Annotated in this window: 43 protein-coding genes and 1 tRNA gene (1 of these 44 running past the window's edge); 16 read left to right on the forward strand and 28 right to left on the reverse strand. The window is 63.0% G+C overall.

All coding sequences use genetic code 11. The features are described from left to right. Together J8I35_RS28930 and J8I35_RS28935 are read left to right on the forward strand one after the other, a co-directional pair. Positions 1-714 (forward strand): DUF4189 domain-containing protein (locus J8I35_RS28930; RefSeq protein ID WP_209928258.1); only part of this gene is annotated, 714 nt, incomplete at its 5' end. A 324-nt stretch (positions 715-1038) separates the two neighbouring features. Next, positions 1039-1341, forward strand: a complete 303-nt coding sequence (locus J8I35_RS28935) for an H-NS histone family protein (protein WP_205783001.1) — start codon at positions 1039-1041, stop codon at positions 1339-1341. Between the two features lie 68 nt (positions 1342-1409). Here J8I35_RS28935 and J8I35_RS28940 read toward each other — a convergent pair whose 3' ends face one another. The 6 genes from J8I35_RS28940 to J8I35_RS28965 all read right to left on the reverse strand — a co-directional run bounded on the left by J8I35_RS28940 (position 1410) and on the right by J8I35_RS28965 (position 10973). Beyond that, complete coding sequence (locus J8I35_RS28940; RefSeq protein ID WP_209928260.1) at positions 1410-2420, reverse strand: PoNe immunity protein domain-containing protein; 1011 nt, start codon at positions 2418-2420, stop codon at positions 1410-1412. Between the two features lie 15 nt (positions 2421-2435). Continuing rightward, the gene (locus J8I35_RS28945; RefSeq protein WP_209928262.1) at positions 2436-4037 is read right to left on the reverse strand and encodes a hypothetical protein; all 1602 of its coding nucleotides are present in this window, start codon (positions 4035-4037) and stop codon (positions 2436-2438) included. After that, complete coding sequence (locus tag J8I35_RS28950; RefSeq protein ID WP_209928264.1) at positions 4034-6856, reverse strand: type VI secretion system tip protein VgrG; 2823 nt, start codon at positions 6854-6856, stop codon at positions 4034-4036. Before J8I35_RS28950 ends, J8I35_RS28945 begins: the two co-directional genes overlap by 4 nt. A gap of 301 nt (positions 6857-7157) precedes the next feature. Then, positions 7158-9158, reverse strand: coding sequence for a DUF3732 domain-containing protein (locus J8I35_RS28955; RefSeq protein ID WP_209928266.1), 2001 nt, complete (start codon positions 9156-9158; stop codon positions 7158-7160). Between the two features lies 1 nt (position 9159). Next, positions 9160-9648: a three component ABC system middle component gene (locus J8I35_RS28960; RefSeq protein ID WP_209928270.1), complete on the reverse strand. Its 489-nt coding sequence runs from the start codon at positions 9646-9648 to the stop codon at positions 9160-9162. Further along, the gene (locus J8I35_RS28965) at positions 9648-10973 is read right to left on the reverse strand and encodes an ABC-three component system protein (RefSeq protein ID WP_209928272.1); all 1326 of its coding nucleotides are present in this window, start codon (positions 10971-10973) and stop codon (positions 9648-9650) included. The genes J8I35_RS28960 and J8I35_RS28965 overlap by 1 nt, the downstream gene beginning before the upstream one ends. Positions 10974-12065: 1092 nt before the next feature. On the opposite strand from J8I35_RS28965, the gene J8I35_RS28970 reads away from it, so the two are divergent. Further along, on the forward strand, positions 12066-12446 hold the full coding sequence (locus J8I35_RS28970; protein ID WP_245170475.1) for a very short patch repair endonuclease: 381 nt from the start codon (positions 12066-12068) through the stop codon (positions 12444-12446). On the opposite strand, the gene J8I35_RS28975 is transcribed toward J8I35_RS28970, so the two are convergent. The 11 genes from J8I35_RS28975 to J8I35_RS29025 all read right to left on the reverse strand — a co-directional run bounded on the left by J8I35_RS28975 (position 12428) and on the right by J8I35_RS29025 (position 33209). Then, entirely contained in the window at positions 12428-13054 is a 627-nt protein-coding gene (locus tag J8I35_RS28975) for an MAE_28990/MAE_18760 family HEPN-like nuclease (RefSeq protein ID WP_186100893.1), read from the reverse strand. The two genes, J8I35_RS28970 and J8I35_RS28975, sit on opposite strands and share 19 nt — an antisense overlap. Positions 13055-13057: 3 nt before the next feature. Beyond that, on the reverse strand, positions 13058-14155 hold the full coding sequence (locus tag J8I35_RS28980; RefSeq protein ID WP_186100894.1) for a DUF262 domain-containing protein: 1098 nt from the start codon (positions 14153-14155) through the stop codon (positions 13058-13060). 53 nt (positions 14156-14208) lie between these two features. Next, complete coding sequence (locus tag J8I35_RS28985) at positions 14209-15384, reverse strand: DNA cytosine methyltransferase (RefSeq protein WP_186100895.1); 1176 nt, start codon at positions 15382-15384, stop codon at positions 14209-14211. Between the two features lie 298 nt (positions 15385-15682). Next, positions 15683-21529: a DEAD/DEAH box helicase gene (locus tag J8I35_RS28990; RefSeq protein ID WP_209928277.1), complete on the reverse strand. Its 5847-nt coding sequence runs from the start codon at positions 21527-21529 to the stop codon at positions 15683-15685. A gap of 25 nt (positions 21530-21554) precedes the next feature. Next, entirely contained in the window at positions 21555-23639 is a 2085-nt protein-coding gene (locus J8I35_RS28995) for a hypothetical protein (RefSeq protein ID WP_209928279.1), read from the reverse strand. A gap of 22 nt (positions 23640-23661) precedes the next feature. Beyond that, positions 23662-26502, reverse strand: a complete 2841-nt coding sequence (locus J8I35_RS29000; RefSeq protein WP_209928281.1) for a hypothetical protein — start codon at positions 26500-26502, stop codon at positions 23662-23664. 406 nt (positions 26503-26908) lie between these two features. Continuing rightward, positions 26909-28618, reverse strand: a complete 1710-nt coding sequence (locus tag J8I35_RS35005; RefSeq protein WP_209928283.1) for a site-specific integrase — start codon at positions 28616-28618, stop codon at positions 26909-26911. A gap of 174 nt (positions 28619-28792) precedes the next feature. Next, a tRNA-Met gene (locus J8I35_RS29010) sits at positions 28793-28869 on the reverse strand. Between the two features lie 154 nt (positions 28870-29023). Continuing rightward, positions 29024-30682 (reverse strand): MFS transporter, encoded by a 1659-nt coding sequence (locus J8I35_RS29015; protein ID WP_050014581.1) that lies wholly within the window; start codon positions 30680-30682, stop codon positions 29024-29026. A gap of 227 nt (positions 30683-30909) precedes the next feature. Then, on the reverse strand, positions 30910-32463 hold the full coding sequence (locus J8I35_RS29020; protein WP_209928285.1) for a sensor histidine kinase: 1554 nt from the start codon (positions 32461-32463) through the stop codon (positions 30910-30912). Positions 32464-32480: 17 nt separating this feature from the next. Then, on the reverse strand, positions 32481-33209 hold the full coding sequence (locus J8I35_RS29025) for a response regulator transcription factor (protein WP_006497347.1): 729 nt from the start codon (positions 33207-33209) through the stop codon (positions 32481-32483). Between the two features lie 188 nt (positions 33210-33397). Here J8I35_RS29025 and recA point away from each other — a divergent pair, with 188 nt between their 5' ends. From recA to J8I35_RS29070, 9 genes are all read left to right on the forward strand, one after another. Continuing rightward, positions 33398-34468 carry a recombinase RecA gene (recA, locus tag J8I35_RS29030; RefSeq protein WP_011546125.1) on the forward strand — a complete coding sequence of 357 codons (1071 nt, stop codon included), beginning with the start codon at positions 33398-33400 and terminating at the stop codon, positions 34466-34468. Then, positions 34468-35376, forward strand: coding sequence for a recombination regulator RecX (recX, locus tag J8I35_RS29035; protein ID WP_124556544.1), 909 nt, complete (start codon positions 34468-34470; stop codon positions 35374-35376). The genes recA and recX overlap by 1 nt, the downstream gene beginning before the upstream one ends. Before the next feature lie 146 nt (positions 35377-35522). Then, the gene (locus J8I35_RS29040) at positions 35523-36131 is read left to right on the forward strand and encodes a DUF2889 domain-containing protein (RefSeq protein WP_050014576.1); all 609 of its coding nucleotides are present in this window, start codon (positions 35523-35525) and stop codon (positions 36129-36131) included. Positions 36132-36199: 68 nt separating this feature from the next. Further along, positions 36200-37366: an ADP-forming succinate--CoA ligase subunit beta gene (sucC, locus tag J8I35_RS29045; protein ID WP_006477915.1), complete on the forward strand. Its 1167-nt coding sequence runs from the start codon at positions 36200-36202 to the stop codon at positions 37364-37366. Between the two features lie 64 nt (positions 37367-37430). Beyond that, on the forward strand, positions 37431-38312 hold the full coding sequence (gene sucD, locus J8I35_RS29050; protein ID WP_006477916.1) for a succinate--CoA ligase subunit alpha: 882 nt from the start codon (positions 37431-37433) through the stop codon (positions 38310-38312). Between the two features lie 157 nt (positions 38313-38469). Next, positions 38470-39171 carry a TerC family protein gene (locus J8I35_RS29055; RefSeq protein WP_050014572.1) on the forward strand — a complete coding sequence of 234 codons (702 nt, stop codon included), beginning with the start codon at positions 38470-38472 and terminating at the stop codon, positions 39169-39171. A 95-nt stretch (positions 39172-39266) separates the two neighbouring features. Next, entirely contained in the window at positions 39267-39863 is a 597-nt protein-coding gene (locus J8I35_RS29060) for a pilin (RefSeq protein WP_050014570.1), read from the forward strand. Positions 39864-40018: 155 nt separating this feature from the next. Beyond that, positions 40019-41797 (forward strand): Wzy polymerase domain-containing protein, encoded by a 1779-nt coding sequence (locus J8I35_RS29065; RefSeq protein ID WP_209928288.1) that lies wholly within the window; start codon positions 40019-40021, stop codon positions 41795-41797. A 456-nt stretch (positions 41798-42253) separates the two neighbouring features. Beyond that, positions 42254-42604 (forward strand): TonB family protein, encoded by a 351-nt coding sequence (locus J8I35_RS29070; protein WP_124556531.1) that lies wholly within the window; start codon positions 42254-42256, stop codon positions 42602-42604. Positions 42605-42752: 148 nt separating this feature from the next. Here J8I35_RS29070 and J8I35_RS29075 read toward each other — a convergent pair whose 3' ends face one another. The 4 genes from J8I35_RS29075 to moaC all read right to left on the reverse strand — a co-directional run bounded on the left by J8I35_RS29075 (position 42753) and on the right by moaC (position 48184). Next, positions 42753-43913 carry a glycosyl hydrolase gene (locus J8I35_RS29075; RefSeq protein ID WP_209928310.1) on the reverse strand — a complete coding sequence of 387 codons (1161 nt, stop codon included), beginning with the start codon at positions 43911-43913 and terminating at the stop codon, positions 42753-42755. A gap of 76 nt (positions 43914-43989) precedes the next feature. Continuing rightward, on the reverse strand, positions 43990-44895 hold the full coding sequence (locus J8I35_RS29080) for a hypothetical protein (RefSeq protein WP_050014566.1): 906 nt from the start codon (positions 44893-44895) through the stop codon (positions 43990-43992). Beyond that, on the reverse strand, positions 44888-47575 hold the full coding sequence (locus J8I35_RS29085) for a type VI secretion system Vgr family protein (protein WP_209928290.1): 2688 nt from the start codon (positions 47573-47575) through the stop codon (positions 44888-44890). Before J8I35_RS29085 ends, J8I35_RS29080 begins: the two co-directional genes overlap by 8 nt. Before the next feature lie 120 nt (positions 47576-47695). Further along, positions 47696-48184: a cyclic pyranopterin monophosphate synthase MoaC gene (gene moaC / locus J8I35_RS29090; protein ID WP_050014564.1), complete on the reverse strand. Its 489-nt coding sequence runs from the start codon at positions 48182-48184 to the stop codon at positions 47696-47698. Positions 48185-48453: 269 nt separating this feature from the next. On the opposite strand from moaC, the gene J8I35_RS29095 reads away from it, so the two are divergent. Further along, positions 48454-50148 carry a M48 family metalloprotease gene (locus tag J8I35_RS29095; protein ID WP_209928291.1) on the forward strand — a complete coding sequence of 565 codons (1695 nt, stop codon included), beginning with the start codon at positions 48454-48456 and terminating at the stop codon, positions 50146-50148. 36 nt (positions 50149-50184) lie between these two features. Here the strand turns inward: J8I35_RS29095 and J8I35_RS29100 are convergent, their stop codons facing one another. The 6 genes from J8I35_RS29100 to J8I35_RS29125 all read right to left on the reverse strand — a co-directional run bounded on the left by J8I35_RS29100 (position 50185) and on the right by J8I35_RS29125 (position 54744). After that, positions 50185-50772 (reverse strand): DUF2946 family protein, encoded by a 588-nt coding sequence (locus J8I35_RS29100; protein ID WP_050014561.1) that lies wholly within the window; start codon positions 50770-50772, stop codon positions 50185-50187. Continuing rightward, complete coding sequence (locus J8I35_RS29105; protein WP_050014560.1) at positions 50765-51802, reverse strand: alpha/beta fold hydrolase; 1038 nt, start codon at positions 51800-51802, stop codon at positions 50765-50767. The genes J8I35_RS29100 and J8I35_RS29105 overlap by 8 nt, the downstream gene beginning before the upstream one ends. A gap of 33 nt (positions 51803-51835) precedes the next feature. Further along, positions 51836-52282: a nuclear transport factor 2 family protein gene (locus J8I35_RS29110; protein ID WP_050014558.1), complete on the reverse strand. Its 447-nt coding sequence runs from the start codon at positions 52280-52282 to the stop codon at positions 51836-51838. Between the two features lie 115 nt (positions 52283-52397). Further along, positions 52398-53435, reverse strand: coding sequence for a lipopolysaccharide heptosyltransferase II (waaF, locus tag J8I35_RS29115; RefSeq protein ID WP_124680020.1), 1038 nt, complete (start codon positions 53433-53435; stop codon positions 52398-52400). A 140-nt stretch (positions 53436-53575) separates the two neighbouring features. Beyond that, positions 53576-53770, reverse strand: a complete 195-nt coding sequence (locus J8I35_RS29120) for a zinc-finger domain-containing protein (protein ID WP_006482499.1) — start codon at positions 53768-53770, stop codon at positions 53576-53578. 50 nt (positions 53771-53820) lie between these two features. Continuing rightward, positions 53821-54744 carry a branched-chain amino acid transaminase gene (locus tag J8I35_RS29125; protein ID WP_006477940.1) on the reverse strand — a complete coding sequence of 308 codons (924 nt, stop codon included), beginning with the start codon at positions 54742-54744 and terminating at the stop codon, positions 53821-53823. Between the two features lie 206 nt (positions 54745-54950). Between J8I35_RS29125 and J8I35_RS29130 the strand changes: the two genes are divergently transcribed. From J8I35_RS29130 to J8I35_RS29140, 3 genes are all read left to right on the forward strand, one after another. Continuing rightward, entirely contained in the window at positions 54951-55706 is a 756-nt protein-coding gene (locus J8I35_RS29130) for an AzlC family ABC transporter permease (protein ID WP_050014553.1), read from the forward strand. After that, positions 55703-56026, forward strand: coding sequence for an AzlD domain-containing protein (locus J8I35_RS29135; protein ID WP_050014552.1), 324 nt, complete (start codon positions 55703-55705; stop codon positions 56024-56026). The genes J8I35_RS29130 and J8I35_RS29135 overlap by 4 nt, the downstream gene beginning before the upstream one ends. A 280-nt stretch (positions 56027-56306) precedes the next feature. Further along, on the forward strand, positions 56307-57503 hold the full coding sequence (locus J8I35_RS29140; RefSeq protein ID WP_209928295.1) for a phosphoglycerate kinase: 1197 nt from the start codon (positions 56307-56309) through the stop codon (positions 57501-57503). Positions 57504-57660: 157 nt separating this feature from the next. Here J8I35_RS29140 and J8I35_RS34885 read toward each other — a convergent pair whose 3' ends face one another. Beyond that, positions 57661-57671, reverse strand: the 3' portion of a protein-coding gene (locus J8I35_RS34885) for a hypothetical protein (RefSeq protein WP_256975618.1). 118 nt of this gene lie beyond the right edge of the window; only the last 11 of its 129 coding nucleotides appear in the window; the start codon falls outside the window, past its right edge; it ends in the stop codon at positions 57661-57663.

A 57671-nucleotide genomic window follows, 5' to 3' on the forward strand; every position in this document is an offset into this window, starting at 1 on the left:
TTGATCTCGTGCTCGCGAATCAGCGCCTCTCAGAGGTCAAGTTCTGATCGTCAAGACGGCCTCAGATTGACGCTTACATTTAAACGGCACTGCCGGTTGGACCTTGCGTCATGGGATAGCGGCGAGCGATGGTACGCCGTGACTATGGGTAAGGGCGGCGCTTATGTGGAGTATGGCAGTGAGTCACCTGAACAAGCTAAAGCAGGTGCGCTTGAAGGCTGCCGGAAACGCACCAGTCAACCAGAGACATGCGAAGTCAAGACATCGAACGACGCGTCAGTCTGGATTGCGGTAGCTGAGAGCAAAACTACTTCATCGTGGGTGATAGACGATACGAAGGACGGCGCCCTGGGGCGAGCACAGAGCGCGTGCGAGCAGTTAAAAAAAGGTGAGAGCTGCGATAAGAAAGCCGCCGTGTTCAATACAGGCCCTGTCGCGGTGCCAGCATCGTTTGAGCAGGTGCAACGACGAATTTCGCAGCAACGAGACACCAGCACGCCGCACGATGCGCCTGCCAATGCCGGTACTGTCACTCGGTACTCAGACTCTTGTCGTAACGCGGATTGTATTCGCCGGTACGAAAATGGCAGGTCGGTGAGATATACGGCCTGCCTGAATCCCGCTACGGCCTTGCCGATGAACGACCCGATGCGTATCGGCGGATGTGGCGGAGCGGATTCCCGCGGCAATTTGTTCGGGACGGGAACCATGTGAGGGACTGAGGCGGCGCCGACCGAAGTGAATTGTCACGCAAACTGCATTTGCAGCGCGCAATACCGCTTACGTCGGCGCTATGCGCTGGTGCCGGCATAGTTGAGAACAAACCTGACGAAGACGGAGTCGACGTGCGATACGAGGAATCGATACGCGACGCGCGCAATGAAGAGCTGATGCAATCGACACGCGTCCATGCCGCGTTTGATGCCATCTACGCCTGCTGGTGTGAGAGAGATTCGAGCCGGCAGTTATACTGCCGGCTAGCGATTACTGCATTGTCCTGATGCATGAATCGCGCTTAAACGACGGGAGAGCTAAAGAATGGCAGAAAACTATAAGGCACTGAAGGCCCAACTCGATGCGCTTCAGGAGCGCACCGAGGCAGCGCGCGTTGCTGAGCTCGAAGCAGTCGTTGCACAGGTTCGCGAGCTTGTCGCTGAATACGGTATCACTGAAGACCAGATTTTTGGTCGCAAGCGCGCCAAGAAGACTACGGGTTCGGCAACGACTTCTGAGCCGAAGTACCAGAATCCGAAGACTGGCGAGACGTGGTCAGGCCGTGGTCGTGCTCCGCTCTGGATTCGCGACGCAAAGAACCGCGACCGTTTCCTCATCGCAAAGTAAGGCATCAAGTTCGGCGAGACCGCGCGCATCGGAATTTGAGCGCGCGGCTTGGCGAACTCATTCGCACGTCATGCTTTGCGTTCAAACTCCCAGAGCGCTGGTTGGGAGCGATATGCACCTGACCTGTCCGGAGCGAACACTTCGGGCATGCGCTCGCCTTGTTGCACCATCACGCCTGGCACGTTGTGTCCCTGCGCTTTCCAGATACCAGTCTCCGGGCATGGCTGGCCTGTGCGCACAGTCGCTGCAGAGCTACCTTGAAACGCCGGCGCGGTTTCCTTTGATGCGTCGAAGCTGCGGGCGAAGTCAGCGAGGTCCTTCGGATACAGCAGATGGTCCCGGAATGCGGAATCATCTACCTTCAACAGGTAGGCCGCAGCGGCAGCCTCTATCGCCCAGTAGCCGACATATGCACCTTTGCCGTTCCTCTGGGCTTCAAGGTGGCCGTCGTGCCACGGCGCGCTCGCCATACCCGGATACCAAGCCTCCAGATATTCGATGATGTCGCTGACACACTCATCTTTCGTCTCGCGATACAGGGAAAAAACGAGCGGACGATAAGGAACGTCGTGGAACCAACTGTCTACGTCGACGCGGCCCGCGAACTCATACGACAAGAGGTCCTCGTACAGCGTGTCTTGTCCGCGATAGGCTGGGTCAAACATCTCCACAATTCGGGGTAGCAGGTCACGTCGATGCATGAGGTAGCAGCAACCAATTAGCTGCATGACATTCTCGTAATCTCCGATGACGCTAAATGCCAACGGGGGTTGCTCTGCGTCCTCCTCATAAAGACGCTTGGCTTTGGTGTATTGCGCAAAGGCATCCACGACTGAGTCGAGTTCGCCACGCAGTAACCCGATATCCACGCCGCCGGTGTACATCAGCAAGAAGCGACGATAGCGGTAAGATGAGAGGTACAGGGCAGTAGTCGCTTTACGCTCACTTTCGGTTTCGCCAGTGGGGGCAGTATTTTCGGACCAGTAGGTAGCGTCGTCACTCAACGACGCCATCAACCACTTGAAGTAGTCTTCGCCCAGAAAACGCTGTCGCCGCTTAGAATCAAAATCGTCGCTCATGTCCACTCTCTCAAGTTACGTCCGCGATTTTAGCCTGCTGGCTTTGAGCTTGACAGCTTCCGCCACTTCCCCTTCTTTGTAATGGTGGGTAAAGGGAAGGTCGTGGTCCGTATGTCCGTGTTCGTCCCCCACAGCCAATGCTTCAACGTGCTGCGCTGCTGAAGGAAGGTAGAACGGAACGTACAGAATGTGTCGGGAATACCCAGACCGCAAGATTGCCGAAACCATTGGTTCGGGTACGGCCTGCGGAAGATTCCGCTGAATCCAGGCGGTGCTCATTTGGACTCTATCGACAGATTTGTCGCCCTTGGCGGTGTCTTTTCCGCCAGCCTCAGTGGTTGCGCCAGAGGTGGTGTCCGGTGATGTAGATGGGGACTTCTGCTGGCCATGTTCCGGACCCTCTCCGGCACCACCTCCAGCAGCTGGTTTGCCCCCACCGGACGGCTTTCCTCCCCCACCTCCGGGCTTACCTCCACCTCCTGGCTTGCCGCCCCCTTTAGAGGGTATCGTTGGACCGGCATCTTCAGGCGGCTCGAGCAAGTCGTTTGCCGGTGGCCGGACGGCTTCCTTCACGGTTCCAAGTTTGCCAGCAATACCATGCTTGGCATTAGGGTCCTTCAGCTTTCGTGTCGTCGTCGATGCCTTGATTTCGACGATAGCGAAGTCCTTCGTCTGATTGCTGAACGGTGCAGCACGCCAAACGCCATCTATACCGTGGCCGCGTGCCTTGAGGTCGAAGAGTTTGTTCAGCTTGCCTTTGTCATTGAGCTTGCCCATGACCCGAAGGCCCGGCTGCTCACTCCATTTGCCACTTAACCCCTTGTCGTGGTCCTTCCAGCCGTTGCCCCACTTGAGCTTCTCGTAGCAGTAGTAGTCGCCGATATGCTCACCCAGAATGCCGGTGATACCCGTTGTGATATCGGTTACCGCGAGCTTGGCATTCACCACGCCTCGCGAGGGTGTCGGGACCGGGCGGTCATGGCCCGCCTTGGCCTCTTCTCCCTTGGCGCCCGGCTTTTCGGTGGTCCGATGCTCTTCGAGGGTGCTGACTGCGGCTGAGTTTGGCTGCTTCTTGCGCCAGTGGAGCAGCTTGCGCTGGACGAACTGCGCGAGCCAGTACGGCAGGTTCGTTTCGACGAAGGTCAGCGCCTGCATAAACGTGACCTGCATTGCGGACGGCATCTCGCGATACAGCCAGGACTTCTGGATGTGTTCGCGCGCCTCGGTCAGATATTTCTTGACCCCGGTGGCATCGAACAGCTTATCAATCAACGCATCCGGGCTGGTTTGAATGTGCGCTTGCTGGAGCACCAAACGCAGAATGTCGAACAACAGCGGGCCGTAGATTTCAGACTTGTGATTGACGAGGCGGAACGTACGCTTCACGCCGGCGCCGACGACAGGGACCCAGCCCACGACGGCGAACACCAAGTCGATGCCGGCCTCGATTTTCGTCATCTCGTCTGCACTTTCGCGTGCGTTCCACACCGTCCAGACGCTTTCCGTAGTGTCGTAAACGTTCTGCGCGACATAGAACAACGGCACGGCGTTGGTTGCCATCGACCAGCCAATCTCTTTGACCGCGTCTTCAATCGCTTGTTGGTCGCTTTCGTTCATTTCACGTCCGGCCGGCCAGAAAATTTGTTGAACAGGCTGTAGAGATTGTCGTTCGTGATGCCCTCGTGCCCAGCTGCATGTAGTTCTTTGAGAACATCAGGTTGCGTGAGGTCCGTAGGAGCGGGAACAGGCTGTGGCGTGAATGGGCGCGCGTCCTCCCCGAAGAAGACTTTTGCAGTTCCGTCTGGCACGTCACGCAGTACCGCGTGACCGTTACCGTCGAGATTGCCGGCCAAGGTCGTTCCGTTCTCGAACACGACTTTGTAGGGAGCTTGAGGCACAGCCTTGAGGTTGTCGTCCGTGAGATTCAGTTCGAGCTTGTTGTGCAGGTCGCCCTTGGGCAGGGCCGGCAAATCGTAGGGTGCGCTCGTGGGGCCAGCGAACGCATGCTGCGCTCCTTTGATGTCTATCTTGCCCGGAGCGTGAATCTCGATATTGCCGCCCTGAATGCGGATATACGCGCCACCTGAGGTCAGCAGGATGCCCTGGCTCGCGGCCACTTCGACCTTCTCGGTCGCCGATAGCACCTTTACCGTTTTTTGCGCGGTCACTTCGATGTTGTCCGACTGCGCCTGGATTTCCACCTTGCCCTTCGCAGCGAAGAGCTTCATCCCGGCGTTCTGGGCGAACAGGCTGATGCGTTCGGCGACACTCGCGAGCAGCGATTTTCCGGCCGCGATGTGGGTGCTCTGGCCGCTGACCACGTTCACGTGTTCGTCTGCACCCAAGTGCACCGACCGCTGCGTCGACAGTGCAATGCCCACCGGGCTTGCAGCCAGAAGAATAGGTTTTTTGAACGCGTTGGCTGCGCCCGTGCCGCCTCCCGCCGTGCGGCCGCCGCTCCCCTGGTCTTGCCCCTGAACGTTGTCGGTCGTGGCGTCCGTGAAAGCCTTGAGCGCGTCTTGGCCCGCTTTCAGGCTTTCGGCCTGGTGCTGGCTGCCGACGTCGGAAAGCGACTCGACCAAGTTGTGAGCGCTGGTGAGTTGCTGCTGGGCTTGTCGGACCTCCAACTGCTGGTGCGCCGCACCCGAACCAGGATGGGTCGTGAGGAAAAGCCCCCGATTGGCGCGAATCGCGCCGTACGCATCGGTGCGAAGGTCGAAGCCGCTGCCGAGATAGCTGCCGCGGACATTGCCGTCCTGGGCAATCAGGTATCCCAGGTGAAGCATGGAACTGCCTTGCGACGAGAACAGTTGCAGCCGGTTCTGCCCGGTTGCATCGTCCATCACGAGATGGTTGTAACCGTTGCCGCCGTATTCCTTCGAGCTGAAGCCTGACAGGATGCCGTTCGAATGCCAGCGCGGCTGCGTTGCGCCGTTGTAGACGCGGCCTGTTGCAATGGGGCGGTCACAATCACCACCAAGCCATTCGATGGTCACCTCTTCGCCAACGCGTGGCACGTGCACGCTGCCGTAGCCGCCGCCAGTATCGGAATAGGAAACGCGCACCCAGCATGTCGCTCCGACGCCCTCACGCCGGTCCCAGTGCATGCGCACCAGGATGCGGTTCAGAGCATCGGTGTAGACCTCTTCGTTGCCAGGGCCGACGACCGTCGCCGTCTGAAGGTGCATGACGGGCTTTCGGTGTTCGAACGGGCTGCGAAACGGCACCTTCTGGCGCTGGGCTTCGACATCAACGAGGAAGAAGCCCTCACTGCCTGAAGCATCTTTAACCGTGAACGCAGGTGCCGACTCCTCGTGAGCATCACGAACCTCGGCAAGACGGGCATCGAGGCTATGCGGATAAGGGCGGGTTTCCCCAATCGGGAGATTGTTGCGGATGTACCAAGTGGCCTCGACGACCGCAAATTTGCGGTCCTCGGCGCCATCTCCGTCGTGCTCGGGATGGTCTAGCAAACTGAACCAGCCACCGACGTCGATACTCGGCACGCTAGCGACACCGTGGAATCGCTTCGCGCGCGACTCCCATTCCTCGAGCTTGAGCTTGGTTAACCGGTCGCCGCGGTCGTCATCGAGGTACGTGTATGGCCCCGTGTACTCGTAGACTTCGGCCTGCTGCGGAAGCTCGCCCTGGTTCGCGACGGTCGGAAACGATTTCTCCTTGCGCGCTTCGGGGTTCTTATAGTCGAACGTACTCGTCGAGTACGACGTGCTCTGTAAGGTCCGCGTGCCTGACCAGTGCACGAACGCGTCGGGCTGGCGCGTGACGCCGGCCCGATAGAACCGGACCTGTTCCGGCGCAAGCGGCTTGAGTGAATACAGGTCGTCTGTGACGACGAGGGTATGAGATTTACCGTCGTCGGCATGCTCGAAGTAATAGAACCAGCCTTCCGACTCCATCAGCCGGTGCACGAAGTTCCAATCATCTTCGTACTGCACGCAGAACGAGCGTGCCGGTGACGGTTTGCCCACCTCGATTCGGTACGCCCCAACTGCCTGGGGATGCCCTTGGAACACTGTCTCGAGAATGGCTTCGACGGTCTGGTCCTGGAATATGCGCGCGTCCTTGCGGAACTTCAGGAAGTGAAGCCACGACGAGAAAATCAGTTGCAGGCTGACCAGCCGCCCGTCGGCACCCAGCCGGCGGGCCGTATGAACATACCCGTGTCGGGGACGATACGTTTTGTCAGACTGCTGAATCCAAAGTGTGACGGGCTGCGCGATGAGGGACTTCAGCTCGATTGAATCCTGCAGCGAAACAACGTCGACGGTAATCTCGAAATTGCCACCCAGGCGAGCAGTGCCCACCACAATATGTGGCAGAAGCACATTCGGTCCGGCGGGGGTATCCAATTTAACAATCCGGTCGGACTGGAGTAACCCCGAATTTGTCAATGCGATAAGGTCCTGCGCTCCCATTTGATTTTCCTTGTGCGGGCCTCTCTCACGGCCGAGCAAAATCATATAGGGAAGACCCTATGCAGGCAATATGACAGACACAATCATGCGTACGGAGAGGTTTGGAGGGGCACTCGTGGCTTCTCACGCATTCTCAACGGAAATGAGAAAACTTGGCCTGAATCTGACCCCAAATGTACTGCACTTTGTGCGCAAAGTGCAGTACTGCCAAGCCCCTGTCGCACGAGGCCTGGCGTGGATTCCATGCTGACGCATACAGCCTGTAGTTCTATACAGCTCTCATCCGTTCCCGCCACCTCAATCAGCGGCCGAACCATTCGCGGGGAATGAGCCCGTCGCCTTCATTTTTCCACGCGGCTACCTCATTCATGTGGTCTGCACTCCCCCAAATGGATTTGTCTGCATGCTCGACGACGATAATCTGATACTTGAACTTCGTACGTACGAGACCACGTGCTAAGGCAAGAAAGATTTTGCGGGTGTCTTCAATGTCGGCGTCCCTGGAACCACTCAAGCTCTTGGCCTGGTCGTCATGCTCATCAAGAAGATTCTCCCCTGAGTGAGCGCTTGGAAAGAACACTTGGCTTGGCTGGTCAATCGTGAGGAAACTGAAAACCGGGCCATTTAAACGTTCTGGCTTAGTGAAGAATTCGTGCAATGCCAGGAATGTCGAAACGTGATATGCCATCCAGTTGGCACCGCTGCCGATTTCCCACAGATAGTCCTTATGGGTTCCGGTGTCTCGCGAAAAAGTCAGAGTCAGTTCCTTTTGGTCCAGTTCGACAGTTGCCTTCGACCGAAGTCCAAACCATTTCGCATAGCCTTTGATGTATTCACCGAGTTCTACAGCGACCGCTCTCTCTCTTGCTTCCCGGTCTGAATTTCGGAAATAGTCATCTAGTTGAGCAAGCTTCTCCTCCGTATCGCGGATGCGGTTTCCTAAGTCATCCTCGCCATCCAGCGTCGCCAGAGCACCGAGAAGAGCCTGTAATTTTCCGAGGAGCACATACACTCGGCCCAAGGATTCCGCTGGCACCGAGGCCTTGGGCTCAAGGCTCAGCCGGTGCATTCGTGCCGCGTGGAGGACGTCTTCCGCTTCGGAGAGATTCTTTTCGAGGGCTGCCAGTTGCCTGTCGACAATCGGTCCCTCAAGAAGCGCTGCCGACAGTCGTGTCACGCTGTCGAGCTTTTCTTCGAGGCCATTTAGCACGTCATGGTTGTGGTTGCTCGCTGAGCCACAGACCACACACGACGCGTCTCGAACCAAGCTGCGCTGCAGCCAACCAAGGTTCACGACGCGAACCTTCTCATCCTCCATTGCGCCGGTCAGCTTCTTCGCTCGGTTTGACAATCTCTGATAGTCGCGCAACTCTTGCACCAAATCATCGACTTTCCTTTGTGCCTTTTCCTCTTGTTCGGTTGCGTCTAGGAATAGTTCGTTTGCCAAGCCGTGATGTGGGGTTCGCAGTCGCTGCGCGAGGTTCCCTGCGACGTACGCGTCGTTCAGCGCCTTTAGAGACGTCACGCACGCTTCAAGCGACATCTCGGCACGCTCGTCTGACAATCCCAGTTGAACTGATTCATTCCAGAGCGCCCTAACATCGGATTGCCACGATGCGAACGCTGTCTCACGAGTCCGTTGCTCTTTATAAAGAGCAACGAGATTTTTCAAACGTCGCGTGCGCTCTCGCGCCTTCTGCAAATACTCCGCATTGACAATGCCCAGCGCGTACGGCAAGACCCGCTTAAACTTGTCCTTGTGTTCGTATGTATCGGTTTTGTAGAACAGAACGTTCGGATTGGCGACGATGTGCTGCGGGAGGAAGTTGAACGCGGCCAAATCTCGATAGGATGGTCGATTCTCCGAATTCTCAGCGTCTTCGTCGTCTACCAATGACATGTTTGTGACGCGCGCTATACGGTTGAATTCATCCTTGTATTGAGGGTGGGTGTGTGTGGCCTCAATACGGGCTGGTATGGGGGCGTCGCAACCATCCAACGTCAAAAAGAAGAATTCCCCGCTCCCAAAGCTACTTAGCGGCGTACGACGGCCAATCAAAATCCATGTATCACGAATCCGTACCTTTAGACCGAACCATTCTGTTTTCTGGCGAATTTCGCCAACTGGTATGGTGCACCGTTTAGCACCGAGGCAGTAGTCAATGATGGCGATGATGGACGACTTCCCGGTGCGACTGCGTCCATGGATGACGTTAACCTTATCTTCCTCAAATTCGAGTGTTCGAATCTTGAGGCGTTGATTTTTCGGCCAAAGAATAAGCTGTGAAATGAAGAATTGCATATCAATATAGACCGAGTGTTACGAAGAGTTCTGCCGTGGTGAAGTCTTTGAACCAGTTCGCAAGGCGCAGGGCGGAACCGGACATTTCCCTATCGATGCTCGTCGGACTACTTCCCTGGGGCCAACGCGGCGGGGCAAAAGCGAATTCCCTCTCCTCAGCATCGAAACGCTCGACTAGAAGCCCCGTCGCACACGCGATATTGAGTCCCTGCGCCGATACCGCCGCGTGGGCGCTGACCCTATCGGACAGTCGCTCGGTAATGCGAGGCTCATCCGCAAGGACTGCATGCATCGGTGTGCCGAAGTTTCGATTACAGATACCTCTTCGGCTTGGGCCATGCCAAATGAGAGGCAGCACGAGCAGCAGCTTTTCGAACGACGGATGGCGCTTGTTACCCGTGCGAGTCTGATATTCCTTGGTGAAACTCGCCAGAAGGAAGCATGCAAGTGCGCTGTTATGGATGAGCGAGCGGTCGGTGTAGCCTGACATCAGGAGCCTCCTTCGTCATCGGCGTCCTTCTGGGAACCGTATTCTGGATGCCAGTAGACGAAAAAACGGCCATCAGGCTCATTCGCCATCTGATGGTAGTGCCCGTGGGTGAAGTACGAGTTACCAGTTTCGTGCCTTCCGAGCGCGGCCTTGAAATTCTCGTCCAGCGTTTTGGTGAGAGTTCGCACACCAACTTCCTCAGGCGTAGCGCCCGCCCGCGTCATCGACTCCATCACTGCGTTGTCGCGACAGTCTTGCCATCGCTGGTGAAGACTATCTTCGCGCGCTTCCCAGTCGACCTGGTTGAATCCCTCTTTCTCAAGCCGTACGCGCTCGACATAAAAAGCCCAGTATTTTTCCAAGTGACGGTCAATGATTCTCGGTGGGATATCGAGGCGAGAGAGTTGCTTCAGGAAAAAGAATTCACGGCCGCCCTTTGCGACGAGATTCTTGAAATCAACGTGCATCATCGGGCGGTCGAGGTACTTATAGAGAAATCTGCGGTCTCGTTCGTTGTGAAGATGGTCCCTAAAAACCTGGGGGGAAAGCCAGACTGTCTCTCCGGTGGTCCATGCCTGACGGCAAGTGTCGACTGCGATGCCGAGTAGGTATTGGTAGACTTCCTCGCCATGCTCCACGAGCGCCGACGGCAACTGGAAAAGCTCAATGGTGGCTTCACGCGGTTGTGCGACTGAGCTGGTGCCCCCGTTGTCCAATAATTCCACCCCACGCACGAGGTAGCTCAAATCGACGTCGTCGTATTTCAGAACTGCTTCCGCCTCTGCCTTCGCCGTAGAACTCTTCTTCGTTGAAGTCTTCGGTTTGGACGCGGGGTTTGCCGTCGCTTTCGGCTTCTCTTTCGCCACCATGACCTGAGCCTGCGCGCGCAGCGCAAATGCAGCAGCCTTTACTTGCTCGTCCGACCTCGCGTCGGAAAGTACGCGAACCAACGCCTTCTCGGGAACTTTGGCGTTTGTGACCAAGCAGAATTGGACGTCCGCATACTTTTCCCGCAATGCTTTGACATGACTCAACCAAACGCGAAGCGTGTGCCACAGCTTATAGCTGCTGTCCTGAAAAGGTTGGCCTGCAGATTGGACCGTGTTTGCATCCTGCTCAAGCCGAGCAGCCACGGAGCCATCGGCATTCCGCGTCAACTCTGCCACATCGTCGAGTGTCTCAATGCCGACTTGGGTCCGCTTCGCATTGCCTGAGAACAATGAGTACAACGCGCGCTCAAACTGGAACGTAAACGCTACGATAGTCGGTGCCGCATTTGTATCGATTGGCTTTTCTACTTCTGGTTTTTGGTCTCGCTTATTCATACGCTATCCCCGATGGGACCCTGTAGTCTCCCTGAAATAAGCGAGTCGCGAAATACTGTACAAATCAACAGTTCATTAGCCTTCCAGTTCAGGCATCCGGAGCCGTTCAAATATTCCTCGGGTCAGCATCGCATCCTGTTCGGCGGATAGAATGAAGTTTTTCTCTTTGAGAACAGGTTTTCAAGTCTGGATTGTGGTGAGTGTCTTGAGCTATGGGGCGAAGCTCCCCCCTAGCCCAGCAGGACGCTGGGCAAGGGGGGAGCTTCGCCCTTGAGCCTGCGCGCTGGACTGCGGAGCCGGTCTCTCGTACGGGGCATCGGGGTCGCGTGCATCGCCCCGACTCGGCTGGACCAACACAAGGTATGCACACCTTGCCGCTCACCCTCCAGCCGCTGCTCCCGGGTTGCGCCCGGAGCTCCCGCTTGGCGCCATTCCGCTGGCCGCGGGGTATCTAGCCCTCTCCTCCAGCCAAGGGTATACGGTGGCGACTTTAAACGCTGCAAGAAATCAAGTTTTGGTTGTTTCGGGCGACGTTGCTTGCGGACCGCCTTCCGGGACTGTTCGGTCGCCGCGGTACCTTGTCACACGTGGGACTGAGATGCGACGAGACCATTACGGACGCGGAGCAGGGCGGTTCAAGTGCATGGTGATTTCGCGCGACGCACGAGATGCCCCATACTGAGCGGGATAAAGAGCTTCTCTATTGTCCATGGGCCGATTGCGCACGGTATAGGGCAGCATGCCGGGGGAGTGTAGCGACCGTTCTAAATCAAGTGCGTCGCTAAAACACCGGCAAGGCGTGTGTGGCTATGGGGTTTAGGTGGTCCTAATGAGCGGCCGCTTCGGTTGCCACTGAAGTCGTCGCAGACTCGGGATACGACGTCTGCGCTGGCACGCGTCGAAAAGACGCGGTGGGATGGCCAAATCGCACGCGGTGCCAGGCGTCGTGTCACATCGCCCGCCCGTGGAGCGCGAGCATGGGAGGCCCTAAAAGTTGCTCACTCGCTGGTAAGCTGTCCAGACCGCGAACTGGAAGGTTGCAAAGGTTTTATCATGGTCGACATCCTCACGCCTGAGCAGCGGAGCGTCCGCATGGGACGAGTGCGGCAGGCTGGAACCGATATCGAGCTGCGATTACGACGTGCACTCTGGGCTACAGGTCTTAGGTATCGCATCAAGGCGGCGAACTCACTGCCTGGTCGGCCAGATGTTGTATTCGTCGCCGCCAGGGTCGCCATTTTCGTAGACGGGTGCTTCTGGCATGGATGCCCACTTCATGGCACGAGACCGGTCTCAAACGCGATATTTTGGGCCGAGAAAATCAGGCGGAACCAGCAGCGAGACCAACAGGTCGATGACAAACTGTCTGCTGCCGGGTGGCGTGTTATACGCGTGTGGGAGCATGAAGTGAAAAAAGACCTAGCGGGGTGCGTGAGCCGGATACGCGTAGCGATTCAAACCGCGGACAGATAGTGACGCTGATTGAGAAATCCTTCGACGTCGTTGAGTACGGAGGCTAGCAAGGTGCTTACGCGTTCATAGTCGCGAATGAGTTCGCCCGCAGTCAGGTCCTTGCCGTAGTCGCCAAAAGATTCCGCGCCGTGCGCGAGCCGGTTTCTGGCCACCATAATGGCGTTAAGACGTTCCTCCTTGTAAGAATTGGTTGTTTTAATCCCGAATTCGGTCAGCTTTTCGCGTATTTTTTTCGAATTCACGTTTCCGTTGAACACCTTGGCCTTGTCGAACGTGCAGCCAATGATGTCGGTGGTGATGGCGACCAGCTTGTCCGTTAGCTTGTCCGCAGCCACGTTTTTGACGTTTGCAAGTACGGCAACCTTGAGGCAGGTACTCAGTGAGTCGAATGCCACTTTTCTCGTCTGCAACTCGTCAAATATGGCCTCTACCGCGTTGGTCATGGTCGACTCAATCAGGTTGTAAAGCAACAGCATCGCGGCGGCCTTCATCGTGGGCGGCAGTCCTTTGGGGATGCCGTGGTCCTTCGATTCGGCGTCTTCAAGCCAGTCGAGATAGTCTTTGATTTCAGCACATCGTTTGTCGAAGTCGGCGCGAACGGAGTGCATTTTTTATACGCGCAGAAGTTGGTCTCGAACAAATTCGATGCGGGCTTTCACCTTGGGCCGCGAATTGCTCGCGTCAGATACTGTATGTTTCGAAAATTCCTCTGACGCCAACCAATCGGCAATATCCTGCTTCGAGGCATTGAGCTCAGGGTTTTTCAGCAGCGCGAGCGTTACGCCGACAGAAATTGCCTCGAAACGGACTCGTGGTACGGACGAGTTTGTAGGAGATTTCCGGAAGCCGAAGGGAAAATTGTCGCGAACGAACTCAAGCATTGTTACAAAGCGGGCGAGCAACTTCTCCTTATCGAACCTGTCCTGGTGTTCCTTCAGGTAGCTGTCAAGGAAGCTTCGCACGCTATGGTTGAATTGTTCGTAGCGGTCGGCATACGCAAAATAACGAAGTACCATTTCTTCCGCTTCTTCCCTCCGCTGCTTCCGATACGAAATCGGACACACTTCGTTAAACAGCGGAAGGGCGGCGCATTCCGCGATGAAGTCGTAGAAAGGCCCTGTAAAGATGCCTTTGCGTTTCTCCATCGCCCGGAGTTCGTCACTGCCTGTATTGATGCGTTCAAATATGTCGCGCCTGACCGATTCCGTGGCTTTCTCGGATAATTCAATCACACGGATAGGGCGCCGCTTGAACTTTCTCTGCCGTGAGAGTTCGATGTCCGAAAAGCTGAATCCGTTCAGTTTGGACAGCTTCTCCAGGCCATCGAGAATCAGCTCGTCGTTTAGGAAGGCCGCGAGCGTGCGAATGCGTTGCGAACCGTCGACGATTTCGACACGACCTTCGTCCGAATCGATGTCTTTCGCGAGGGAAGCCGTGAACACGTAAGGTATCGGGAGCCCCAGCATCACCGACTCGATGAACTTGCTTTGACGGTCGGGGCTCCATACGAAGTCGCGCTGGTAGGCCGGAACGAAGAGTTCGTTGGCGTCCTCGGGCTCTCCTTCGAGATACTTCTGCACGATGAGTTCGACCGTGTATTCCTTGGTTTCGTAGTCGACGTCAGTTTGCAGCTCACGAACCTGTGCTTCAGCTGCTGTTTTGTCTTCTTCGGTGATAAACCGGAGCTGGTTTCGTCCTGTCGTTGCCATGGTAATTTATCTGAAATGTTCCGTATCGCGCACTGCGCCCCTCGACGTCAATGTCAGGCCGACAGCAGTTCCAGCTGTCTTTCAATCCGGGGCGGAATTTCGCCGCCTAGCAGCTCGACATGGCGCTCCACCGCCGCTATGAAGGCATTGTCAAACTTGAGCTTGGCGCGACGGGTTCGGGTCAGGAAGCCGAGTGTTGCCTTGAGCGAAAGCGGGTCACCCTCATCGAGCAAGAAATCCGAAAGGGAAGGTGGCCGGTGGCCTAAGGGGTCGACGCCTATGGATACCTGATATCTGCGCTTGCCGTCAAAGCGCGCGGCCCGCGGAATCCGGCCTGACGCCGGAAACTCGCCGTCCAGCTGCCTGTCATAGGCCCCTGGATTGGCCAGCCGTTGCCCCAGCCATTGGGCAACCGGAACGCTGACGGCACTTCCCACGAGACTCCAGCGAAACGACGGTCGAACGGTCTCCTCGGCGGGTTCAGTCCAGCCCGGTGCAAATCCCTGCAATCTTTCCGCGTCGCGGATACTCGGCTTGACGATTTGTCCATCTGGCAGCAATACCGCCGGTGGCGACGGAATGCCAATCGTCGAGCCATTCTTGAGCGTCGGGACGCTGTCGACCGCCCACCCGAGACCCGTTAGTCCCTCGGTCCAGTAAAAGCCATGCGCAATGCGACCCACGTCGGTCTTCGGACGGGGCAGTACATTCTCGTCGGCGAGAACAACCCCTGCCGGGTCGATTTCGCGCGAAGCCACCATAAAGACCCGTTCCCGCCGCTGCGGCAGGCCGAACGCAAAGGTATCGACGACGCGATATGCCCAGCGATAGCCGCGGCGCTCGAATTCGTCAGCGATAGCCCGCATGGCTGCACCGCCGCTCAGCTGCAGCATGAACGGCACATTTTCGATAACAACGGTAGGGATTCGCCGTCGCGACAAGAGGCGGAATACTTCCGCAATGAGCCCGGACTTCTGGCCGTCAAGCCCTGCACCGCGGCCCGCTTGGCTCAAGTCCTGGCATGGAAAGCCAGCGCAGATTGCGTCAATGTCGGACGGAAGGGACCTCAGCGTCGTTATATCGGCATGGTAAGGCACGTCGGCGAAGCGGCGTTTCAACACTGCTTCGGCTGCGACATTGACATCACAGAGCAGTTCGGTAGTATGTCCGGCCCTCGCCAGGCCAAGCTCGAATCCGCCGATTCCGGCAAAGAGTCCCGCAAATCTCATTTTTTCATCTGTCGCTATTTCTGGTCACGCGAGAAGCCTCACATCAAGACCGAGTCGTACGTTTCTGGCGCTTCCATTCAGGAACCGGGTTACCGGGCGCCACCCGGAAGGATACTCGAGTTTGCCAATGGCCTCGAGGACTTTTGGCAGGTATTGCGGTCTTCGCATGCAGACGGTCGGCACGCCGTGACTCCGGCGCGTCAACGGCGGGGGCAGGCGAAGGGAGGACGCCCTGCACCGGACGCGCTCCCGCTCGGTAGGTCCTAACGCGGGAGCACCTGGGTGCTCGCAGGGTGGTTTACATGAGTCCATGCTTCTGCGCATGCTCCCGTGCAGCGAACAGGACGCGTTGCGGGCGCCTTGCCGCCTGGAACGTGTCAATCAGCAACGTCGTCCCGGAAAAACCGTCTACGCATTTTTCCAGCACGGCCTTTCTCGACCAGAACGGATGAACGACTACGTATCGACGCGGAGTATTGCGCTCCTCTATCGACGGTAGTCGCAGTGGGCCAACGCGTTTCAGGTCGTATAGGTCAGGGCTGAGTCCGGCAATCTCTTCCGCCGAGCGCCAGGCCAAATCCGGCCAGTCGGAGAGTTCGGGGGAGGTGGCCCAGTTGCCGTCCAGACCCGTCATCGACGATGCGTCGAGAAATACCCGGAGCATCGACAGTCCGAGACGCCAATCCAGCAAACCGTGATAGGCTCGGTTGCCATACCGCTGCATACACTCGTAGCACGCCTGCGAACACGTACCGCGATGCATCTCGTGAAAGTACGGTGCAACGAGGCTGTCCGATAGCGGGGCATCGACCATGGACTTCGCGAGCCTGACGACGAGCGGAGGATTCCCTTTGGCCAGGCGGTTTGAAAATCCGGCGCCATTCACGAGGAAGTCTGCAATCTGCAGCAATGGCTTGCCGTTGCGCAAGCGCGGCTCTAGAGCCTCGAACTCGTCGGGTGCGATATCCAGTTCGAGGGATGCCCGCTGCATCAACAGATGAGTCGCGCTAATCAGTGCCGCACGGACCGAGGTGTCTCCGAAGTCACGGCCGACCCGGCCGATATCCAGCCCCTCCGGAACCCGGACCGGAGTGAGATACACGGCGTCCGTCTTCTTGCGGGCCATCAGCCGGACCCCTTCGTCGGTCAAGTCCGTGTTGCGTCGCACAGCGCCACGCAAGTCCAGTTCGGCGAATTTTTCTTCGCTAAGGAGTTGACCGTCCAACGACCATTTCCGATTTCCCGGTGCTGGCACCCGGTGGTCCTTGGTCGGCACCATGGCGAACGGCTGGGCCGCGCCGGAATCATCGAGCTTGCCTTCGTTGAGTCGAAGAACGCGTGCGTCCGCTGTCGTGCCAACCGACATGTTCGAATCGGGCACGCTGTCGAGAGAAACATTGGAGGCCTCAGTTGTCGTTACGCGCCGGAACACGGGCGCCAGTTCTCCTTCTTCGACAGACTTGGGCCGGAAATCAGTGGTGAAAGCAACCGGACTGGTATATCTCGCGAATCTCTCGCTGGGAATATTACTTTCGCAATCCACGCATCGGACCTCTTCCACCGGGAGGTCGGCCAGACTCGACACGGCCCCGCAGGACTCGCAAAACGCGATGTATCGGATTTCTGCTTTCCATGACCCGAATGACGTCGCGCGATTCGGTTGCACGTCCGGTTCGCGCAGTGCTGGCGAGAAGCCAATTGACTCGTGCTTCCTCTTGTCGCGCACGAGCGAACGCCCCGGCGCAAACTCGTAGACCGCGATATCAAGGTCCCGGTCAACAGTTGCAAATTCAGGAGTCTTTTCCTCGTTGTTCTCGATGCCCACGTACAGGTCGCGTACCCTTGTTGGCATGCCGTACATGGGCAGCAAACCCTGCTCAGCAAGAAACTGTGCCAATGGCAATGGACTGCCCGCCCCTTCTCCGGCAAGGGACCAGACTTGGTGCGTCAGGTGTTGTGGTGTCATTGCATCTTTCATGGTCCTGGCTTGGGTCGTGTCCTTGTCGGACAGTGCATCGATGACCCGGTCCCGCGTCGCGAGCGTGGCGGCCAGCGCGCCCTCGAGCCGACTCCGCCAGTTGCCAGTGGCGGCATAGAAGTTGGGCGCGGGCGGAAACTCGCCATGCGTATCCGTCAGGTCATCTCCTGGATAAGCGGGGCCGTCTTCATCCCGCAGGCGTGCAAACGCGGCAGCCAGCCAGGCCTTTCGCACAATCCGTTCGACAATCACGACATGTCCCGTGGTCAGGAACGGCGGAGGCGGCACGTCACCGGTTATTCGCTTGGGATTGCGGAAATAGTGGAGGTCGTGACTTCGGCTCCGGCATAAGGTGACTACCATTGAAAATGCCTGACCACGCCGGCCCGCGCGACCGACGCGCTGTTGATAGTTGAATCGCTGCGGCGGCATGTTTGCCTGATACACGGCCTGCAACGCACCAATATCGATACCAACCTCCATCGTCGTCGTGACCGACAGCAGGTCGATTTCGTTGATGCGCTTGAAGAGCTCAAATTCAGGCGACTGCTTTTCTCCGACGAAAATTCCCTTGAAGGCTCTGAGCCGGGCAGCCGGCGAGCCGGTCTGTCCCGTGAGCTCCTCGCAATGGAGCCGGAACGCTGATTCATTGCCCTGCTCGGAACGCGTGGTGCGCCGTGCCAGGAAGTTCGAATCCCACAGTTGTTCGACATTGCCTTCCCGCTCAGTAGGCAATGGGTCAAGGCAGCGCGTGCATATGCCGGTTCCTCGATGCAGGTGAACACGGCCACAGTTGCTGCAACGATAGTAGGGGTCTCCCCGTTGGCTCAGCCTGACGTAGAGTTTGCTGAGCTCCACGATACCGTGTGCGTGTTCGAGGGCTCTGAATTTCTCCAGCACGTCGTCCAGTTCAACGACGGGCGCCGCGGGTACGCTGGCGCGCGCGAACTTGAAAATCCGGTGCCGTGGGCCAAATTCCTGCGCATGGTCGACATGGGCCGCATCCTCGGACCAACGGTTTCCCGCAACACGATACGCATCTGCGAATACCCGCAGATAGGCATCGAGTCGGTTCGAATCAGTGGTCTGGCTGGCGGTCATCGACGGATAGCCAATACCCGTCTCCTCGAGCGCGAAGTAGGTCTTCGCGAACAGCACTTCGTAGGTCAGCGGACGCTGGTCCTCGCGAATCTCGGCGCGAGCCTCCCCGGCCTCCCCGCTGCCGCTGTGTGCAGGCCATTCTGGCTTCCCGCTTGCTCCAGCAGGGACGACCCAGTGATTCCACGGCTCGTTGCGGATGTAGCCGATACCCGCGGCGTCCGTCGGATGAATGCCAAGCTCGACATGTCGCCGCAGGTAAGAGCGCAGTTCGTTCGAAGTCAGCAGCACCGGCTCTATTACTTCGGCAAGTGCAACTCGTGACGGGTCGGTCGCAAGTTGCAACTTTGCCAGCTCATCGGAGAGCCGCTTCAGTTCGAGGAAGTCGCCCCTCTTGAGTGCCTCGTCAGCTTGTTTCTTCTTCTCCTCGCGCGCTTCGCCATTTGGTCGCTCAGCAACGACCGACTTCAGCGCTTCGATGAGCATCTGCCTGCGGGTATCCTGATGGTGTCGGCGCTCGATGTCCAGAGCAGCACGGGCCGCATCCTGACGGCTGTCGGAAAAGACCACGGACTTGGGAGTTCGACCGCTCACCCTCAAGGCCGAAAACAGCTCGGTCGCGAGCAACTGCGAGGTTTTCGCGAAACCGGTACGAAAACTTCGCAACGGCGACATGGCCCCCATCCCTGGTCTGCGCCTGCTGTAGTCGGTCCCGCAAGCGGGGCAGCAGCGCGGTGAAGCTGACCCGGGCTTCCTGGCCAGGTCGTCCGCTTGATTCATGTGGAAGAGCCGTCCCGCGAGACGCGAGTTGTCGGATGCGGCAACGGGCGTGACCATCGCGTTGCGCGTATCAAGTGACGCATCCGGCCAGTGTTCGTGCGTAGTTTCACCGTCCTTCGGCTCGTCGCGCCGCGGCCAGAAAATGGCGTACTCGTTATAGCTGAGATTTTCGTAGTTGGTAATCGCGGCAGCTTCGGGTAGCTGTTCCAAGTTCGGCGCCGTCGTCAGCAGCTCGGTCGCCCCCAAATTGTCGTCGGCGTTTCGACGTCCACCGACAAACAGTTCGCCGCACGCTTCGCAGTACACGAGCTCAAACAGTCGCCTGGTCGAACCGTCATCGCACAGAGCGTGTGTGTGACCGCGCTCAACCGAGAGCCCGTCGAAGTGCAGTTTTCCGCCGCTATCCCGATAGGGTGCGGCGAACATGCCCTCGATACTCCGGAAGAACGAGTGAAGGCGGACACTCGGCAGTCCGTCCGGAACCGCGATGCCGTAGAGTTCGGGCGTTGATACCGTGTCGGCAAGCCCGCGCAGGATGCACAACCCTCGAACCGCTCTCTCGGCGTCGACGCCATCGCTTCCGAAAAGTCGCTGGGCGATTTCACTGACCGCGGTGGCGCGCAGCACTGCGGACGTTCCATCGTCGGTCGTGCAGGCATGAACTATTGCGGATGACGCGGCGGCAATCACTTTGGGCAGAGCCGCGGCGACATCCGTCGGAGTTGCGTCTATTCCCAACGCCCTCGCGACCCGCGCGAGGGCGACGTCGAGTGCGGAAGTGCGCGCGGTTACTTGTGGAGCAAAATCAGCCCCGTTGACGTCCAGGACAGCGGCGAGCTCCACGAACGGCTCGGTAGCGAGCGGCAGGGTGCCGTTGAACCGCTGTGTGAGTTGCCGTCCACGCACGATTGCATGGCGCCAGTCTGCGGGTGTGTCGAAACCAGCGTCGCCGGGTTCGCGGGCCGAGCCAAAGCTGCCGAAAAAATCAAACAGATACTGGAGACTGACCTCCGAGTCGGGACCCTCATCGGGCAACGAGGCGCTCGACGCCAGAATCCTGACCTTGTGCCGATGCTCCGGTCTGTCGAGACCCAGCTTGGCGAAGAGGCTTCTCAGGAGGCCGACGACCTCCATTCCGGCCGAGCCACGAACCAGGTGGAGTTCGTCCATGACCAGAAAGAAATAGGCATCGTCGTTTTCTTCGAGCCATTTGCGAGTCGATGTGAAGATTGGCTCGTCGACCTCGCGCACGAGCATCGTCGCGAGCATCGATGTATTGGTAATCAGGATATCCGGCGGGGTTGCCTGCATGTCCCAGCGGGTGACCATTTCCGCGCCATCGAGCGAGGGAAACAAGAACCTTGTGGGTTCGGGGGCATCTCGACCATCCGCGTGTGCATCGGCAAGTTCGCGCGCATCATGTTCGCGCGCAAGTGTCTGCGTGGCTGCCAGGTCGCTCATCCGGCTGCGCATCGTCTCTATGCGGCGCGCCCGTTTACGCTTTTCCTGTGCAGTGTTGGCCCGTCGAGGATGATTGAGGTGGCCGGTGACCGGTGCGGCGCCAGTGTATCGGCCAAAGAAAATGCGATTTCCGCTGAATCGTTCATCCATCACGGATGTGGCTTCGTCGGAGTCGAGGGCGCGGCGTAGCCGCGTCATCTGGTCTTCGACTAGCGCGTTCATCGGATAGATGAGCAACGCGCGAACCGCTTTGGGTCGGCCGGGACTTTCCTTGGACCGTTGTGCGACGAATTCCTGTCCGGCTTCCTTGTACCATTCGTTCGAGAGCTTTTCGCCATGTGGCGCAGGCCACCGCACGGCCTCCTGCGCGATGGTCGCGAAGATGGGCAGCATGAACGATTCGGTCTTTCCCGAGCCGGTTCCGGACGTCACGATTCCAGGCATACCGCGACCCACACCGCGTTCGAGCATCTGCCATTGATGCAGGTAGGGGCGCACATTGCTGGTTCGCCGCACGTCGTCCCTGTCGGACGCTTCTCCGGGAAACAGTCCGGACAGTGCCAGTTCCACAAACGCGCGCCGGGCCACACTCGAAAAAGAGCGCAGCGGATTCCCCGAGTCGAGCAGGACGAGGTCCTGGAGGAAATGCGTCACCTGTTCATAGCGTGGCACCGGTTCGAGGAAGGGCTCCGTCGTCAGAGTGCCGTGTCGGGTTAGTAGTTGTCGCCGTGCTGCCGAGACGGACTGGTCGCGAATCCGGAAAGCGGTTTCCAGATACGACAGGAAGAATTCCCGGATTCTATGGGTAGCGCCTATCGGGTCGAGCATGTCGTTTACCGTGATTGTTGCGTCTTCAATTCGTCATCGACGTATAACCGTCTCTCAGTGTCGACGGGAGGCTTGTTGCATCCCTGGAGTCGAGAAACTGTCCCCATTTTTGAACGGCTGTCATCAGGTGCTCGGCGTCGTCGCCGATGAACTGATTTCTGAATCTTGCTAGGCGGGCGAGCACGCCCGGAGGCAAATCAAACGTGACGACCCGTGTCAGCCAGTCGCCAGCGGCGGAACCAGTCGGGACGGTATCCGGGGCAACCGACAGACGGCTAGGCGGCGGGACGGGCGCGACGGCGCTCGCCAGTGCTGCGACGGCACCTGCGTCATGCACGCCGGGAAAAACTGGAACCAGGTATCCGGACGGACTATCGTCAGGAGACCCCATGCCAGCCTGCGTGTCACTTCGGCCCGTGGTCGTCGCGAATACCAAAAGGTTGGTCGGACGGGAGGCGCTCTGGAGGACGGTCTGAAACGACGCGAGCCATAGCCGGTAGGGCGCGGCATCAATGTCGCGCATGCAGAGAATATGAAAGCAATCGGGTGCGCCCAAGGCTGCCTGCCAGGCATGCGCGAACGCGGTCGGTGTTTGCGTCCCGGGGGCCCGCCAGAGGTCGTCAAGACCGATGATGCTGGGGTCCAGAGCCATCGTTCGAGAAACACCGGCGGAGATGCAACGCGCATACGCCCGGAGGGTGAGCTCGGCCTGCGGCCCGCATAGCAGGACCAACTCACCCGCTCGCGCGAAAATGTCCGTCAGTCGTAGCGCGTTTTCATCGATTCCATGGCGCTTCGCTTCCTCGCTGATGACGGCGGTCAAGGAACCATATCCAATTTCGTCGCAGGCGCCACTCGGCATTCCGGTTCCCCAAGGCGGCATGGCCGGTGGAATCAGCGACGGCCCACGGTAATCGTGCTGAGTCAGCATGCCCTCGAGTCGTTCGGCAATGAACGACAGCGCGGGATGGCCTTGAACGGGGCTTTGGGCGAGGCTGGTGCGCAATTCTGAGGCAACCGCCGACAAGCCATCCGACATCGCCTTCTGTTGCTCACGCCTCTCGTTACACAGTCTTTCCAGTTCTGCGAGGTCGCTCGAAGCCCGGGCGCGACGCTGCTCCAGATTCAGGACCTCTGCCGAGAGTTCGTCACGCTGACGTCGTGCTTCGGTAAGTGATGTCTCGGTTTCCTCTCTCACCTGACGCTCAAGGCTGGGCCGTGCCTCTTCGAGAGCATGGCGGGTTGCCAATTCCGTCGCGGCCGCCACTTTGTCCTTGGTACTCTTGAGGTCGAGTATCAACGACGCGAGTTCTTCGGACGCCTCCAATCGTGCTTCGAGTATCGGCCAGTCTGTCTGGAGCCGTTCCATGTCAAGCACGATGCCGTTGTCCTCTCCCGGCATGAGGTCCGCCTGCCGGAGCGCGCGAGAAATGTACTTGACGGCATCCCGTGACGGTCGCGCGTAAGGGGTATCTCCAACACCCTGCATGAACTTGCGGAAGCGGTCGATAACGCGCTCGATAAAGTCCTGGTCACTACACCAGTTGACCGTCCTGATGACGGCAGCATGCGGTATGGTTTGAGCTGGAATGACCCGCAATCCGTTGAAGTCCAGTGACGATTTCCAGCCGTTGGGCATTTCCTTCAGTTGCACGGGCCGCGAGAGGCTGCTGCTGCGCCAGAAACCATCGGCCGAGCGCGTGAGCGTGACATCACAGAAGAGGTCATCGGACAGCAGGGCGACCGCAGTCACCGAGCTGAATTCAAGCGGGAGGTGGACGCCCTCATTAAAGAGCCTTCGTCGTGCCATCTCCAGTGAAATCGACGACAGGTCGACAATTGGCGTCGCCCGCACGATGTTCTCGGCCAGCAGGAGGTCAGGACCATGTAGGTCACGTAACTCGTTCGGACGCCGCGTGAATGTCCACAGGCTGTCAGTCGGGGCGTTAAGCAAGCCGCGCCTCGAGAATATTTTGCCTTCCTTGGGAAAGCTCTCCACAGCGTTTTCGATTCTTGTCCATTCCCCTGCGACTCGCACTGCGAGGGGCTCCATCCGTGCCCAGTTCGCTTCGTTTCTGAAGACCTTTCCCAAAAACAGCTCGTCGTCCATCACAACCCCATAATCCTCATTTCTACCGTCGCCCGATAGGGGGCGGCGTCAATTCCTGAATCCGAAACACGTTCCTGTTTCGGGACCATCCGACTGCTTCCGCCGACGGGCTACTCAACTTTGTGTCAAGCGCCGACCTGTCGTCGACAAAGGCCTGGCCGAACACTGAGCGTATCCAGCCAACGCAGTCTGCAGTCATGTCGTAGACATACGTCCAGCGCCCGTCCACCAATGCCGGACCGGGGCTTCGACAGGACGAAAGCATGGCGAGATTCGCAAGTGGCTCGACGAGGTGACCGTCCTCGCTGTTGCGTACAAGGCGCGCACCGTCCCATCTGAACATCGCGATTCGCGCGCGTCGGTACGCCTCGACGATTGCTGACGTCCGGCAAGTGCTCACGTACCGGGCTGAACCGGGGCCCGTGACAACGAAGATGTCATCTCGGTCGCCCCGTTCTCGCCGGAAACGTTCAAGGCTCACCGGCCCGGGATTCGTAGCATCCCGGCTTCGAAAACCGCCGCTGTCCCAGTTCCATCTCCCCACGCGGCGATGGCGGGACTCGTCGACGTTCTCGGGTGGCCAGCAGTCCGGCGCAGCCATGGGTGTGCATATCGGTCGTTCGGTCACGACCCATCCGAGTTCTTCCACGACTTCGCCCAGGGCGGGTCCCCGCGCGAGCTGCATACATGCCGTGTACTCACTTGCTCCGGGGCGCTCCATCACCGTACAGCCTGCGGCCTGAGCGGTTTGCTGGAAGCGGCGCCGGATGTTCGCGGGTGCACTTCCAACGAGCAGCAACCCTTCTATACCTTCTGTATTCCTAATCTTGATAAGAGAAGGCGGTGTCAGCCACCATCGGCGTGCCCGCCATCTCAGGTTGGAGGTTGGCCTCAACCAGCCGCACTCCATCAATCCGCGCAGTATGTCCCAGATGGGGAGAGCGTTGTCTCCGAGGACGGCGCGCATGGTCGTCACAAGTTCCTGTTCCGACCAGCCGGCGCGGCCACCGGCGTACAGCGCCTCCAGACAGTCCTGGAACCGTGCTGAGCGCTCACTGTCGACTGGCGGGCAGTCATCGGTGAGGTCTGTAACGACAATAGGCCCGGGTGTCGAACGAACACGCGCTTCCTCGCGCCGCCGCCACGTCGACTCGTCAATATCCCCGAGTTTGGCGTGTTCAAGGGCGTCGCGGAAAAAGACAACCGAGGTTTCGATGGCGAGAGGTTCGGCCGACGGAATCACGTCCTCGTCCAGACGAAGCTTGTATGCGCCCTCGAGAGGGGTGTCCGTGACGATTGAATAGAGGTCTTCGGAATCAGGACGGAGCTGACACTTCACACCGTTTTCTTGCACTGGACGCAGCGTCACGGCGCCAGGACCTGCAATCCTGATTTGCGGAAGAAGTGATTCCCGGCCGAGAAGTCCTGAGCCGGTCCTGTGTTCGCCGACAAGCATCATGGCTTGGGATGGCGAACCGGCTGGTTCGATGCTCCGTCCCAAGTATTGATACACGGAGCGGCAGTCGCGGGCCGGGATGGGACCCGCCAGTCTCCACTCGTCTCCAATCGGCTCCGTACTGACGCCCCATTTAAGGGCAACGTCCCGGTTTTGCTTTGACAGGAGGAGAAGGCAACGGGTGGGTACGGATGGCTGGAGCAGACTCGAATGCCATACGCCGAAGCGGGACTCGACGAACGGGACGCCGCCGCGGCTGATGGCCGAAACAAGCGCTTCACTTGCGTTTTTCCCGACTCGCTGGCTGGTCCAAGATGCCGTTTGCGCCAAGACAAGGTCCGGGAAATCCTCTAGGACTTGGAGCGGGTCGACGTTCCCTTTCATGTCAGCCAAGACGACCCGCAGTTCCACGTCGTCGAGCGTTGCGCCGAATCTGAGCTCGAGGCGCGGTACAAAGAATCGCTCGGCTGTCGGTGAATGCCGTTCCCTCAGGAGACCGGCCAAGGCTACCCAGAAGCGATGCAGGCCAAGCAACGAGGCTTTGCTCAGATACAGCTGCCGGTATTCCGTGCTCGCCTGGCGCATTGCCGACGAAAAGCTGGCATCGTTTTCGACCAGGGGGGCCAGCTGAATTGCAGCCCCTACCGGGTCGACGATTGAGCGGTATTCCGACCTACGGTCTAGAAGTTGACGCAGTCGCTTGACGTCACGCCAACTCGGGAACGTTATCGCGTTGGTGAGGCCCAGGTGCTTGCCCGTGCCCGGTGGCGGAAGCATGACCTGTCGGATGGCCTCGCCGGCGGCATGCGCCTCGTCGCACCAGTCTTGCAACCGGAGCCACAGGTCGGGCAGCGACGAACGGTTGTTGAATGGATTCTGGGTTCCGAAGGCTCGGGCGAGGTTTTCGCCGAACTCCTGCGTGGAGTCGTTGTTGTCGGCCGTCGCAACAATCGCACATGTCATCACGAGGAACCGGAAGAAGCCCGGCAGTCCCGGCCTGGGTTTGAATGGCACGACACCGTTGGCCAGCGCGTCAATCATCGCGGCCGGACCACCGCAGGCTGCGGCAAGCAATCGTACCGGGTCTGCGTCCTGCGCGATGTTCAAAGCCATGCGCAGTTGCGATTCGGACGCGTCGATATAGCGCAGCGGGCCGGCACCAAACGCCCCGTCGGAATGCAGATAGTAAGCCGTGAGCGCGGCTTCGACGCGCAGCTGGTCCGCTGCCGAACACCGGTCTGCCACTGGAGCTAACACCGAATGGCCCTCTTTCCAGGAATTTCTTTGCTCTCGTTTGCAGTGCTGCTTTCCGCTTGTCGGAGCCGAAAGCGCCTTCTTCTGACTGTATAAATGTAACAGGATGTTACCCCAAACGCGCATCCAAAAATCACGAGTCACTTGATTCACCCGCGCATGTCATCGACTCGTGTCGTTGGGAAACGGAATGGTTGGGGCAGCCAGCGGAGTTGCTGCTGGCATTCCAAGAGGAGCGGTCTTGAACGGGGCGGCTCTGTAACCGGTGTTGCGCTCGTGGGCTTGGCGGGCGGGGGGCGCTGCTTCGGCTAACACGAGGAAACCGCGATAAGCAAACCGCTGCGCTCCGGTCCGAAGTTTGGGGTCCGCAATGGAGGGGCCGGCCAGCGCTCGGTCACGCATCGGCTCCACGCGCGAACTCTGCGAAGGCGTACCAATGGGACGCCAGATTGGGGAGCGTGGCCTGTGCCTGCTCAACCTTGTATAAAAGGAAGCCGGCCGAGTGAGCGGCCGGCCAGCTCCACCGGGCTCGGAGTGGTATCCCGGAGCCTGGGCGGGATTATGTCCGACCCGCGTAGGGCAGGTGGCCCAGTTCGAGTCCAGGAAAATCCAGTTTCTCCATTGCCTGGACGAGCAGTTCAAACGGCAGCCGTTTGAACCGACCTTCCTTCCTGCCATAACGGCTGTCAGCCGCGTGCCCAATCAGTTCGTCGATGACCTGCTCGCTGATGCCTGCCAGCTCGCCAAACGTCTGGAACGTGTGGCGAAAACTGTGATAAACGAGCGCGGGGTCCGTGAGGCCGATGGGCGAGCGCAGGTATTCGTTAAACCAGTTGCTGAAGACCGCGCCGCGCTTCCCGTACTGGTTGGTCGAGAGGTCAGGGAAGAGCCATGCCGAGCCGCCGGCTGGCCTACGGGATTCGATGAAGTCGAGCCAGCCGAGGCGCAGCAAGTTACGGTGGACCGGGACGTGGCGCATGACGGCGTGGTTCCCCGTGCGGGCCTCGCGTTTGGAGTCGTGCAGGTGCAGGCACCATACGCCATCGCGTTGGACCACATCGGCGACCGTCAGCCGGCACAGGTCTTCGACGCGGGCACCGGTATGCGGCCCGAGCAGCGGTAGCCAGTAGGCCGCGTCGCCTCCGCCCTTTCCCGGACGGTGTCCGCATGTGTAGACGGGCGAGGCAAACACCGCGTTCAGCTGGTCCGTCGTGAAGGCCGTGCGTACGGTTTTTCGGCTGAGCTCGACGACCTTGGCGGGATACTTCATGCCGCTGAACGGGTTGCTGGCCAGCTTCGTCAATTTTTTGCGCATGGCGAGCGTGACGAGCGGTGACAGCAACGACAGAATGGTGTTTACGCGGCCGTGCTCGAGCTCGTCCTTTTCCAGACAGAGCGTCTTGAATCGTTCAACGTGGTCGGGCGTCAGGACCGTCAGCGGCAGGTCGCCCACATGCGACTTGAATCGCTGTACCTGCCTCGCCGAATCGTTTACGGTTTTCGGCGAGGGCATCCGTTCTGCCTTCCAGCATTTCAGGGCGGCTTCCCACGTATCGTCTTCGTCGACCAGGGGAATCAGCTCAGGCGTCTCGCTCACTTTGCCGTCGAGGCGCCGCAGCTCTTCTTCGACGACAGCCAGTTGCGCATCGGTAATTGCCTTCAACAGTGTGACAAACTCCGTCGACGCAGCGGGCAGCCAGGCGCGCTCCCACATCAGATGCTCCTCGACGGACTCGCGGACGTCCGAAAAGTCGTCCGACGCCCGGGCCCGGCGCAACTGCTTGCGAGCCTCGAGCAACAAGGTTCGGTGTGCGTCGTCGTCGTAGTCGTCTTTGTCGGCTTCGGCTTCGGCTTCGTCGCTCTCTTTCTCGAAGTAAGTCGGACGTACTTCGTCATCGTTCGCCAGCGCGTTGACGGTGTAGCGCTCGACCAGTCGGGGAATGTGCAGTGCGTGAAGTCGGGTCGTGCCCGGCGGCTGCACGGTCGGGTGATATGGGTGAGGCTCGTCGTCGACGGCGCGCATTCCATGCGGCAACCAGGCGTCTGCGGCCATAGCGGCCGAGGCGGCCGCCGCCCGCGCCGGAGCGACGAGGCGCTCATACTCGAGGGCGGCCATCGGCAGGCGGCTGATGGCCTCGGTCCGGCACGGCGTTTCCAGGCTCACCCAGATTTCAGTTTTCTGGAGCTGGGCGCGCAGCTCGAGCGGCACCTTGCGGCGGAAGTAGTAATGGGTCGACTCGGCGCGGGTGGTCAGGTAGGGGTGTTTCACGGTGTGCTCTCCACATTGAGGTAACAGTGGCGTGTAGCACCCGCGCCCGGAAAATTGCCGCACCTAAAACGTTCGCGCGCTTTAGATACGTAATGCGCCTGTTCGGGCGCATTCCCGGCGTTCCAGAACAAAAAAGCCGCTGCTTCGTGAGAAGCAGCGGCTTTTTCTTACAACTGGTGGCGAATCAGGGATTCGAACCCCGGACCTGCGGATTATGATTCCGTCGCTCTAACCGACTGAGCTAATTCGCCGAAGACCCAAATTATGTCGATCGACCGGCCGGGTGTCAATACCTTTTTCCATCTTCCCCGAAAAAAGTTGCCGGCGGCCCGTGCCGGCCTCCATCGCGGGCGGGAGCCGGCCAGCGGAAGCAGTGCCTCCGCCGGCCTTTCCCCGCAGCCAACATCAATCCTGCGCGTAGATGTCCGAGTCCTTCGTCTCCTTGACGAACAGCAGGCCGATCACGAACGTGGCCAGCGCGATCACGATCGGATACCAGAGCCCCGAGTAGATGTTGCCCTTCGCCGCGACGATCGCGAACGCGGTCGCCGGCAGGAAGCCGCCGAACCAGCCGTTGCCGATGTGATAGGGCAGCGACATCGACGTGTAGCGGATCCGCGTCGGGAACATCTCGACCAGCATCGCCGCGATCGGGCCGTAGACCATCGTCACGAAGATCACGAGGATCGTCAGGATCACGATCGTCATCGGCCAGTTGAGTTGCGCCGGGTCCGCCTTGGCCGGGTAGCCGGCCCCCTTCAGCGTCGACGCGAGCGTCTTGTCGAATGCCGCGCCCTGCACCTTCGCGTCGGCCGCCTTGCCGTCGTAGGTCTGGATCACCGTGTCGCCGACCTTGATCTGGGCCGGGGTACCGGCCGGCGCCGCGACGTTCTCGTAGTTCAGGCCGGCCTTCGCGAGCGCGCTCTTCGCGATGTCGCACGAACTCGTGAACTTCGACGTGCCGACCGGGTTGAACTGGAACGAGCAGGCGGCCGGATCGGCGATGACCGTGATCGGCGCCTTCTGCGTCGCGAGTTCGAGCTGCGGGTTCGCGTAGTGCGTGAGCGCCTTGAACAGCGGGAAGTACGTCAGCGCCGCGATCAGGCAGCCCGCGAGGATGATCGGCTTGCGGCCGATCTTGTCCGACAGCGAACCGAAGAACAGGAAAAACGGCGTGCCGATCAGGAGCGCGATCGCGATCAGGATGTTCGCGCTCGCGCCGTCGACCTTCAGCGTCTGCGTGAGGAAGAACAGCGCGTAGAACTGACCCGTGTACCACACCACGGCCTGGCCGGCCGTCAGGCCGATCAGCGCGAGGATCACGATCTTCAGGTTCTTCCACTGGCCGAACGCTTCGGTCAGCGGCGCCTTCGACGTCTTGCCTTCCGCCTTGATGCGCAGGAACACCGGCGATTCGTTCAGTTGCAGCCGGATCCACACCGACACCGCGAGCAGCAGGATCGACGCGACGAACGGCACGCGCCAGCCCCAGCTGCCGAACGCTTCCTCGCCGATGAACGTGCGTACGCCGAGGATCACGAGCAACGACAGGAACAGGCCGAGCGTGGCCGTCGTCTGGATCCACGCGGTGTAGAAGCCGCGCCGGTTGGCCGGTGCATGCTCGGCGACGTAGGTCGCCGCGCCGCCGTACTCGCCGCCGAGCGCGAGGCCCTGCAACAGCCGCATCGCGATGAAGATCACGGGGGCGGCGATGCCGATCGACGCGTAGCCGGGCAGGAAGCCGACCACGAACGTCGAGACGCCCATGATCACGATCGTCACGAGGAACGTGTGCTTGCGGCCGACGAGGTCGCCGAGCCGGCCGAACACGATCGCGCCGAACGGCCGCACCGCGAAGCCGGCCGCGAAGCCGAGCAGCGTGAAGATGAACGCGGCGGTCGGATTGACGCCGGAGAAGAAGCTCTTGCTGATGTAGGCCGCGAGCGAGCCGGCCAGGTAAAAGTCGTACCACTCGAACACGGTGCCGAGCGACGACGCGAAGATCACCTTCTTCTCTTCGCCCGTCATCGGCGAGTGCGAAATTTGCCCGCCTAACGTTGCCATGAATCGTCTCCAAGTCCCTTGATATAGATATGCGGCCGCCGTGGGAGGGGCGGGCCTGTCGACGATTATTGGCACGGAAACTTACGGCCCACTGACTCGCGCGTACAAAACCACTGCGCGTTAACCCGCGTCGAATCGGCCGCTTCGCGCGCCGATCGTGGCGCGAACGGCCGGTAAATCGCCGGTTTCGACGGGGTTGCGCCGATCCGCGGCGGCGCGCGTCAGGGTTAATCCGGGGCGGGGGCGGTCAGCGGCAGGCTGATGCGCACGAGCGTGCCGGCGAGGCGCGGGGCGTGCTGATAGACGTGATCGTCGAGCGTCAGCGTGCCGCCGTGCTGCGTGGCGATTTCGCGCACGATCGCGAGCCCGAGGCCGCTGCCGTCGCCTTCGCGGCCGAGGATCCGGTAGAAGCGCTCGACGACGCGATCGCGCTCGCCGGCCGGGATGCCGGGGCCCGTATCCTCGACTTCGAGATGCACCCGCCGCGCCGCGGGCTCGGCGCGCACGCGCACCGTGATGCGGCCGCCTTCGGGCGTATAGCGGATCGCGTTGTCGACCAGGTTGCCGAGCATCTCGCGCAGCATCACCGGATTGCCGTCGACGTCGAGCGGCGCGTCGTCGTCCGGGCCTTCATACCCGAGGTCCATCCGTTTCGCGAGCGCGGCCTGCACCCAGTCGCGCACCGTGCGTCGTGCGAGCGCGCCGATCTCGACCGGCTCGAAGGTCAGCCCGCTCGCGCGGTTTTCGGCACGCGCGAGCGCCAGCAGTTGCGTGACGAGCCGCGCGGCCTGCTCGGAGCTCGTCGCGATCTGCTCGAGCGAACGCTGCACGTCGGGCGGCACCGGGTGGCGCAGCGCGAATTCGGCCTGCGTGCGCAGGCCCGCGAGCGGCGTCTTCATCTGGTGCGCGGCGTCGGCGATGAAACGCTTCTGCAGCGCCATGTTCTGTTCGAGCCGCGCGAGCAGGTCGTTGAACGACGTGACGAGCGGTTCGATCTCGGGCGGCGCGCGCTGCGCCTCGACGGGCGACAGGTCGTCGGGTCGTCGCGCGCGGATGTGCGCCTGCAGCGCGTTGAGCGGCGCGAGCCCGCGCGACAGCCCGAACCAGACGAGCAGGATCGCGAGCGGCAGGATCACGAATTGCGGCAGGATCACGCCCTTGATGATGTCGTTCGCGAGCGCGTTGCGCTTGTCGAGCGTTTCGCCGACCTGCACGAGCACGGGCTGCGCGCCGCTCGCCTGCGGCAGCGCGACGGTCGTATATGCGACGCGCACGTCGTTGCCGCGCAGCAGATCGTCGCGGAACACGACGACGCCCGGCGGCGGGCGGTCCTCGTCGCGCGGCAGCGGCATGTCGGCCTCGCCCGCGACCAGCTCGCCGCGCGTGCCGAGCACCTGGAAGTAGACGCTGTCGATGTTGTCCGCGCGCAGGAAGTCGCGCGTCTGCTCCGGCAGCGTCAGTTCGGCGACGCCGTTGACCGGATGGATCTGCCGGGCGAGCACGTACGCGTTGGTCTCGAGCGCGCGGTCGAACGGGCCGTTCGCGATCGTCTTCGCGACGAGATAGGTGACGGCGATGCTCATCGGCCACAGCAGCAGCAGCGGCGCGAGCATCCAGTCGAGGATTTCGCCGAACAGCGAGCGCGGGCGCGGCGTTTCGGGCGATTCGGTTTCGTCGGGCGGCGCGAACGGGTTCTCGTAGCGGGCGTCGCGCGCGTCGTCGGCAGCCGACGACGGCGTGCCGGTCGGGTGGCGGGAAGGGGAATGGGCCGGCGTGGCCATCGCGGCGCCGCCCGGCGTCAGCGCAGCGGCGTGCCGGCGGCCGCGGGCTGGGGCGCCGCCGTGTCGGCCGGCGTCGCGGGCGCGACCTTCTCGAGGCAATAGCCGAGGCCGCGCACGGTCGAGATCCGCACGCCGCTCGGTTCGATCTTCTTGCGCAGCCGGTGCACGTAGACTTCGATCGCGTTGTTGCTGACTTCCTCGCCCCATTCGCACAGGTGATCGACGAGCTGTTCCTTCGACACGAGGCGGCCGATCCGCTGCAGCAGCACCTCGAGCAGGCCGAGTTCGCGCGCGGAGAGATCGAGCACGTGATCGTTCGCATACGCGATGCGGCCGACCTGGTCGAATGCGAGCGAGCCGTGGCGCACGACCGTCGGGCCGCCGCCGGCGCCGCGCCGGGTCAGCGCGCGCACGCGCGCCTCGAGCTCGTTGAGTGCGAACGGCTTGGCCATGTAGTCGTCGGCGCCGAGGTCGAGCCCCTTCACGCGTTCGTCGACGCTGTCGGCGGCGGTCAGGATCAGCACGGGGAGATTGGAATTGCGCGCGCGCAGGCGCTTGAGCACGTCGAGCCCGGACATTTTCGGGAGCCCGAGATCGAGGATCAGCAGGTCGAAAGTCTGCATCGACAGCGCGGTGTCGGCGTCGACGCCGCTCTTCACGTGATCGACGGCATAGCCCGATTGGCGGAGTGACCGGGTGAGTCCGTCCGCGAGTATGCTGTCGTCTTCGGCGATGAGAATTCGCATGTTGCTGACCGATGCCGGCAGGGCGTTTGCGCCGGCGCGGCTGTCTCCGAAGTTATTCGTGTACAACGCAACCCGCATTGCGGGCTTGCATAAACCACTGTTTTTTTATACAGTGTCTGCATTCGTGGGCAGCGCTTGATGCGGGCGCGCCTCCAACAGACGCTGCTCATCATAGCAAAGGACGATTCATGGAAGATAGCAAGAAGGGCTCCGGGATGACCGCCGAGAAGAGCAAGGCGCTGGCGGCCGCGCTCGCGCAAATCGAGAAGCAGTTCGGCAAGGGCTCGATCATGCGCATGGGCGACGGCGAGGCGGCCGAGAATATCCAGGTCGTCTCCACGGGGTCGCTGGGTCTCGACATCGCGCTGGGCGTCGGCGGCCTGCCGCGTGGCCGGGTGGTCGAGATCTACGGTCCGGAATCGTCCGGTAAAACCACGCTCACGCTGCAGGTCATCGCTGAACTGCAGAAGATCGGCGGCACCGCAGCCTTCATCGACGCCGAGCACGCGCTCGACGTCCAGTACGCGTCGAAGCTCGGCGTGAACGTGCCGGAGCTGCTGATCTCGCAGCCGGACACCGGCGAGCAGGCGCTCGAAATCACCGATGCGCTGGTGCGCTCGGGCTCGATCGACATGATCGTCATCGACTCGGTCGCGGCGCTCGTGCCGAAGGCCGAAATCGAAGGCGAGATGGGCGATTCGCTGCCGGGCCTGCAGGCCCGCCTGATGTCGCAGGCACTGCGCAAGCTGACCGGCACGATCAAGCGCACGAACTGCCTCGTGATCTTCATCAACCAGATCCGGATGAAGATCGGCGTGATGTTCGGCAACCCGGAAACCACGACGGGCGGCAACGCACTGAAGTTCTATTCGTCGGTGCGTCTCGACATCCGCCGGATCGGCTCGATCAAGAAGAACGACGAGGTGATCGGCAACGAAACCCGCGTGAAGGTCGTCAAGAACAAGGTATCGCCGCCGTTCCGCGAAGCGATCTTCGACATCCTGTACGGCGAAGGCATTTCCCGCCAGGGCGAGATCATCGATCTCGGCGTGCAGGCGAAGATCGTCGACAAGGCCGGCGCCTGGTACAGCTACAACGGCGAGAAGATCGGCCAGGGCAAGGACAACGCGCGTGAATTCCTGCGCGAAAATCCGGAAATCGCGCGCGAGATCGAAAACCGCATCCGCGAATCGCTCGGTGTCGTCAGCATGCCCGATGGCGTAGCCAACGAAGCCGAGGCGCTGGACGAAGAAGAGTGATGGTTGCGCGCCGAGGTCGGGCTGGCGAGCCGGAGGAGCACGACACGCCCGAAACGGCGGGTCGCTCCGGCCGGCGAGCCGCACCCTCGGGCGCCAGCCGGCGGGACGCAGGCGGCAACGCCGCGAACCGCACCGCGACGAGGGCATCCGACGATGTCCTCGTTTCGTTTGAGATTGCCGCACCGGACGATCCGTTCGACGACGACGAATCGTTCGACGCACACGATCGCCCCCGCCGTCGGGTGTCCGGTGTCCGCTTCCCGGGCGATCGAGCCCCGGGCGCTCGTGCCCCGGGCGATCGCGCAGCCGATGCGCCCGCGACGGAAGATGTCTATACGCGCAGCAGCCAGCATCCGCGCCGCACACGCCGTGCATCCGGCGCGTCTTTCGGCGCATCTTCCGGCGGCGCTGCTTCAAGCGACGCCCCGGGCGCTCGCGAACGCGAGTCGTCGAAGCCGCCGCGGTCGTTGAAGGGGCGCGCGCTCGGCTATCTGTCGAGGCGCGAATACAGCCGCGCGGAACTCGCGCGCAAGCTCGCCCCTTACGTCGGCGAGGACGAATCCGTCGACCCGGTGCTCGATGCGCTGGAAAAGGAAGGCTGGCTGTCCGACGCGCGCTTCGCCGAGAGCCTCGTGCATCGTCGCGCGTCGCGCGTCGGCGTCGCGCGCATCGTCAGCGAACTGAAGCGCCATGCGGTCGGCGACAGTCTCGTCGAAGAGGTGAATGCCCAATTGCGCGAGACCGAGTGGACGCGCGCGCAGGCCGTTTGGCGCAAGAAATTCGGTGCACTGCCGCAAACGCCTGCCGAGCGCGCGAAGCAGGCGCGCTTCCTGGCCGCGCGGGGCTTCTCGAGCGCGACCATCGTGAAGTTGCTGAAGGTCGGCGACGATTTCCCGATCGATGACTGAGCCGCCCGGTCGCGCGCGTGGCGCGCGATTTTGCTGCATCGCAACCGCTTCCGGACAGGCGGGAATACCCGCCGTCGGGGCCGAATGCCTCAAATACCCAATATGCTAAAATCCACGGGTTTTCCTCTTCGGCCTCAACCTCCAGCATGCCGCTATCCGAGCCCGTGCCCCGTCAGTTGCGACATCGACGCGCAATCCGAGCGGAAGCCTACGAGCGCGGCGACGGCTTGTGGGACATCGAAGCCTGCCTGACCGACCACAAGCCGCGCGATGTCGCGCTTGCGTCGGGCATCCGGCCTCAGGGCCTGCCGATCCACGAACTCTGGCTGCGCGTGACCATCGATCGTGACCTCAATGTCGTCGACGCCGAAGCGTCTTCGGAATGGGTGCCCTATCCCGGTCACTGTCAATCCGCTTCCCCCGCCTATCGGGCCCTCATCGGGCTCAACCTCTTCCGCAATTTCCGCCGCAACGCGAACCGGCTGCTCGCCGGCGTCGCAGGCTGTTCCCATCTCACCGAACTGTGCGCCGTGCTGCCGACGGCCGCGATCCAGGCGTTCGCCGGTGATGTATGGAACGTGCGCGAGGAGGGTGGCGAAGGGCCGGACCATGACGGCGTGCACGCCGAACCGCCTTTCCAGCTCGGCCGCTGCCGCGCGCTGCGATTCGATGGCGAGGTCGTGCGGCAGTACTACCCGCGCTGGTATGGCCCGATTCGGCCGGATCTGCCCGGTGAAGGCAGCACGAAGGAATGAACGGAAATCATTCGAAGAAGCGTCTTAAGCGACATTTCATCCAACTCTCAGACTGAAGGGAATCACGCATGAAGATTCACGAGTACCAGGGTAAGGAAATCCTGCGGAAATTCGGCGTCGCGGTACCGCGCGGCAAGCCGGCGTTCTCGGTTGACGAGGCCGTCAAGGTGGCGGAAGAGCTCGGCGGCCCGGTTTGGGTCGTGAAGGCTCAGATTCACGCGGGTGGCCGTGGCAAGGGCGGCGGCGTGAAGGTGGCGAAGTCGATCGAACAGGTGCGCGAATACGCGAACCAGATCCTCGGCATGCAGCTCGTCACGCACCAGACCGGTCCGGAAGGCCAGAAGGTCAACCGCCTGATGATCGAAGAAGGCGCCGACATCAAGCAGGAACTGTATGTCAGCCTCGTCGTCGACCGCATCTCGCAGAAGATCGTGCTGATGGGTTCGAGCGAAGGCGGCATGGACATCGAAGAAGTCGCCGAAAAGCACCCGGAACTGATCCACAAGGTCATCGTCGAGCCGTCGACGGGCCTGCTGGACGCGCAGGCCGACGACCTCGCCGCGAAGATCGGCGTGCCGGCCGCATCGATTCCGCAAGCGCGCGCGATCCTGCAAGGCCTGTACAAGGCATTCTGGGAAACCGACGCTTCGCTGGCTGAAATCAACCCGCTGAACGTCTCCGGCGACGGCAAGGTCACCGCACTCGACGCGAAGTTCAACTTCGACTCGAACGCGCTGTTCCGTCACCCGGAAATCGTTGCGTACCGCGATCTGGACGAAGAAGATCCGGCTGAAATCGAAGCGTCGAAGTTCGATCTCGCGTACATCTCGCTCGACGGCAACATCGGCTGCCTCGTGAACGGCGCAGGCCTCGCGATGGCGACGATGGACACCATCAAGCTGTTCGGCGGCGAACCGGCGAACTTCCTGGACGTCGGCGGCGGTGCGACGACCGAGAAGGTCACGGAAGCGTTCAAGCTGATGCTGAAGAACCCCGACCTGAAGGCGATCCTCGTGAACATCTTCGGCGGCATCATGCGCTGCGACGTGATCGCGGAAGGCGTGATCGCCGGTTCGAAGGCCGTGAACCTGAACGTGCCGCTCGTCGTGCGCATGAAGGGCACGAACGAGGACCTCGGCAAGAAGATGCTGGCCGATTCGGGCCTGCCGATCATCTCGGCCGACAGCATGGAAGAGGCTGCGCAGAAGGTCGTCGCGGCTGCCGCAGGCAAGTAACGCTATCGAATACGCATGGCGGCGCGGCTTGCACGCGACGCCCATCGAACAGAGGTCAAAATACATGTCGATTCTGATCAACAAGGACACGAAGGTCATTACGCAGGGCATTACCGGCAAAACCGGTCAGTTCCATACGCGCGCCTGCCGTGAATACGCAAACGGCCGCGAAGCATTCGTCGCGGGCGTGAACCCGAAGAAGGCCGGCGAAGATTTCGAAGGCATTCCGATCTACGCGAGCGTCAAGGAAGCGAAGGCGGAAACCGGCGCGACCGTGTCGGTCATCTACGTGCCGCCGGCAGGCGCAGCCGCTGCGATCTGGGAAGCGGTCGAAGCCGATCTGGATCTCGCGATCTGCATCACGGAAGGCATTCCCGTGCGCGACATGATCGAAGTGAAGGACCGCATGCGTCGCGAAGGCCGCAAGACGCTGCTGCTCGGGCCGAACTGCCCGGGCACGATCACGCCGGACGAACTGAAGATCGGCATCATGCCGGGTCACATCCACCGCAAGGGCCGCATCGGCGTCGTGTCGCGTTCGGGCACGCTGACGTATGAAGCGGTTGCGCAGCTGACGGCACTGGGCCTCGGCCAGTCGTCGGCAGTCGGTATTGGCGGCGACCCGATCAACGGTCTGAAGCACATCGACGTGATGAAGATGTTCAACGACGATCCGGATACGGATGCGGTCGTGATGATCGGCGAAATCGGCGGTCCGGACGAAGCCAACGCCGCCGAGTGGATCAAGGACAACATGAAGAAGCCGGTCGTCGGCTTCATCGCGGGCGTCACGGCGCCTCCGGGCAAGCGCATGGGCCACGCCGGCGCGCTGATCTCGGGCGGTGCGGATACGGCCGAAGCGAAGCTGGAAATCATGGAAGCGTGCGGCATCACCGTCACGCGCAACCCGTCGGAAATGGGCCGTCTGCTGAAGAAGGCGCTGTAAGTATTTCCATCGGGCTCGTCCTGCAGAAAACGCCGGCTTTGCCGGCGTTTTTTGTTATGCTCCCGCAATGAATTCGTAAGCACCGGGCATGCGTGCTGCATGTGCCGACGATGAACCGGGTCGCCCGCGAGGCGGCCGCTGCCCTTTCCTCACCGCCATGCTCGAATTCCTGACCTCGCTGCACTGGGGCGCCATTCTCCAGATCGTCATCATCGATATCCTGCTCGGCGGCGACAACGCGGTCGTGATCGCGCTTGCATGCCGCAACCTGCCGGCGAACCAGCGGCTGCGCGGGGTCGTCTGGGGCACCGCTGGGGCGATCCTGCTGCGCGTCGCGCTGATCACGTTCGCGGTCGCGCTGCTCGACGTGCCGTTCCTGAAGCTCGGCGGCGGGCTGCTGCTGCTGTGGATCGGCATCAAGCTGATGGCGCCGGCCGCCGACGCGCACGACAACATCAAGCCGGCCGACCGGCTGTGGGATGCCGTGAAGACGATCGTGATCGCCGATGCGGTCATGAGCCTCGACAACGTGATCGCGATCGCCGGCGCGGCCGAGCAAGCCGATCCGTCGCACCGGATCGCGCTCGTGATCTTCGGGCTCGTCGTCAGCGTGCCGATCATCGTGTGGGGCAGCACGCTAGTGCTGAAGCTGCTCGACCGTTTCCCGGTCGTCGTGGCGCTCGGCGCCGGGCTGCTCGGCTGGATCGCGGGCGGGCTGATCGTGAACGACCCGGTCGGCGACCGCTGGCCGGTGCTCGATACGCCGGAAGTGGTTTACGGCGCGAGCATCGTCGGGGCCCTGTTCGTCGTCGCGATCGGTTACGCGCTCAGGAAACGCCGCGACGTGCCGCAGCACTGACTGGCCATCCGGCCGACTGCCGGCTTCGCGGCCCGCTGGCTACGATCGAGACGCCTGCCTTTGTCGGCAGGCGTTTTTCGTTTCCGGAGCCTGCCATGTTCGAAGCCTTTTCCGTTTCCCTGTTCCGTCGCGTTGCCGCCGATCTGCGGCGCGCGAACCGGTCGTCGCCGCGCTGGCGGCTGGCCGGGTTCACGCTGATCGAACTGATGATCGTGCTGGCGATCGTCGGCGTCGTCGCGGCCTATGCGATTCCCGCGTACCAGGATTACCTCGCACGGTCGCGCGTCGGCGAGGGGCTTGCGCTCGCGTCGTCGGCGCGGCTCGCGGTCGCCGACAATGCCGCGAGCGGCGCGAGCCTCGACGGCGGCTACAGCCCGCCGGCCGCGACCCGCAACGTCGAATCGGTTGCGATCGATGGCGCCACCGGCCAGATCACGGTTGCGTTCACCACCCGCGTCGCCGCGGCCGGCACGAATACGCTGGTGCTCGTGCCGTCCGCGCCCGACAAGGCCGATGCGCCCACCGCGCGCGTGCCGCTCAAAAAGGGGGCGATACAGGCGGGCGCGATTGCGTGGGAATGCTTCGCCGCCGGCAAGGACGCGTCGTCGCTGCCGGCACCCGGCGCCGGGCCGTTGCCCGGTAACGCCGCGACGCTGCCCGCGAAATATGCCCCCGCGGAGTGCCGTGCATAAGGCTGGCGCAGAAGGAGAGCGGCCGCGCATGCGGCCTGCCGGCCGCCGCTTCGGCCGGCCGGGCTGCGACCCGACGCCGGCACGCGGAGCGACAGCCCCGCACAGAGCGGGGAAAGTTTTGTATAGTGCGCCGGTTGCTGACATCCGGTTCGCTCATGCCTTCTACTTTTTCCCGTTCGTTGTCGCTCGTTGCGCTGGCTGTCGCCCTGATCGTGCCGTACGCGATCACGAATCACACGTATCCGATCCCGACCTTCTATTCGGAGTTTTCCGCGCTGGTGCTGTATCTGCTGGTGGGCGTGTCCGTCGTGCTGCTCGCGCGCACCGGCCGCCCGGCCCAGCCGTTTGCCGCGCCGGCGGCGTTCGCGGCGCCGCTCGGTTTTGCGGCGGTGCTGATCGCGCAGGTCGCGCTGATCCCGCTCAAGGTGCCGTCGATGAACTGGCTGGCGGTCGGCTATCTCGCCGCCGCGCTGGTCGCGATGCAGGCCGGGTATGCGCTGGCGCGCGACGGGATGGCGGAAATCGTGTCGCGGATGATGGCCGGTGCGCTGCTCGTGGGCGGCGTGTTCGCGGTCGGCACCCAGATCGTGCAGCTGTTCCACCTCGAATCGGCCGTCTCGCCGTTCGTCGTGGTGTACAACATCGCGGTCGATCGCCGCCCGTACGGCAACATGGCGCAGGCGAACCACCTGGCCAGCTACATCGCCTTCGCGCTCGCGGGTGCGCTGTATCTGGTGCAGACGCGCCGGCTCGCGGTGTGGGCATGGCTCGCGCTGTCGCTCGTGCTGTCGGTCGGTCTCGCGCTGACGGTGTCGCGCGGGCCGTGGCTGCAGGTCGCGGTGATGGTCGTCGCGGGCTTCTGGATGGCGTGGGTCGAATCGCGCCGCACGCCGGGCAATGCGCGTGCGTGGCTGATACCGGTCGTGCTTGCGGTCGCATTCATCGCGGCGAACGTCGCGGTGCGCTGGGCCAACGTGCACTACCACCTGAATCTCGCGGAGTCGGCAGCCGACCGGATGCGCGATGCCGGGCAGATCGCGCCGCGCCTCGCGCTGTGGAAGTACGGGCTCGCGATGTTCCGCGAGCATCCGCTGCTCGGGGTCGGCTGGGGCGAATTCCCGTCGCATCAGTTTGCGCTCGTGCGCACGCTCGGCGGCGTCGAGATCGCGAACAACTCGCACGACATCTTCATCGACCTGCTCGCGAAGTCCGGTCTCGTCGGGCTCGGCGTGCTCGCCGTCACGCTCGTCATGTGGTTCGTGCGTGCGGTGCGGGCGCCGCAGTCGAGCATGCGCGTGTTCGGCTTCGCGCTGATCGGCATCCTGCTGATGCATGCGCTGGTCGAGTATCCGCAGCAATACATGTTCTTCCTCTTGCCGGCGATGTTCGTGATCGGGCTGCTCGAGGTGAAGCCGCTGCGTATCCTGCCGGGGCGTGCGGCATTCGGGCTGTTCGCGGTGCTGTCGTTCGGCGGCGTGCTGGCGGCGGTGCCCGTGCTGCGCGACTACCAGCGCGCGGAAGTGCTCTATTACGGCAGCAGCCCGGCCGCGCAGTACCGCGATGCGCCGTCGCTGCTGTTCGGCGCGTGGGGCGATTACGGTGCGGCGACGCTGCTCACGATTTCGTCGGACAACCTGCCGCTCAAGCTCGCCGCGCACGAGCGCGCGATCGCGCTGCTGCCCGGCGAGACGGTGCTGCGCCGCTATGCGGTGCTGCAGGCGCTGGCCGGCCGCGAAGCGGACGCGCTCGATACCGTCGCGCGCCTGCATGTGTTTGCGAAGGAATTGAAGGACTGGCCGCAACAGCTGGCCGCGTTGTACAAGCTGTGCGATCAGGAGCCGGCGCTGAAGACGTTCAGGGCGGCCGTCGTCGCGAAGTACGGCGAAGCGCCGGCCGACGAGGGCGACGATTCGGACGACGACGATTCGGATTGACGCGTGTCGTGCACGCCGGAACGGGGAATTCCGGCGTCTACCGCGCCGCGCTGACGGCGGCCGACGTCGGAGCAAGACGGCCGCCCGGCGCATAGCGCGCCAATCCGGTCGGGTATCGATTACGTCGCGGATCGCGCGGATTCCAGCCGAATGGGCGGCGATTCGCGTCAACCATTGTCAAATCGCCGCCGCTGACCGGGCGGCGCGTGCACAATGCGCGAAAGTGCTCGCGTGCCCGCCGGCGCGGCGCGTAGCCGGTGTGAATACGGAGAATGTCCAGGCTATCCGGGCATTCCGCCGAGCAGGATCGCGGTCGAGCATTGCTCGGCCGCGCGGCCGTAACGGGGCGCCGGTCCGATGGCCGCGGCGCGGTGCGACACACGCGATGCGGCCGGCGAAAGGCTGCCGGCGCGCGACGCATGTGCCCAGAACAGTGCTGAAGAACGACATTCGACCATGGCCCTTCGCTCGACCTACCTGATCCTGCCCGCCGTCGCGGTACTGCTTTCCGGCTGCGCGATGCTGTCGTCGTCGCAGGAAAGCAAGCTGACCTGCCATATCCCCCGGGCCGTCTATCCGGATAGCGCGAAACCGCTCACGCGTCCGGTTACCGTGCTCGTGCGCGCGCTGATGACGACGTCCGGCGAAGCGCAGAACGTGACCGTGACGACGAGTAGCCGCAACGCGGCGGCCGATCGCGCGGCCGTCGAGGCGATGACGCACGCGACCTGCGCACAGACTGGCGCGACCGCGAATCCTTTCCTGCTGACGCAACCGTTCGTGTTCGAGCCGCAGCGCGGGCAGTGACGGGCGGGCTGCGCGCCGATGGCCGCACCGTTGCACGCGGCCACCGAAAGTCGATCCGTGCGGCCGCCGAGCCGTGCGCTCGATGTGCGCTGCCGCGGAGCCGGCACCCGAATCGCGACGGCGCTCCGCGGCAATCGCATCGGAACGGTCAGAACTGCCGCTTCTTGAGCGTATAGGCGACCAGCGAATACAGCGTGTTCGTTTGGGCGTTGAAATATCCGCCCTGAGCCGGTTTCTCCCTGCTCGAGTTCCAGGTCTTCCCGCCGTCGCTGCTGACGAACGTGAGATCGAGCGGTGTGCCGTTGCGGCTGGCGTCGGTTGCGTAGACGAGCAGCAATCCGTCCCGGCCGACGCTCAGACTATCGAGCGTCAGTGCGTCGTCAAACGAATGCAACTGGCGCACCTGCTCGGGTTCGCCGTTCGTCCACGTCGAAATGGCGCCGACGCGTTTTCCCTTGTCGGCGGGATTATCGAAATTGCGCGGTTCGCCGAGGCGCGACAGCGCGTAAAGCGCATAGTGATTCGACGCGGTTGGAGACGAGGACAGGTTGACGACTACCTGTTCGGGCAAAACGGCCTCCAGGGCGAACCCGGATTGCTCCCAGCCCAGCCGATAGACGACGCTTGCGGCGGTAGCATGCTCGGATTTCTCGACGTGGTATGCCACGCGCAAGGTACCGTCCGGGCCGAGGTCGATGCCGTCAAAGGTGCGGCGGGGTTTGCCGGCCTCCGCAGCACCCGGTGGCAGTTGGATTTCCCGCCACGATTGACCGCCGTCGGACGTGCGCCACACGTGCGGGCCCCAACCGATCGCATAGCCGCGCTGCGGATCCAGAAAGAGCAGGCGACCGATGTTCCGATCTTCGGGCCACGCGAGCTGTACCCAGTCGCGTCCGCCGTTGGACGACTTCCAGAGCTTGGTCACGTGCGGCGTCAGCCCGTCGGCAGGCTGAGGCGACTTGTAGTCCATCCAGCCGGTGCTGATGAATTCGACCGTCCAGTCCTTGGCGTGCCACCAGGCGGCGGTCTGGCCCACCTGCTTGAAATGGCGCGTCATGTCGCCGTTCACCGGGCCGCGCCAGAATTCGACCGACGTCCGGTTCAGCGTTTCGCGACTGTCGCTCATCCAGGCTTCGGCCGGCTCGGCTTTTTCCTTGTCCTTCCATTCCGCGTACGGTTTGAACGTGATTTCAGGATCGCTGATCTTCAGCGTGATCGCCTCGTTTCCCGATATCACGAAGTCGCCTCCGCCGTAAGGCTTGCTGTTCTTCATGAAAGTGTTGGAAACGACCTGCCAGTCATTCGACATAGATGAGAACCCGACAATCAAGACAATGAGCACGACTGCCGCACCGAGCGACAGCTTCAGGAATTTTTTCGTCATTTCATTTCGGCATCAGTTTTTCGATTGCCTGTGCAACAGGGTCGATGACATGTTCGTTGACGGCATCACCGGCCTTTTTCGCATATTCGACGGTATTGTCGACGTACTGTTTGCCCACGCCGACACCGCTGTCGAATGCCTGGGAGAATGTCCTGAGATCACCCCATTCCTGGGCGTTGGGTTGCTTCAGGATGTAGTACATATCGACAGGCCCGAGCCCGGCCAGACCGCCGTCGAGATAGGCGAGAGGGTGGGTCTTGAACGCGTACGTCTTGAAGGTGTCGTCATCCAGTTCGAGCGCGTACTGCGGCACGTTCATCTCGCAACCGCCGCTGTTCGGCTTCTTGCCCCTGATCGAAATGGTGTCGCCGCGCATGTTCTGCTGCAAACCCTGTTCCAGATAATGCTGCAGGAACCAGCGTGCGCTCGCAAGCCACGCCTTGCCTTTGTCGCTCAATTGCGGGAGCAGGTATTTGCCGTAATTCGAGCAATAGTAGTAACCGTAGCTGACGTAATATCCCGGCGGCTTATGTCCGCATCCGATATGACGCATCATGAAATTGCCGTGGCGGGACCAGTCGGAATCGGTGCTTTCGGCTTGTATCAGGTTCTCCCGCCGATGCAGCAGTTCACGGGCAACTTTCGTGTCTTTCCACGGATCCCATGACGTCGCGAATTTCTTGACGGTTGCCCAGATACTCGACGTGCTGACTTTTTCGACCGTTTCCCAGTACTCGCCATGCAGCGGCCGGTAGTAGTACGGGCACGTTCCGATAATGGAATCCGCCGCCGGCGTCACATGCTTGTCGCAGATGTTGATCTGTACCTTCGGCCGATCCTGGTATCCCGTCGGGGTGAGCATCGCCGCACCGGTTCCGAGCACCTTGTCCTGTTGTCCGTCAGCCATTCGATTTCCCCAGAAACTTGACGACGACGTCGTGCGGCACGTGGCTCTGCGTGAGCCCTGTCTCGCCTGCCGCGTTGGTGACGCCTTCCGAGATCAGCTGTCCGTTCGAGAACATCTGGTACCGCGTGTTCGCGACCGGGATGTCGGTGCCGGCCCAGTGCGCGATGAACGCCTGGTCGTAGTTGCCGTTGGAGTTCGGCAACGTCGGCATCGCTTGCGACAGGTGGGTGGGGCCGCTGAACGCATGCTGCGCGCCCTTGATGTCGATCTTGCCGGGCGCATGCACCTCGATGTTGCCGTTCGCGATGCGGATATAGGCGCCGCCGGACGTCAGCAGGATTTCCTTCGCCGCGGCGCCTTCGACCGACTGCGTGACGGCGATCAGCTTCAGCGCCTTCTGCGCGGTCAGCTCGATGTTGTCCGCGTGCGCCTGCACTTCGACCTTGCCCTTGCCGGCGAACAACTTCATCCCCGCGTTTTGCGCGAACAGGCTGATCCGGTCGAGGACACTGGCGACCAGCGATTTCCCGGCGGCGACGTGCGTGCTTTGTCCGCTGACGAGGTTGATCTGCTGGTCCGCGGCAAATTGCGCGGATTGCTGCGTGGACATCCCGATGCCGGCCGGGCTGCCGAACAGCATGACCGGCTCCTTGAACGCATTCGCGCTGCCGGTTCCGCCGCCGGCCGTCCGCCCGCCCGACGTGCCGCCGCTCACGCTGTTCCGCGTCGCATCGGCGAACTGCTTCAGTGCCGAGTGGCCGGGGTCGAGCGACTCGCCCTGATGCTGCGCGCTGACCTGCGACATCGCGTCGATCAGTCCTTCCGCGCGCACGAGCTGCTCCCGCGTCTCGTCGACGTCGAGCGGCTGGCTTGCCGCCTGCTTCGGATGCGTCGTGACGTACAGCCCGCGGTTCGCGCGCACGGCGCCGTAGGCGTCCGAGCGCAGGTCGAAGCCGCTGCCGAGATAGCTGCCGCGGTTGTTGCCCGCGTGGTCGATCAGGTAGCCCAGATGCAGATGTGCGTTGGTCTGGCTGCTGTACAGGTGCACGCGGTTCTGCGACGTCGCGTCGTCCAGTACCAGCTGGTTGTAGCCGGCGCCCGCATATTCCTTTGACCGGTATCCGGACAGGATCCCGTTGCTGTGCCATTGCGGACTCGTCGCGCCGTTGTAGACCTTGCCGACGATGATCGGACGATCGCAGTCGCCGCCGACGAAGTCGACCAGCACTTCCTCGCCGCTGCGGTGCGGGTGAACGGCGCCGTAGCCGTTGCCCGAATCGGACGACGTGGCGCGGAGCCAGCACGATGCCTTTTCGTCGCCGTCGTTCAGGCGGTCCCAGTGGAAGCGGACCTTGACCCGGTTGAGCGCGTCCGTGTGGACCTCTTCGCCCTGCGGGGCGACGACGATCGCGGATTGCAGGTGCATCGGCGGCTTCGCATGCTCGAACGGGCTGCGGAACGGCACCGTCGTGCGCTGCGCTTCGATGCGGATCTGATAGAAGCCCTCCGTGCCGTCGGGATGACGCACACGCGACAGCGGAGTATCGCCTGCCTGCACGATGCGGCCGATCTCGGCCTGCAGACTGTGCGGGAAAACGGCCGACTCGTCGGCCACGGGCAGGTTGTTGACGATGACCCACGTCGTCTCGATCACCGCGAATTCGCGTTGACCGGCATCGTCCTTGTCGTGTTCGGGATGATCGGCGAACGCGAACGTGCGTCCCGCGTCCATGCGCCGCACGCCGCCGACACCATGAAAGCGCTTCGCTTGCGATTCCTGTTCTTCCATCCAGATCTTCGACAGATGGTCGCCGCGCGACTGCTCGGGATACGTGTACGCACCCGTGTATTCGTAGACTTCGAGCTGCCCCGGCAGGTCGCCCTGGTTCGCGATCGTCGGCGTGTGGGTGGCCTTCGGATTCGACGCGGTGGGCGGCTGCTTGTAGTCGAACGTGCGCGTGGCGCGCGCGACGCTGCGCAGCGTGCGCGTACCGGTGAACTGGACGAGCGTGTCGGCTTCGTCGCCCGTGCCCGCGTGATGAAAGCGCACGGTTCGCGGCGACAGCGCGGGCAACGCATCGAGCCGATCGACGATGACGAGCCGGTGCGACCTGCCGTCGTTGTCCTGTTCCCAGAAACCGTACAGGCCTTCCGATTCCATCAGCCGATGCACGAAATTCCAGTCGTCCTCGTATTGCATGCAGAACGAGCGCGACGGCAGCGGCCGGGAAAGCTGGAACGTGAAGCGGCCCTGGGCCTGCGGGTGCTGGTTCAACACGTCGGCGATGATGTCGTCGGCCGACCGGTCCTGCCAGATGCGCTGATCGCGGCGGAACTTCAGGAAGTGCAGGAACGATGCAAAGACGATCTGGTAGTGCGTGACGCCGCTGTCCGATCCGAGCCGGCGGACCGCATGCGCATAGCCGTGGTGTGGCGCGTACGATTGGTCGGCCTGCTGGATCCAGAGCGTCACCGGCTGCGCGATCAGTTTCTTGAGTTCGACGTCGTCGGATACCGACACGGTATCGACGGTGAACTCGAAATGGCGCCCGAGCCGCGACCGGCCCGCGACCCGCTGCGGCAACAGGACGTCAGGGCCGAGCGGGGTATCCAGCTTGACGAGGCGCGCGTGCTGGACCGGTCCGGCCAGCAACGCGCTTCTTAACGCTTGCGAATTCATCACCAGGGCTCGCTTTGTTGTGCTGTTTTGCTGGTTCGCACGCTCTCTCGTGCGGAATCCGGTAATTGTATGAGATAAACGGTTTTATCTCGAATTTGCGGGCTGGCTGCGCCCGGCCGTTCAGCCCGCCGCGTCTTCCGCCTTCCAGTCCCCCGACTTCCCGCCGCGCTTCTCGCGCACGCTCACGTCGGTGATCACCATCCCGCGGTCGACTGCCTTGCACATGTCGTACACGGTCAGCAGCCCGACCTGGACGGCCGTCAGCGCTTCCATCTCGACACCGGTCCGGCCGAACGTCTCGACCTGCACGACGCAATGCACGCCCGGCAGCGCGTCGTCGAGTTCGAAGTCGACGGCCACGCGCGTCAGCGCGAGCGGGTGGCACAGCGGAATGAGATCGGCCGTGCGCTTCGCGCCCTGGATCGCCGCGATGCGCGCGACGCCGAGCACGTCGCCTTTCTTGGCCTTGCCGTCGCGGATCAGCGCGAACGTGGCCGGCAGCATCCGGATCGTGCCGCGCGCGATCGCGATGCGCCGCGTTTCCTGCTTGTCGCCGACGTCGACCATGTGCGCATGGCCGGCGGCATCGAAATGGGTGAGTCCTGACATGTCTTCCTCTCGTGGAACGGCGTGCGCGCGCACGTCCGTCGATCCGGCTCCGTGATCAGCCGCGCTTCGAATCCCGTACCGGCGCGACGAACCGATCCAACTGCGCAGCGGGCGCCTATCATAGCAGCGGCGTTCGCGTTGCCGGACGCGCAGATGACGCATGCGCGGCACGGGACAGTCGTCGCGGCGCCGGTACAATGACCCGAATATTCAGACCAAACGCCGCGATGCGCGCCGCTCGCGCGGGACGGCGTCGTATTCATCCTGCCATGCGTGTCAAACAGTTGCTTGCCGTGTCGCTGTCGGCCGCGCTTGCGCTGCCGCCGGGCGGCCATGCGCAGAGCGCCGCCGCGCCGCCGCTCGAGCCGGCAGCGGGCGGCGCGACGTCGATATCCACCGTGCCGTCCGGCATCGCGACCGGCGTGTTCGGCACGTACGGCGGCGCGGAGAGCCGGTTCTCGGGCGCGGACGGTGCGTCGGCGCCGGTCGCGAGCCTGCGCGCGCCGCTGCGTGCGCTGGAGCTGCCCGATCTTGGCGACGGCTCCGGCGGCGCGCTGACGCCGCGGGCCGAGCGCCGGCTCGGCGAGCGCGTGATGCGCGAGGTGCGGCGCGATCCCGACTATCTCGACGACTGGCTCGTGCGCGACTACCTGAACGCGATGGCGGCGCGGCTCGCGGCCGCGGCGGCGGCGCGCTACATCGGCGGCTACACGCCCGACTTCGACCTGTTCCCGGTGCGCGATCCGCAGATCAACGCGTTCTCGATGCCGGGCGGCTTCATCGGGATCAACAGCGGGCTGGTGGTGACGACGCAGACGGAGTCGGAGCTCGCATCTGTGGTCGGCCACGAGATGGGGCATGTGCTGCAGCGGCACATCGCGCGGATGATCGGCGCGAGCGAGAAGAGCGGCTACACGGCGCTCGCGACGATGCTGCTCGGCGTGCTGGCCGGCGTGCTCGCGCGCAGCGGCGATCTCGGCAGCGCGATCGCGATGGGCGGGCAGGCGTACGCGGTCGACAACCAGCTGCGCTTCTCGCGTTCGGCCGAGCGCGAGGCCGATCGCGTCGGCTTCCAGTTGCTCGCGGGAGCCGGCTACGACCCGTATGGGATGCCGGGCTTCTTCGAGCGGCTCGATCGCGCGTCGATGGGCGATGCGGGCGTGCCGGCCTACGCGCGCACGCATCCGTTGACCGGCGAGCGGATTGCGGACATGGAGGATCGTGCGCGCCGCGCGCCGTACCGGCAACCGCGCCAGTCGGCCGAATACGGGTTCGTGCGCGCGCGGCTGCGCATCCTGCAGAACCGGGCGCCGACCGACATCTCGGCCGAGGCGCGCCGGATGCAGCTCGAGATCGACGATCGCACCGCGCCGAACGTCGCGGCGAACTGGTACGGCATCGCGCTCGCGAACACGCTGCTCGGCCAGTACGATGCGGCGGACAAGGCGCTCGCGTCGGCGCGCGGCGCGTTCGACGAGCGCGGGCGGCGCGACGACGATCCGGCCACCCGTTCGCCGAGCCTCGACGTGCTGGCCGCCGACATCGCCCGCCGCGCGGGCCGGACCGACGACGCGGTACGGCTGTCGGCGCTCGCGCAGCGGCACTGGCCGGCGTCGCACGCGGCGATCGTCGCGCACCTGCAGGCGCTGATCACCGCGCGCCGCTTCGCCGACGCGCAGACGCTCGCGCGGGCGCAGGCGAAGGCCGACCCCGAACAGCCGGACTGGTGGGATTACCTCGCGAAGGCGAGCGACGGCAAGGGCGACGTGCTCGCGCGGCGCCGCGCGCTGGCGGAGAAACTGGCGCTCGACGGCGCGTGGCCATCGGCGATCCGGCAACTGAAGGAAGCGCGCGACGCGAAGGACGTGTCGTTCTACGAGCAGTCGATCATCGGCGCGCGGCTGCTGGAATTCGAGGCGCGCTACAAGGAAGAGCGCGACGACGAGAAGAACGGCCGCGGGTAGCGGCCATCGCGCGGCGAACGCGGCCGGCGCCGCCGCTCACTGGTCGCTGTCGGCCGCGTCGCGCGCGCGGCGCGCCGGGCTGGCGACGTAGCCGAACCGTGCCGGTACGTCGGCGCACGCAATGCTGCCGAGCGGCAGCGTACGGCCGTCGCGCCAGCGCAGCACGGGCGGCTCGGCATCGAAATCCGCGTGATCGGCGAACAGCCCGAGGTCGTGATCGTGTAGCGCCGCGATGCGCGCGGGCGTGCCGGCGTCGCGAAACAGCACGCCGCCGCCGTCGTCGAGCCACGCTGCCTCCGGCTTGAACGGGGCGCCCGTCTGGTCGGTGAGCGCAAGCTGCCCGTCATGCTCGGCGAGCCGCACGACCCACGGCGTATAGGCGAGTTCGACGTACACGCGCTGCGGCCCGTTCTGGAAGAACCACTGGCCCTGCGCGTCGCATGCGTAGTTGCGGCCGATGAACGCGTTCAGCGCCGCATGCCGGATCGGCGAGCCGAGCTCGCCGGCCGCCTGCGCGGCGTCGTCGCGCAGCCGCCATGCGCCGCGCCGATCGAGCAGCAGCCAGCCGGTGCAATGCGGCACGTTCGGCCATTTGGCGAGCGCCTGCCTGACGATGTCATCCATGGTCGACGAATTTCGAGCAATAGCCGAACACCCGCGCCGACAGCCAGTCGAGGCGGCCGGGGAACGGCCCGGTCATGAAGCCCGCGTGGCCGCCGTGCGCGGGCTGGTCGAGCTCGACGGCCGGCGACACGTCGGCCGGGCCCGGCAGCGCCGATTCGGGCAGGAACGGGTCGTTGCGGGCGTTGAGGATCAGCGTGGGCACGTCGATCGCGCGCAGCAGCGGGCGCGTCGTCGCCTGGGTCCAGTAGTCGTCCGCGTTCGCGAAGCCGTGCAGCGGCGCGGTCACGACTTCGTCGAAGTCGCGCATCGTCACGGCCCGCAGCATCGCGTCGCGGTCGAACAGCCCCGGATACTGTTCGAGTTTCGCGAGCCCCTTGCGTTTGAGCGTCTTCAGGAAGCTGCGCGTGTAGACCATCGCGAAGCCCTGCGACAGCGCGCGGCCGCCGGCATGCACGTCGATCGGCGTCGAGATCGCGGCGGCGGCGCGCACGATCGACGTGTCGCTGCGATGCTCGCCGAGCCAGCGCAGCAGCACGTTGCCGCCCAGCGACACGCCGGCCACGACCAGCGGTCCGCGGTGCTGCGCGGCGAGCCGGCGCAGGATCCAGTCGACCTCGGCGCTGTCGGCGAGATGGTAGAAGCGCGGCTGCCGGTTGATCTCGCCGCTGCAACTGCGGAAGTGCGGGACGACCGCGTGCCAGCCGTGCGCGCGCGCGGTGGCCATCATCGCGAGCGCGTAGTGCGAGCCGGAGCTGCCTTCGAGGCCGTGGAACAGCACGAACAGCGGCGCGTCGGGCGCCGGCGCCGCGCTGTCGAGGTGCGCGACCCAGTCGAGGTCGATGAAGTCATGGTCGGGCGTTTCCCATCGCTCTCGCCGATAACCGACTACCGGCCGCCGCGCGAACAGCGCGGGCACGATGGTTTGCACATGGCTGTTGGGCAGCCAGCGCGGTGCGCGATAGCGCAATGAATCGTCGTCGGGGGCCGGGGGCCCGGTCAGCGGCGAGGTGGGCGGAGAAGCCGTACTCATGATCGCCCCGCTAATGCGTTGCTTCGTTTTTCGTCAGTGCAGCGGACCCTGCCCGTGACGGATCTTCGCGGCGAATTGTCCGGCCGCTCGTTCAGGAATCGGGCTCGCGTGGATGTGCGCGATGCGCCATTCGCCACGTTCGTGGATCATCACGTACGTCGCGAAAACCATGTCGGGTTCGGCCGTCAGGTCGGCCTGCTGATGCGCTTCGGCGATCGTATAGACGACCGTGCCGAGGCTGTCGTACACGCGGATGTCGAGCGGCTCGATCGTGACGGGGCGCGTCGCGAGGCGATTGCCCAGCCCGCTGCGGATCTGGTCGAGGCCGTGCAGATGCTCGCCGTCCGCCCACACGCAGCTGGCGAAATCCTCGTCGATCCACAGCGCCAGCAGCGCGTCGAGATTGGCATCCGCGACGGCCTGGTAGTAGGCGTTCAGCGTATCGGCGGCAGCTTCGAACAGGCGGGCAAAACGTGGCATCGGGGTGGTCTCTCGCGCGCATCGCGCGCCGTATTCAGCACGGCGGCCCGGATCGAGCCGCCGTACACCGGTGAATCGGATTGCCCGGCGCGCCGTGCGACGCTGCCGGTCAGGGTCAGCGCTGCCCGACGAGCATGCCGCGCAAATCGCCGAATACCTGCTCGGGACCGAGTTCGCGCAGGCACTTCAGGTGGCCGAGCGGGCACTCGCGTTCGAAGCAGGGACTGCATTCGAGATGTAACCATTGTACCTTCGCCAGGTCCGACAGCGGAGGGGTATGGCGCGGATCGGTCGATCCGTACAACGCGACGAGCGGCCGGCGCAACGCGGCGGCGACGTGCATCAGCCCCGAATCGTTGGTGACGACCGCGTTCGCGCGCGCGATCAGCGCGCACGCCTCGGACAACGACGTCTGCCCGCACAGGTTGCGCACGTTCGGCGCGTGGTCGGCGATCGCCTGCGCGGCGGCCGAATCCTTCGGCGAGCCGAGCGCGACGATCTGCGTATACGGGAACGACTGGTGGACGATGGTCGCGAGCGACGCGAAGTGCTCGGGCGGCCAGCGCTTGGCCGGGCCGTATTCGGCGCCGGGGCAGAACACGACGAGCGGCTTGCGCGTATCGAGATTGAAACGTGCGGACACGCGCGCCGTCTCGTTCAGGTCGGCGTCCAGGCGCGGCGCGGGCAGCGTCTTCATCGACTCGGGCAGCTTCGCGCCCGGCGCGTACGCGAGCGCCGCGTAGTGGGTTGTCATCGGCGGCCGCTCGCCCGACTTGTCGGGGTTCGCGTGCCGCACGTTCAGCAGCCCGTAGCGGTGCTCGCCCGTATAGCCGATGCGCAGCGGAATGTTCGCGAGCCACGGGATCACCGCGGATTTCAGCGAATTCGGCAGCACGTACGCCGCGTCGTAGCCGACGTCGCGCAGGTCGCTCGCGAGCTGCCAGCGGCGCAGCAGCTGCAGCTTGCCGTGCGCGAGATCGGTCGCGTAGACATCGTGGATCTCGGGCATCCGCTCGAGCACGGGCGCGACCCAGGAGGGTGCGACGGCATCGATCGCGATGCGGGGATGGAGCTTTCTCAGCAGCGCAAAAAGCGGCTGCGCCATCAATGCGTCACCGATCCAGTTCGGTGCGATAACCAGCGCTCGACGCATCAGGTCGACTTCCGATGTCGTAATGAAGCACGGCGCACGGGCGCCGCGTTCGGGTTGCCAGAATGGGGAAGGGCGGCGCGCCGGACTGCCGGCTGCGCCGCCTTGCGGGTCGGCGGGCCGTCAGGCCCGGCCGCCGGGGCTCAGTGGCCCTTGACGACCTCGCCGTCGCGCAGCTTGTAGCGCGTGCCGCAGTACGGGCAGCGCGCCTCGCCGTGCGATACGTCGATGAAGACGCGCGGGTGCGCATTCCAGCGCGTCATGGCCGGGTTCGGGCAGTAGGCGGGAAGATCCTTGGCCGTCAGCTCGACCAGCGGCATTTCCTTGATTTCGCTCATGAGACTTTCTCTTATCACTCTTGTGTGGGGCGGTCGGTGGCGCGGCGCGCTCAGACCTTCGTCAGCCAGTGCGCGTACTTCGCGTTCTTGCCCGACACGATATCGAAAAACGCCGACTGGAGCTTTTCCGTGACGGGGCCGCGCGCGCCGCTGCCGATCGTGCGGTTGTCGAGTTCGCGGATCGGCGTGACCTCGGCGGCCGTGCCGGTGAAGAACGCTTCGTCGGCCGTGTAGACCTCGTCGCGCGTGATGCGCTTCTCGATGACCTCGATGCCGGCGTCCTTCGCGAGTGTGATGACCGTGTCGCGCGTGATGCCGTCGAGGCAGGACGACAGGTCGGGCGTATACAGCTTGCCGTTGTTCACGAGGAAGAAGTTCTCGCCGGAGCCTTCGGACACGTAGCCGTCGACATCGAGCAGCAGCGCTTCGTCGTAGCCGTCGGCCGTCGCTTCCTGGTTCGCGAGAATCGAGTTCACATACCAGCCGGATGCCTTCGCACGCACCATCGACACGTTCACGTGGTGGCGCGTGAACGACGACGTCTTCACGCGGATGCCCTTCGCGAGGCCGTCCTCGCCGAGGTACGCGCCCCACGGCCACGCGGCGATCGCGACGTGGATCGTGTTGCCCTTCGCGGCCACGCCGAGCTTTTCCGAGCCGACCCAGATGATCGGGCGCAGGTAGCACGACTCGAGATGGTTCTCGCGCACGACCGCGAGCTGCGCGGCTTCGAGCGTTTCGCGGTCGAACGGCACGTCCATCTGGAAGATCTTCGCCGAATTCAGCAGACGTTTGGTGTGCTCGCGCAGGCGGAAGATCGCGGTGCCGCCGTCGGCCGTCTTGTACGCGCGCACGCCCTCGAAGACGCCCATGCCGTAGTGCAGCGTATGGGTCAGGACGTGGATCTTGGCGTCGCGCCAGTCGATCAGCTTGCCGTCCATCCAGATCTTGCCGTCGCGGTCGGCCATTGACATAGGATTCTCCTGGAAGCGGTGATGTGCTGCGGGTGGTGTGCAGCGTTGAACCGGAAAGACGCTTATTTTAGCGTCATTTGGGGACGATCCGGTCGGGCGGCACGGGGCCGGCGCTATAATCGTCCGGTACCGATTCCAATAACGATGGGTCGCACGGCAGGAGGCGCCGGCGTCCCGACGAACCGCCCGCTGCGGCCCGCTTTCCGATGCTCGCTCGATTGTCCGCCACCGACCGCTTCGCGCTGATCCAGGGCGCGCGCGACTATTCCCCGACACTGATGGCGATCCTGTCCTGGGGGCTCGTCACCGGCATCGCGATGAGCAAGTCCGTGATGACGCTCGGGCAGGCGAGCGCGATGTCGCTGTTCGTCTACGCGGGCTCGTCGCAGCTCGCGGTGCTGCCGCTGCTCGCGGCGAAGCTGCCGATCTGGACCGTGTTGCTCACGGCCGCGATGGTCAACCTGCGCTTCGTGATCTTCAGCGCCGGGCTGGCGCCCCATTTTTCCTACCTGCCGCTGTGGCGGCGCCTCGCGATCGGCTATTTCAACGGCGACGTGATCTATCTGCTGTTCCAGAAACAGGGCTTCGCGTACGGCCGCGTGCCGGGCAAGGAAGCGTATTTCTGGGGGATGGCGCTCGCGAGCTGGGCGTCGTGGCAGGTGTCGTCGCTCGCCGGCATCCTGCTCGCGAGCGTCTTTCCCGCGAGCTGGGGGCTGGAGCTGGCCGGCACGCTCGCGCTGATCCCGATCATGGTGTCGGCGGTCGCGAACCGCTCGACGCTCGCGGCCGTCGCGGTCGCGGGCATCGTGTCGCTGATCGCGTTCGACCTGCCGTACCGGCTCGCGCTCCCGATCGCGGTGCTCGCCGCGCTCGCGGCCGGCTGCGCGGCCGATTTCTTCGTCGAGCGCGCCGACTGGCGGCGCATCCGGACCGAAACCGTGCACGAAAAGGACATCGAATGAGCGCGACCGAGATCTGGATCGTCATCGTCGGGATGACGATCGTCACGGCCGTCACGCGCGCGCTGTTCCTGATCGGCGGCGAGCGCACCGTGCTGCCCGAACGCGCGCAGCGCGCGCTGCGCTACGCGCCGGCCGCCGCGCTGGTCGCCGTCGTGTTGCCCGACGTGCTCGAAACGCCGGCCGGACTGTCGTTCGGGCTGTCCAATCATCCGTTCTACGCGGCGCTCGCCGGCCTCGGCTGGTTTTTGTGGCGGCGCAGCATGCTCGGCACGATCGTCATCGGGATGCTCGTGTTCACCGCACTGCGGCTGATCTTCTGATGCGCCGCCGTTCCGGCCCGATCACTGCCGGCCGGCTGTGCGCCTGTCTTGCTGCGATGCAGCAATTCGTCCGTTCCGGCGCGCGATCCCAAATAGGCGGAATTCGCCGTCGCACGGGTCAGTCTGCCGGATGGATCGGCTAGAATGCCCGTTCGAGATTTTTTACCCGTGCGCGTCTTGCGAACCGCCAGCCACGGCCGCATCCGGCGCCCTTTCGCGGCAGCCCGCGCACGTCCAGCGTGAACCCCCTTTCCCCATCCACCACTTCAATCTGTTCAACATGAGCCAAGTCAAGCGTCTTACCGACCTGATCGCCGCCGGCCAGCTCGCCGGCAAGCGGGTGTTCATCCGCGCCGACCTGAACGTCCCGCAGGACGACCAGGGCAACATCACCGAGGACACGCGCGTGCGTGCGTCCGTGCCGGCCATCCAGGCCGCGCTCGACGCCGGCGCGGCGGTGATGGTCACGTCGCACCTCGGCCGTCCGACCGAGGGCGAATTCAAGCCGGAAGACTCGCTCGCGCCGGTCGCGAAGCGTCTCGCCGACCTGCTCGGCCGCGACGTGCCGCTCGTCGCGAACTGGGTCGAGAACGGCGTGAACGTCGTGCCGGGCCAGGTCGTGCTGCTCGAGAACTGCCGCGTGAACAAGGGCGAGAAGAAAAATTCGGACGAGCTCGCGCAGAAGATGGCGAAGCTCTGCGACGTGTACGTGAACGACGCGTTCGGCACCGCGCACCGTGCGGAGGCAACCACCCACGGGATCGCGAAGTACGCGCCCGTGGCATGCGCGGGCCCGCTGCTTGCTGCGGAACTCGACGCGCTCGGCAAGGCGCTCGGCAACCCGGCGCGCCCGCTGGTGGCGATCGTCGCCGGTTCGAAGGTGTCGACCAAGCTGACCATCCTGAAGTCGCTGGCCGGCAAGGTCGACCAGCTGATCGTCGGCGGCGGCATCGCGAACACGTTCATGCTCGCGGCCGGCCTGTCGATCGGCAAGTCGCTCGCGGAAGCCGATCTCGTCGCCGAGGCGAAGGCGATCATCGACGAAGCGCGCGAGCGCGGCGCATCGGTGCCGATCCCGACCGACGTCGTCACCGCGAAGGAATTCTCGCCGACGGCCGCGGCCACGGTGAAGCAGGTCGCCGACATCGAAGCGGACGACATGATCCTCGACATCGGCCCCGATACGGCCAAGGCGCTCGCGAGCCAGCTCGAGAAGGCTGGCACGATCGTGTGGAACGGCCCGGTCGGCGTGTTCGAGTTCGACCAGTTCGGCAACGGCACCAAGACGCTCGCCGAAGCGATCGCCAAATCGTCCGCGTTCTCGATCGCGGGCGGCGGCGACACGCTCGCGGCCATCGCGAAGTACGGCATCCACGACCAGGTCAGCTACATCTCGACGGGCGGCGGCGCCTTCCTCGAGTTCCTCGAGGGGAAGAAGCTGCCGGCGGTGGAAGTGCTCGAAACGCGGGCGGCCTGAGCGTGGCGGCGCGCGCAGGGGTGACGAAGGCCGCGCGCTCCGCGAAAGCGGAGCAGCCGGCCGGCGCGGGCAAGCGCACACGCGCGCCCGCGCGGGCGAACACCGCCCCGCGCGCACCGGCGGCCGCCGGCGACGCGGCCGTGCAGCACCACGAGATTCAGAACAAAG

This window comes from Burkholderia sp. CpTa8-5 (assembly GCF_017815045.1).
GTDB lineage: Bacteria > Pseudomonadota > Gammaproteobacteria > Burkholderiales > Burkholderiaceae > Burkholderia > Burkholderia sola.

Coding starts and splice junctions, on each gene's coding strand:
- J8I35_RS28935 (WP_205783001.1), top strand. CDS start 1,039: ATGGCAGAAAACTATAAGGCACTGAAGGCCCAACTCGATGCGCTTCAG.
- J8I35_RS28940 (WP_209928260.1), bottom strand. CDS start 2,420: ATGAGCGACGATTTTGATTCTAAGCGGCGACAGCGTTTTCTGGGCGAA.
- J8I35_RS28945 (WP_209928262.1), bottom strand. CDS start 4,037: ATGAACGAAAGCGACCAACAAGCGATTGAAGACGCGGTCAAAGAGATT.
- J8I35_RS28950 (WP_209928264.1), bottom strand. CDS start 6,856: ATGGGAGCGCAGGACCTTATCGCATTGACAAATTCGGGGTTACTCCAG.
- J8I35_RS28955 (WP_209928266.1), bottom strand. CDS start 9,158: ATGCAATTCTTCATTTCACAGCTTATTCTTTGGCCGAAAAATCAACGC.
- J8I35_RS28960 (WP_209928270.1), bottom strand. CDS start 9,648: ATGTCAGGCTACACCGACCGCTCGCTCATCCATAACAGCGCACTTGCA.
- J8I35_RS28965 (WP_209928272.1), bottom strand. CDS start 10,973: ATGAATAAGCGAGACCAAAAACCAGAAGTAGAAAAGCCAATCGATACA.
- J8I35_RS28970 (WP_245170475.1), top strand. CDS start 12,066: ATGGGACGAGTGCGGCAGGCTGGAACCGATATCGAGCTGCGATTACGA.
- J8I35_RS28975 (WP_186100893.1), bottom strand. CDS start 13,054: ATGCACTCCGTTCGCGCCGACTTCGACAAACGATGTGCTGAAATCAAA.
- J8I35_RS28980 (WP_186100894.1), bottom strand. CDS start 14,155: ATGGCAACGACAGGACGAAACCAGCTCCGGTTTATCACCGAAGAAGAC.
- J8I35_RS28985 (WP_186100895.1), bottom strand. CDS start 15,384: ATGAGATTTGCGGGACTCTTTGCCGGAATCGGCGGATTCGAGCTTGGC.
- J8I35_RS28990 (WP_209928277.1), bottom strand. CDS start 21,529: ATGCTCGACCCGATAGGCGCTACCCATAGAATCCGGGAATTCTTCCTG.
- J8I35_RS28995 (WP_209928279.1), bottom strand. CDS start 23,639: ATGGACGACGAGCTGTTTTTGGGAAAGGTCTTCAGAAACGAAGCGAAC.
- J8I35_RS29015 (WP_050014581.1), bottom strand. CDS start 30,682: ATGGCAACGTTAGGCGGGCAAATTTCGCACTCGCCGATGACGGGCGAA.
- J8I35_RS29020 (WP_209928285.1), bottom strand. CDS start 32,463: ATGGCCACGCCGGCCCATTCCCCTTCCCGCCACCCGACCGGCACGCCG.
- J8I35_RS29025 (WP_006497347.1), bottom strand. CDS start 33,209: ATGCGAATTCTCATCGCCGAAGACGACAGCATACTCGCGGACGGACTC.
- recA (WP_011546125.1), top strand. CDS start 33,398: ATGGAAGATAGCAAGAAGGGCTCCGGGATGACCGCCGAGAAGAGCAAG.
- recX (WP_124556544.1), top strand. CDS start 34,468: ATGGTTGCGCGCCGAGGTCGGGCTGGCGAGCCGGAGGAGCACGACACG.
- J8I35_RS29040 (WP_050014576.1), top strand. CDS start 35,523: ATGCCGCTATCCGAGCCCGTGCCCCGTCAGTTGCGACATCGACGCGCA.
- sucC (WP_006477915.1), top strand. CDS start 36,200: ATGAAGATTCACGAGTACCAGGGTAAGGAAATCCTGCGGAAATTCGGC.
- sucD (WP_006477916.1), top strand. CDS start 37,431: ATGTCGATTCTGATCAACAAGGACACGAAGGTCATTACGCAGGGCATT.
- J8I35_RS29055 (WP_050014572.1), top strand. CDS start 38,470: ATGCTCGAATTCCTGACCTCGCTGCACTGGGGCGCCATTCTCCAGATC.
- J8I35_RS29060 (WP_050014570.1), top strand. CDS start 39,267: ATGTTCGAAGCCTTTTCCGTTTCCCTGTTCCGTCGCGTTGCCGCCGAT.
- J8I35_RS29065 (WP_209928288.1), top strand. CDS start 40,019: ATGCCTTCTACTTTTTCCCGTTCGTTGTCGCTCGTTGCGCTGGCTGTC.
- J8I35_RS29070 (WP_124556531.1), top strand. CDS start 42,254: ATGGCCCTTCGCTCGACCTACCTGATCCTGCCCGCCGTCGCGGTACTG.
- J8I35_RS29075 (WP_209928310.1), bottom strand. CDS start 43,913: ATGTCGAATGACTGGCAGGTCGTTTCCAACACTTTCATGAAGAACAGC.
- J8I35_RS29080 (WP_050014566.1), bottom strand. CDS start 44,895: ATGGCTGACGGACAACAGGACAAGGTGCTCGGAACCGGTGCGGCGATG.
- J8I35_RS29085 (WP_209928290.1), bottom strand. CDS start 47,575: ATGAATTCGCAAGCGTTAAGAAGCGCGTTGCTGGCCGGACCGGTCCAG.
- moaC (WP_050014564.1), bottom strand. CDS start 48,184: ATGTCAGGACTCACCCATTTCGATGCCGCCGGCCATGCGCACATGGTC.
- J8I35_RS29095 (WP_209928291.1), top strand. CDS start 48,454: ATGCGTGTCAAACAGTTGCTTGCCGTGTCGCTGTCGGCCGCGCTTGCG.
- J8I35_RS29100 (WP_050014561.1), bottom strand. CDS start 50,772: ATGGATGACATCGTCAGGCAGGCGCTCGCCAAATGGCCGAACGTGCCG.
- J8I35_RS29105 (WP_050014560.1), bottom strand. CDS start 51,802: ATGAGTACGGCTTCTCCGCCCACCTCGCCGCTGACCGGGCCCCCGGCC.
- J8I35_RS29110 (WP_050014558.1), bottom strand. CDS start 52,282: ATGCCACGTTTTGCCCGCCTGTTCGAAGCTGCCGCCGATACGCTGAAC.
- waaF (WP_124680020.1), bottom strand. CDS start 53,435: ATGCGTCGAGCGCTGGTTATCGCACCGAACTGGATCGGTGACGCATTG.
- J8I35_RS29120 (WP_006482499.1), bottom strand. CDS start 53,770: ATGAGCGAAATCAAGGAAATGCCGCTGGTCGAGCTGACGGCCAAGGAT.
- J8I35_RS29125 (WP_006477940.1), bottom strand. CDS start 54,744: ATGTCAATGGCCGACCGCGACGGCAAGATCTGGATGGACGGCAAGCTG.
- J8I35_RS29130 (WP_050014553.1), top strand. CDS start 54,951: ATGCTCGCTCGATTGTCCGCCACCGACCGCTTCGCGCTGATCCAGGGC.
- J8I35_RS29135 (WP_050014552.1), top strand. CDS start 55,703: ATGAGCGCGACCGAGATCTGGATCGTCATCGTCGGGATGACGATCGTC.
- J8I35_RS29140 (WP_209928295.1), top strand. CDS start 56,307: ATGAGCCAAGTCAAGCGTCTTACCGACCTGATCGCCGCCGGCCAGCTC.